Below are 57,671 nucleotides of genomic sequence, written 5' to 3'. Positions count from 1 at the left end.
CGGTCACACCAGTGATGTTGTTTAGCTGACGGCTGATTTCTTCCAGCTCAATCCGGTAGCCCCGGAATTTCACTTGCTCGTCAATGCGGCCTTTGAAATAGAGCAGCCCCTGTTGATCGTAATATGCCTGGTCGCCCGTTGCATACAAACGTTGCTGTAGCTGAGGGTGGACAGCAAATTTTTCGGCGCTTACCTCTGGCAGGTTTTGATAACCTTGCGCCAGGTTGTCACCACCAATATAGAGCTGGCCAAGCACATAAGGTGCAACTGCATGACCTTGCTGATCCAGCACATAGACCTGGCTGTGTGGCAGCGCAGAGCCAATTGGTACTGGCGAGCGGTGAATATCAAGCTGATTGACTTCGTGGGCACTGCAGCTGATAGTGGCTTCACTCGGTCCGTAGGCATTGATAAAGCGCTGGGTTTTGGGGTTGGCCAGCGCGAACCAGTTGGCAACGGTGCGATTTTGCAGTTGTTCAGTGCCGGTTACGACCAGTTTGATCTCACTTGGCAGCGGCTGTTCTGCATGACGCAGTTGCTCCATCCAGGCATGCAAATAGCCCGTAGGCAGACTCAGATGATTGAGTGCGTAGCGCGCAATCAGGTCACCCAAATCGGCAAAAGAGGGGGTGTCTTTTGCCGGACGCAGCACGACCTGACCACCGTGATAAAGGATCGGGAAAAACTCTTCCAGTGCCAGGTCAAATGACAATATCGAAAATTGCAGCGCTTTGGTATGTGCCCCCAGGTGATAGAGCCCGGCAACCGCCTGACAGTGGTTATTGAGCGCTTGTCTGGTTACGCGTACCCCTTTGGGCGTACCCGTAGAGCCTGAGGTATATACCAGATAACCCAGTTCAGGATCTGTGCTCGCCTGTGCATTAAGCACGGTCAGTGCAAGTTGGTTCGTATCATCAGTTAACATCACGCTTGCCTGGGCATCCCGGGCAATAAACTCGCGCCTGGACTGAGGTAAAGCAGGGTCTATGACAACGAAGGCACAACGGGCAAACTGGGCCGCCAGCATGGCTATCACGCAATGGTAGCTTTGCTCACAGCTAATGGCGACGGTCTGTCCGGTCTGTGCAACAGAGTGCAGCTCACTGCTGACACTGCGTACCACCTGGAGTAACTGGGTATAAGTAAGGCTGGTATCCTGATCCGGCTGTGCGCCGGGCGCAACCAGTGCAATGGACTCTCCCTGATGCTCAGACAATGCAATGAGTCGCTCACTGAAGCAGGGCACCAGATGTGATGGCTGAGGTTGATTCAGCAGCGCCGACTGTTGTGCGTAATCGAAGCTGCTAAGCTCACCAATAGTGCACTCAGAGCGGGTCAGCATCACATTGATGATAGTGGCGAGCTGGTGCTGCCACTGACGTACCTGCTCTTTCGTAAACAGCGCCGTGCGGAATTCAAAGTAGCCGCTAAATGTGTCACTGCTTTGCTGAATTTCCAGCGTAACATCCAGTTTGCTGTAGTGTCTTTGCACCGGGTAGGGCTGCCAAATTGGCGCCTCCTCAGAGTTTGATGGCGTGCTACTGCCCAGGTTATTAAATGAAAACATCACCTGGAACAGCGGATTCGTGCCACTGTCACGATCTGCCCCGAGCAAATCGACCAGTCGCTCAACTGTGACCTGATTACATTGCAGATCCTGATAGAAATGCTGCTGCAACCTGGAAATAAAAGCGCTAATCGGTGTGTTTGAGCTCACGCCTGCGGGGATCAGTAAGGTGTTGGCAAAGTTGCCCACCATAGCCCGTTGCTGCTGATTGGCACGTGCCAGCTCAGGCATGCCCACAATAAAATTATGCTGACCGGTCAGCTTATGTAGTAACAACTGATACGCAGCAAGAAAGAACACACATGGCGTGATAGCAAGTTGCTGGCAGCAAACAGTAATTTGCTTGCTGAGCGCGTTATCAAAGCTGAAGTTGACATAACTGCCTTGCTGTAAATCCTGCTCCGGTGATGCCGGGTTGAGCGCCAGAGACAAAGTATGCTCAGTGTCTGCAAGGCGGCTCAGCCAGTATTGTTCCATTGCACTGCGGTCACCGCTTTGGGTGGCGAGTAACTGAGTCAGCGTGTAGGCGGGCTCTGTCGGTACACTTATAGCACCCGAGTATAGAGCCATAATGGCGCGTTCTACCATCACCACCGAATAACCGTCCAGCGCAATATGGTGGAAACACAAGGTCAGCACGTATTCGTCTGCGGCCTCAGTGTTATGGAATAACCGGAACCGACACGGGTACTGACGACTGAGCTCAAACGGCACTTTTGCCTCGGCTTCAATCGCGTGTTTCATTTCGCTTGCTGAGTTCACCGGCACCTGCTCAAACGGGACCTTTTCCAGAGGCTGACTGAACTGTCTGGGCTCGTCTTTAACCATCACAAATTTACTGGTCAGGGCCGGGTGTTGTTGCATGACAGCGGCAATTGCTTGTTGCAATGCCGCAGTATCTGGTCTGCCAGCAAAGCGGTAGGCACGAAAAATATTATTCATGCCGCTGGTGGCATCCAGCTGATGGCTGAACCAGAAGCGTTGCTGCTTATCGCTCAGTCCCAGCAGGGCCAGACCCGCCTTTTGCTGTTGCAGTTGTTTCAGCCGCGCGAGTTTTTCTGCGCGGCTCAGAGTTGAGGCTGTCATCCTAGCTTTCCTCGCCATCCATCGCAGCCAGCAAGGCATCCAATTCCTGATCGGACAGTTGCTCGTCGATTTCGGCCTGTTCCGGTGCATGGGCAGGATCCACTGCCTGAGGTGCGCGCTGCTGCTCGTCCAGTTTGCGGACCAGCTGAGCGACCGTAGGGGCAGTGAACAGGTCTACCAGGGTAAGGTGTGCCTGTAGCAGCTCTTCGATGTTGGCAATGACTTTGACTGCGACCAGCGAGTGGCCACCCAGCATAAAGAAGTTGTCGTTACAACCAACCTGCTCCAGCCCCAGGGCTTGTGCAAAGATAGCGCACAGTGTCTGCTCACGTTCAGTCTGTGGTGCCACAAACTGCGCCAGCTTACTGCGTACATCAATCGGGTTCGCCTCAATAATGGCATTGCGATCCAACTTACCATTACTGGTTAACGGGAACTGCTCCGCTTTAACGAAGAAATCCGGGATCTGGAAGCCCATCAGCGCAGACTGACAGTGATCCAGCAATGCATCGTCCAGGTTCTTGTCTGCCTGATAGTACGCGGCCAGATGTTGATTATCTTCACCAGTTACAGCCACACACACGGCTTGTACGTCAGGATGCTGACCTATTACTTCTTCAATTTCATTGAGTTCAACCCTGAAACCACGCACCTTGACCTGGTTGTCGTTACGGCCGATAAACTCAAGCTGTCCCTGGGCATTTTCGCGCACCATATCGCCACTGCGATACAAGCGAACGGTGCGTTCAATCCCATGCAGTTTAAAGGTATGAGTGACAAAGCGTTGTGCGTTGAGCTCATTATCCAGATATCCCTGAGACAGTCCCAGTCCGGCCAGATACAACTCACCAATGCCACCTTGTGGTACACACTGGCCTTGCGCATCCAGCACAAACCCTTCGCTTCCTTTGATGGCTGTACCAATGGGCACTGAGCGTGACAGCGCAGTGGCTTCGAGGACGTCGGCTGTGAGTTGCTGACAGTATGAGAAAGTGGTGTTTTCTGTCGGTCCATAGCCATTGATCAGGATGCAGTGCGGATTGTGCTCCACAAACTTTTGCACTTTGTCCCGAGACAGCACGTCACCACCGGCCAGCAAATAACGCAGCGATGCTGGCAGGGCAGTTTGTTGTGCTTCAGCCAACTGATGGAACAGGCCTGCGGTTAACCACATATGGCTGATGTTGTGGGTGTTCAGGTAATCCTGATACTGGGCCAAAGACAGACGCTTCTGTGCTGGCACAACCAAAGTACCGCCATTGAGTAGTGGGGCATAGATTTCAAGTGTGGAAGCATCAAAGTACTGAGAGGAGTGCTGCAGCCATACGTCTTCACTGCCCAGGGCAATGAAATCAGGCTGTTCTACCAGGCGCAGTATCCCCGCTTGCGGAATGCGAACCCCTTTGGGTTTACCTGTAGAGCCAGAGGTGTACATGATGTATGCCGCCAAGTCCTGAGTACCTAAATCCAGCAATGGCGCATCAGACATATCGGCAATTTCGCTGACATGTACCAGGTTGAAGCGCTCAGCCAGCGTCAGTGCCTGCTGATCGGTAACAATCACCGGGCTGGCATTTAGCTGTGCCAGGTCATCAAGCATTGTTTGGGTACGGATTTCACCGCTGTCCAGGTCGATAGGCATATAACTCGCACCCAGACGAGCCGCCGCCAGCATGGCAGCATAGAGTTCAAAGCCGGGTTTAAGTACCAGGCCCAGAGTATCACCCGCAGTAACCTGTGCCTGTAGTGCTGCGGCTATGCTGGCAGAGCGCTGTTGCAATGCCAGGTAGCTGTACTCGGTTGAGTCTGCGTCAATAACGGCCGTGTTATTCGGGTATTGCGCAACCTGATGGTCGAACAGGGTTGCAACGGAAGGTGACAGCTGTGATGCGAGTTCATCTTCGTTCATCAGCAGCTGACTGGCAGAGCTGGCATTGATGGCCGTCAGCTGGTCAATAGGCTGATCCGGGTTTTGGGTCAGGTTAGCCAGCAGATGCATGAAGTTAGCCACCATTTCCTGCATGGTTTCTTTGGCAAACAGATCGGTACTGTATTCCCAGGTCATAACTGCTGCCGCGCGTCGTGATGTAGTTTGTCCTACGCGTTGCTCTGCATGCGGCGCGACTATGATGTTCAGGTCCAGCTTGGCCGATTTGTTGGTGTTAACCAGGCCATTAACCTGCAAGCCACCAAAGTCTGGCTCAGGGACTTCCGCATCATGGAAACTGAACATAGTCTGGAACAAGGGGTTGGCCTGTCCCATACGCTCAGGGCTGAGTTTCTGAACCAGTTGTTCAAATGGCATGTCCTGATAAGCATAGGCATCTAGACAGGTCTTACGCACGCGCTGCAGCAACTCAAGGAAGCTTGGGTTCCCTTCCAGGCTGGTACGTAGCACGATGCTGTTAACCATCATACCCATGATAGGGTGCAGCTCGGGTGCGGTACGCGACGCCGTACCGGCACCGATATTAATGTCAGTCTGGCCACTATATTTGTGCAGTAACACATAGTACGCGGCGATCATGGTCATATATAAGGTGAAGCCATTTTCGCGCGCAAACGTACGCAGTGATTCATACAGTTCAAAGTCCAAGTTGAACATGAGTGAGTCACCTCTAAACGACGGCTCCAGCGGGCGTGGATAGTCATAAGGCAACTCCAGTGCTGGTGGTAAATCTGCCAGCTTGTCCAGCCAGTATTGCTCCATTTCTTCGTAGTAGGCACCAGACATCACTTCACGTTGCCACAAACAGAAGTCGGCATAAGTGAACTTGAGCGGCGCCATTGAATGGGCTTTCCCTGCCAGTTTGGCCTCGTAGATGGCGTGCAGTTCTTTGGTGAAAATACCCACAGACCAGCCATCGTGGATCAGGTGGTGCTCAACCTGCAGCAGGCAGTGAGAATCTTCGGCCAGTTTGATCAGTTTCCAGCGGATCAGTGGCAGCTGAGTAATGTCGAATGGCTTCTGAGTCAGTTTAGGAAGTAACTCATCCAATTCTGCTCGTTGTTGTTCTTCGCTCAGGTGACTCATGTCCAGCGGAGTCAGGTCGACTTTGAACGGACTTTCGATGCGCTGATAAGGCACACCATCGTCATCATGGAAGGTACTGAACCACAGCGCATGACGGGCAACGATCTCTTCCAGCGTTTCTTCCAGGTAAGTGATGTTCAATGGACCGTCGAGATAGAAGGTCATCTGGAAGTTATAGGCCGTATTGGTTTTCTGTAATTGCTGCAGGAACCATACGCGTTCCTGCTGGAACGACAAGGGGTAGCGGTCCAGCTCCGGACGATGTGTCAGGCTGGGCAGCAGTTGCTGGCTGCTCTCGCTGTTACGCGCTTTCTGGGCGATCAGCTGAGCCTGTGCTGCCAGTGTTGGATAATCAAAGATCTCGCTGAAATTCAGTTTTACGCGGAAAACATCTTTAATTTTTGCCAGCAGTTTGATGGTCAGAATTGAGTGACCTCCCAAACGGAAGAAGTGGCTGTCTTCGCTCAGTGTTTCCGGAGAAAGTAACTGCTGCCAGATCACCGCCAGTGAGTTGAGGTAGTGATCCTCGAAATCGATTGTGACTACTTTGCGCTCCAGTGCCGGCAGTTTTTTCCGGTCATACTTACCGGTAATGGTTTTGGGGATATGTGGTAACTGCATCCAGTGACTGGGCACCATATAATCAGGCAGTCGCTCTGTCAGTGCATCACGTAGCGCCGCAGAGTCACACTCCACTGCCGCGGTGTAGTAAGCCGCCAGTTCCTGAGCACCCTGGTCGTTATCGACAACAACCAGAACCACTTCTGAAATGTCCTCCAGCTGCGCCAGGGCATGTTCAATTTCACCCAGCTCAACGCGGTAGCCGCGGATTTTGACCTGGTGGTCTTTACGGCCAGCATAGTAGAGCACGCCCTGTTTGATATAACCCAGATCGCCACTGAGGTAGCAGCGGCCAAGTTGTGGGTGCGCAACAAACGCGGCATCGGTCAGCTCACGCTGATTCAGATATTCCCGTGCCAGACCGGCGCCCGATATGGCAATCTCACCTAAAAACCCTTCCGGCAGACAGTGCAGAGACTGGCTCAGGATATGACAGGCGGCGTTGTCGATGGCACGACCGATAGGCAAGCGGGCGAGGGTCAGATGTGACTCATCCAGCTTAATTCGAGTGGTGACCACGGTCGCTTCTGTCGGGCCGTAGGTGTTGAATAAATCAATGTTCAGCTGGTGTTGCTGGCAGAAGGCGTGCCAGGCGCTGAAGCTTTGCTGGGTGAGCTCTTCGCCGCCGACAATGACTGTCTTTACTGATGCAGGCAGTGGCTGCTCAAGGGTGTTACTCCAGGCAATAAAGAATGCGGTTGGGAAGTTCAGGATACTCAGGTTATGGGCAGCAATAAAGTCGATGAATGCCTGTGGATCAGCCATGATGGCATCGTTTCGTAACACCAGTTTGGCACCCGCAAATAAGGTGGGGTAGATCTCTTCAACGGCGGTATCAAAGCTCACTGAAGCAAACTGCAAAGCGCTGCTTTGAGGCGTAATTTCGTAGCACTCTATCGCTGACAAAGTGTGGTTTAGCAAGGCGCTGCGTGGCACACTTACCCCTTTAGGGTTACCGGTAGAGCCAGAGGTATAAATGACGTAGGCTTCTGCCGTGTCTTCAACGTCTGCTGCCAGCAGTGTATCGGCATGTATGGATGTGACTTGCTCTGCACTCAGACAAGGTAGCTGACTATCGACGGCGACACGGGTGATCAACAGGGCCGGTTTCGCATCATCACAAATAAATGCCTGTCGGCTTGCTGGCATTTTAGGGTCAAGCGGAATATAGCTGGCACCAATGCGCAGGGTTGCCAGTGTTGCGACGATAAAAGGTAATCCTCTGTCGAGTGCAATGGCGACGCGTTGACCTGCTGTAATACCTTGCGCCTGCAATTGTTGTGCGCAGCCATTGATCAGTGTATTCAGTTCGCGATATGAGACTGACAGCTCTGCATCCACGATTGCAATTGATTCGCCCGGTTCACCCAGCTTGGCCAAATGTCCGTGCAGATGGTTGTTGTCCCACTGAGTACTAAAATCCGCTGCCGGCATAGCCGTCAGTACATGCTGGCTGTAAGGGTCCAACTGGGTCAGCGACTGTTGGGCTTGTTCAACACAGTTCAGCAGGAAAGTCTTGTAAAAGTCCAGCAACGCCTGAATATGTGCGGCGCTGTAATGCTTGGACTGATAACTGGCGTGCACACTGAGTGCGCCTGATGCCATGACATACAACGTCAGCGGGTAGTGGCTTTGTTCATAACCCACCACTTGCTGCATTGGAGCTTGCTGCGCATCTGATTGTTCATCATTGACCAGACGCTTAGGGAAGTTTTGGAAAATAAACAAAGTAGAAAATAAATGCTCAGTGATCGGCATTTTGACCGCTTGTTTAATTTGCTCCAAAGAGACATGGGCATGATCCCATGATGCCACTAAAGTGCTCTGGAACTGTTTCAGCCAGCTGGTGAAGTCGCTGTTGTGCTGTGCATCAATACGGATTGGTAGGGCATTACTGAAAAAGCCTGCAATGCTTTCCATGTTTGGCACCTGGTGCGGGCGACCTGCGACAACCGAGCCAATGACTGCGTCTTCACGTCTGCTGACCTGAGCTTCAAACAAGCCAAATGCGCCCAGCATCAGGGCATTTAATGTCACCCCCTGGCGCTGACAAAAATCGTTGAGCGTTGAAAATTCCTGCTCGCTGAAACCGAGCTTGGCCTGAGAGTTTTGTTGACTGACCTGCTCGGCCGCAAACCCCTGCAATTTGAGCGGAGCACTTGCTTGCGGCTCTCCCAGATGAGTATACCAGTGACCTAAAGATTGTTTGGTGTCCTGGGCCAGCAGCCATTTCACATAGTCTTTATACTGACCTCCCTGAGGCAGCGTCACAGCTGAACCCTGAAGCAGCTGGGATACAGCCAGTTCAAGCTGATTGGTGATCAGCGCCATGGACCATCCATCCAGTTGCAGGTGGGTAAAGTTAAAGGTCATCAGGTTATGCTCAGGAAGCAAATAATAGTCGACCCAGACTGGGGGCACTTTGCCTAACTCAAGCGGTTTACAGCGACTCTGCGCGCTATTGTCTAAGACACTCTGCTCGGCCTGCTGTTCGCTCATTGCACTGAAATCGTGCTGATGCCAGGGCAGGGTGTACTGACCCAGCACAGCTTGCAACGGCTGAGATTTATTTTCCCAGCTGTACACTGAGCGCAGTACCGGGTTGTGGTCAATGACGGCCTGCCAGGCCTGTTGCAAGATCTCTATCCGGGTCTCTTTTGCAACGATGAGGTTGAGCTGCTCTCGGTAGTTCTCGTCTGACTCTGTTGCATTAACCAGGTAAAACAACATGCCTCGTTGGGTTGCCGAAAGCGGGTACACAGCTTGTATTTCTTTGACAGAACTCATGGGTATTCCTTGTTTTCTTATATTTTTTATATTTTTAAAAATCAGGACTCGAACTCATCAAATAAGGACTGCAGATCCGCTTCTGATACGGCATCACCAATCACCTCAACGCCATGCATTTGCTGCTCGCTGGCTAGCGCAGTGTTGGGTGTAGAGTTCGGGATCAGGCTCTGAGCCAGATCCTTAATGGTTTGATGTTGAAATATATGGCCACTGTTGGCATTGAAACCCAGGGCCTGTAGTTGGCTCACCAGCTTTATCGCGGTGATCGAATCTCCGCCCAGGGCAAAGAAGTTACAATTGGTGCCAATGTCAGACAGGTTGAGCAGGCTTTTCCAAAGCTCCAGCAATTGCTGTTCCTGATCATTTGCCGGGGGAACGAGCTGATTGTATTCCGGGCTGGGCTCCAGTGAAGCCAGATGGTTTCTGTCTATCTTGCCACTGGGTGTGAGTGGTAATTTGTCCATCGCGATGATGAAATCTGGCACCATATAGGCCGGTAATACCTGACGGAGCTGAAATTGCAATTGCTCGCAATCTTGCGTTTGCGTCGGATCGGCAAAATAGGCGATGAGTTTTTGACTGCCGTTTGGCATGGTGTGCACAACCACACAGACTTTTTCCAGTGCCGCCAGTTGCTGAAGTTGACGCTCGATTTCTTGTAGCTCTATCCGGAAGCCTCGAATTTTAACCTGATGGTCATTTCGGCCCAGGCAGTAAAGCTCACCTTCGCAATTGATGTAGCCCAGATCGCCCGTGCGGTATGCTTTGACGGGACCCTGTGGGCTGTCCAGTGTGATAAAGCGCTCAGCAGTCTGGGATGCTAATCCGACATAGCCCTGACCTACACACGCACCAGCTATGACAATTTCCCCGCGCATCTGAGGCGGGCAGGGATTGCCCTGCTCGTCGAGGATATGGATTGCGCAATCATTGATTGGCTGGCCAAGTGGTATATCCTGGCTGATATTAGGGTCAACCAACTGGCAGGTTGCCCAGACTGTTGCCTCGGTGGGGCCATACATATTCCACAAGCACGCGACTTTGCCATTGAGTGCCTGAGCCAATGTCGTCGGCAAGCGTTCTCCGCCAGAGAGAGCGCGCACAGTCGGTTTACCTTCCCAGCCCGCATCAAGCAGCGATTGCCAGCCTGCAGGCGTTGCCTGCATCACAGTAATTGGCAGCGTGTTGAGCTGTTGCTTCAGGCTCAGACCATCCCTTTGCTGCTGTGGTGCAATGACCACTTCACCGCCAGCCATCAGTGGGGCAAACAGCTCCAAAACCGAAATATCAAAAGAAATGGGTGTAACCGCCAGCAAGGTATCGTGGCGAGTCAGTGACAACTGAGTGACCATACTGGTCAGGAAATTATCCAGGTTCCCATGATTGATCTTGACCCCTTTGGGTTGCCCGGTCGAGCCAGAGGTAAAAATGATATAGGCGAGCTGATCTGACTCTGGGAGCAGATCCAGGTCCGTCGGTACTACTGGCTGTGCTCTAAGCTCATCTAATGTCATCTGAGCAAAAGTGCCACTAAGCTGCTGCGTGTGTTCACACAGGATGAGCTTACACTGGCCTTTTTGTGCTATGTATTCAAGACGTTGCTGCGGATAATCAGGATCCATCGGAATGTAAATCAGACCAAGGCGCAGGGCTGCAAGCATTGCGATAACCATATCACAGTGGCGCTCAAGCATCAGTCCCAGGTGATCGCCTTGTTTGAGTCCCTGGTCTAGCAGGTTTTGTGCCAGTAAATTAATCTGATTATTAAGAGATTCATAACTTATCTGCTGCTGATGACAGCGTAGTGCAATGGCGTGAGGCTGATGCTGTGCGTGCTCAGCAAGGGCACCAAGCAGGGTGCGTTTTGGTGCAATCTGTGTCGATGTGAGCTGCGCCAGAGTTGGATACTTAATCTCTGTCAGGGCGCGTTTTACCGTTTGCTCCCGGGTATCCATTAATTGTGTGAGCAAGGGCACCAGGCTGTCGCTCATCATGGTCATCAACTCGGTGCTGAACAGGTCTTCCCGATATTGCCAGAGGACCCGTGCTTCATTTGGCGCGGTGACAATCTTAAGGGTCAAATCGTACTTTGAGGTTGCCTGTGCTGAACTGACAAACGACCAGCTTTGCGTATCTGAATGTGCTTGGTCGGTACTGGTGTGGTTAGACACCAGGATCTGAAACAGTGGGTTCACGTATGGCTGGCGAGCCGGTTTTAATTGCTCCAGTACGTATTCAAAGGGCACATCCTGATAGCGCATCAGCGCGTTCTGTTTACCCTTGATGTAGTCAATGAGTTCAGCAAAAGACCAGTTATAGTCAAGCTGATGACGCAGCGGTAACAGGTTTAAAAAGCAGCCAAGTACCTGATCCATATTCGCTGTCGGGCGATGGATCACGGGTGTACCGAACATCACATCATCCACTTTACTCCAGTGGCCCAGTAGTATCGCCAGAACGGTGTGATAAAACGAAAACTCGGTGATCCGTGCTTCCTGACAAAGCTGCTTTACTGAATCTGCCAGCGCATCGGGAATGGTAACGGGGATGGTTTGCGCCGTGCTGCGGGTATTTTGCGCGTGTGGCGCTCTAAGCGGTAAGCGATGTAGCTGAGGCGCACCGCGCAAGGTCTCAATAAACGCATCAGCATGGCGCTGAAAAGCTGGGCTCGAGAGGTGTTGCTTTTGCCATAGCGCATAATCGCGATATTGCTCCGCTGTGGCTGGCGTGGTGTGTTGCTGGTACGAAGTAAACAGCTGAGCAACAAACGTCTGACAGGCGGTTTCGTCAAGTGCGATATGGTGAAACAACAAACACAGATCGCAGCCCGTGGCGGTATGGAAAAAGGCAACACGCACCGGCATATCCGTTTCCAGTTCAAATAAATGAGCTGAGAAGGCCTGTACCTGCGCCGTCAAATCTTGTTCGCTACTTTGTTGACACTGGTAATGAGCCACAGTGAGTGTCAAATCAGATTGTATACGCTGATAAACCTCATCGTCTTTTTCGTAGTAACAGGTATGAAATATTTCATGACTGGAAATCAAATTTCGGATCGTGGTCTCCAGCTTGTGTGTATCCCAGCTGCTGTCGAACCTGATCCACATTGGAATATTGAAGTCGGTACTACCAGGCTGAAGCTGTTGTGTCAGCCAAATACGTTTTTGGCTCAGCGATGCAGGCGCATCACCTGACAGGCGGGAAGCCTGTTGTCCTTCAAGGTAGGCAATGATATGAGATTTCCGGCCCGAAATTCTAGACAGGATTGAGCGATCTTTGAGCCGCCGGTTCGTCTTGTAACCCAGTTTTCCGTCTTCAATAAACAGCGAAACACCTGCTGAATCTGCTTCCTGGATCAAGCTCTGGATATCCATGTTGCCTCCTTGGATATAGAGAATTGGTTATTTTTGTTTGTTGTTTTTGTTACAGCAATTAAAGGTGTTGTTTTCATTTTATTGCAATTTGGATTTAGAGTACCTAAGGCTTGGAAATTGTCAAGATTAAAAAAAATCAAATTTAGTTTGATTTGTGCTCATCTTGTGTGTTTATTAGGTATTAAGTGGCTTTTGGTGCTTGCAAATTAATTAATTCATGTTTGTTTGTATGCACTTACAAACTGTTTTGTGTTGCTGTGGTTAATTTTAAGTATTGAAATTGTGAGTTTTATTTTATTGTGTAAATTGGGATGAAAAGTGAACTTTTTGTGCGATTTATGAACTGTGTTGCGCAAAACTCATAACATCTGAGTTCGCTGCTTTGTTACATGTGCCCTCGTGTATTTTGCTCAAATTTTGAGTGCACATAAAAAGAACTCGTGGGTGACTCGGTGTATTTGTGTGAGTCCTTGTCATGGTAATAAAACTTCGCATTGAGTATGTCGTTGATTAAGCGACCACTAACTTTGCTCTGCGAATAACGAGTAATAGTTGGGTCATTATGAGGGTGTCTGGCATCTCATACTGCTGTGCCGGAACACCGAGTCAGGCATCTTGTTTCAGGTTGTTGCGCGCATCGTGTGGCAAGAGATATGACGCTTATTGCAACAATGGTTTAGCCAATCACAGGCAACATGAACAGAGTTACACAGAGTCACGCTGGTTTGCATGACAACCAGTGCAAGACCTTATGTACTGAATTTTATAAATATAATAATACCGGGAGAGATACAGTGATTGTCGACAGAGCTAATCCAGGCATGGCTAAGGAAATAACCAGTTTGGCTCAATCCAGCTTAGATGCTGCAACAGTGACCCAGGCAGCAACCAGGCTGAATACAGACAAAGCGCAGATGTTGTTTAGCTGCTTCGCACTGGTGTATGCCAGATATTACCAGATGTCACCAGCGAGGATGCGATATGTAGATAAAGCTGATGTTAGCTCAGCAAGCAATACCGAACAGGTATGTGACTTACATCTTGACCCCACGATGACAGTGCAGCAATGGCACGACTATGTGTGTGCGCAGTCAACAGCAGCGCTCCCTGCGCCAACAGACCCGGCAGAGAATACAGATACGCTGTTGCCGGTTTTTCATGTGACAGAGTCTGCCAAGGCAGACATTGAACGTCTGTCATTTACTGTGCTGTTAAACATGTCATCTGCCGGGCACCTTGAGTGGTTTTATGATGCCCGGCAGATAGACCGTCAAACCGTGGAGACGCTTGCCGATTGGCTAACCTTTGTGATCACAGAGGTCGCGGTTGACCCAAATCAGTCTTTGAACACCTTGGCCTATTACCATGAGACATTGTCTCCCCCGGTTACGCAATCGCCTAAAAGCATTGTCGATGTAATTGACCAACTCTCTGAGCATGCTCCCCGAACCCTTGCTGTGTGTGACAGTGATGAGCAAATCGATTATCGCACTTTAGTGACTCGCTCCTGTCATCTGGCAGCACAACTTGCTGAGCAGGTTGACTCGGGTACTCGGGTAGGTGTCATGCTGCCCGGCTCAGTGGCTGCACTGGTGGCACAGCTTGCGTTATGGCGCTTAGGCGCGACCTTTGTACCGCTTGACCCAGGATATCCGGCACAAAGGCTGGCACATATAATGACGGATGCAGGCCTCAAATGTGTGCTCACAGATGCCGCTAATGAGCACAAAAGTGCTCTCGATGGTGTGAAGAGCTATCGGTATGATGTCCTGATGGCACAAACACATAACAAGGTCTGGCACCCACCCGAGATAGACACCAGTTTGTCTGCCTATATTATCTATACCTCTGGATCGACCGGTTTACCTAAGGGCGTGCCGATAAGCTATGATGCTTTTGCTGCGCACATTCACGCCATGTCTGAACATTTGGCGTTATCAGATCAGGATGCCGTGTTGTCATTTGCGTCCTTAAACGTAGATACCGCGCTGGAGCAGATCTGGGTGGGACTATGTGCGGGTGCAGCGGTGCATATTAAGGGCGAGCGGCTGTGGCGCCATCAGGAGCTGACCGACTATCTGTTGCAACATCAGATCACTTGTACCGATCTACCGCCGGCACTGGTCGCTGAACTGCTCAGTGAGCAAGCGAACGAGATGGCTTTTTGGCAGCAAACCCAGTTACATACTTTAGTACTGGGCGGAGAAACCCTGAACCCCCAGATTGTTCGTCGCTGGGAAGAATTGGCGCTGTTTTCTCGCTGTCGATTATTTAATGCCTATGGACCCACTGAAGCAACCATTACCTCTACCTGGCATCAGGTAACACCGGCTGATTTGTCGCGTGTCAGTATTCCCATCGGTAAGTTATGTGGGCCCAGAATTGCGTTAGTGGTTGATAGTGAGGGTCATGAACAGCCTCCCGGTGCGGTTGGGGAATTATTGTTGGCTGGACCTTGCCTGAGCTCAGGTTATCTGAATCGTGAAGAAGAAAACCGCAGCAAGTTTATTCAATATCGTGGCATGCGTTGGTACCGCAGTGGTGATTTAGTCAGACAAGGCCCCGGTGGTGAGTTCTACTTCCTGGGACGTGCCGATGAGCAGGTAAAAGTACGGGGCTTTCGTGTCGAGCTGGGCGAGATTGACAGCCAACTGGCACGTCATGACCGGATCCGCAGTATAGCGGTGGTCGACATTATGCGAGGACAGAGCCAACAGCTGGTTGCCTTCTATGTTGCGCAGGGAGAGTCGCCCACTGGCGGGGAACTCAGCGAATTTGCCGCATCTCGTCTGCCAGGGCATATGGTACCGAACCAATTTGTCGCCCTGAGTGAATTACCTCTGTTACCCAATGGAAAGGTCAATCGCCGGGCACTGCGAGACCATCGTTTGCCTGAGACTGTGGACAGCGAAATCGTCGCACCTCAGTCGCCACTACAAACACAGCTTAGAGCGATCTGGGCACAGGCGTTTGAACTGCGCGAAGAGTCGCTTAGTTGTACTGCACACTTTTTTGCGCTGGGCGGGCACTCCCTGATTGGTCTGCGGATACTGGGTGCCATTAGCGAGCAGTTGATAGCAGACCTTGAATTTCAAACCCTGCTTACTTACCCCACCATAGTGGATTTGGCAAACCATCTTGAACTCGACACTGCGTCATTGGCAAAGGAAGCGAACCCATTGCCCGCCATCTCGGTGCAACCTGATGCAGCAGGTGGTCCGGTGGTATCCTTTGCACAGCAACAGATGTGGCTGGCCAGTCAGCACGAAGGTTTGGAGGAAAATGGACAACACAGCTATTTAGTGCCTCTGACACTGTCGCTTAGCGGCCCGCTGGAGATCATGCGTTTGCAAGCTGCATTGGATCTGTGGCTGGCACATAACCCAATCTTACGCACTCGTCTGGTGATGGATGAAGACGGCCTGTTGCAGCCCCAGCTCGCTGACACTACGCAGCTGCCATTGCAACACATTGAACTGAGTCAGCTGGATGAAGCACAGCAATCACAGCGCATTGCACAGGTCCGTGCTGAGTTGGGCCGCGGACTGACACCAGCCAGTTCGCTGATGGTGAACGCCTGTTTGATTAGCGTGTCTGAGCAGCGCCACCTTTTATGTTGTGTGTTTCATCACATCGCAGTTGATGACTGGTCGGTCAATTTACTGTGCCAGCAACTCAGTGAGTTTTATCAGCATGCGGTTGAGCCTGGTGAGCGGGCAGGTTATGGGGATTATGCTCGCTGGCAAAAGCAACACTGGGAGGGCAGTGAGCAGGCGCAGGCCATGAGTCAGTATTGGCAGACGCAGTTAGAGTCGTTGCCGGCTCTGCATGGTATTGCCCTCGACAAACCGCGCAGTCATTTGTCACTCAATGAGGAGCAATCACCCGCGGCGGGTATGGTACGAGTTGTATTGCCACAGGGGGTTGGTCAGCAGTTAGCTGAATTCGCCAAGCGCCATGGCACCTCAGAGTTTGTGGTATTGCAAAGTATATTTGCGCTGGTGGTAAGCCTGTTTAGCCGTGAAGAAGATGTCGTAATTGGGTCACCCATGGCGAATCGCCAACAGCGGGCTACCCAGGATATGGTCGGATATTTTGTTAATCCGGTGGCTATTCGCAGTCAGGTTAATCGTCAGCACACTCTTGAGCAGTTTATCGCCAGTCAGCACGACACCATTATGGCGGCGATGGTACACCAGGCGTTTCCCTTTTCTCATTTGGTCGATGCGCTCAACCCGCCACGTCAGGAACACGTTCATCCGATTTTTCAGATCTTATTCAACTTTTTGGGCAAGAACCCACATCGTGAACACTTTACACTGGGCGAGGTTGAAGCTCAGGTACTGACTGAACAAGACACTCAGGCGAAGTTTGATCTGACCCTGGATATCTGGCAGAGCATGGATGACCAGCTCACCACCAGCCTTTACTATAACAGTGCTTTGTTTGACAGCACGACCGCGGAGTCAATTCTGTCGCAATTCTGTGAGGCCCTGAATCACTGGCTGACAGAGTCTACTCAACCTCTGCATCAGTTAGCAAGTGTAACAGCTCAGCCCGCCCGGGAGGCGGTGCTGGCACTTGGCAAAGGGGAAGAGCGTGGGCTGGGTGAGTCCTTTGTGCAACGCCTGAACCGCCTCAGTGAACAATGTGACGGCCGCCCGGCGCTGATTGACGATAATCGTTCTCTCAGTTACCGGGAGCTGGCACAACAGGCTCATGCATTGGCTGGTTATTTGCAAAGTAACGGGGTGGAGCAAGGTGATGCCGTTGCTGTGATGATGCCTCGCTGTGTCGAGTATCTTGTCGCTGTGTATGCCTGCCATTTGTGTGGCGCGGCATTTGTCCCTGTTGATACTCACTTCCCGGTTGAGCGAGTTAATAATATCGCCAGCCAAGCTGGTATCCATTGCTTGCTGAGTGTGTCGGAAGTTGACAAGGCACCAGAATTGGCGTGTGAATTTATCGATGTACGGGTTGCGATTGCACAGGGGGTGAGTTGTCAACCGGTAATCAACCATCCACAAGATACGGCCTATATGCTGTTTACGTCCGGTTCAACCGGCACGCCCAAAGGGGTTATTGTCACCCAGCGTAACTTAAGCTACTTTTTAACTACCAATGATACGGATACATTTTCGGCGCATGATCCTCGTAATGTACGGTGGGGCTGGCGCCTGGCGTTTGTCTTTGACGGCTCCATGCTGGGGCTGGGCGCTGTCGCTGCTGGTGCAACTGTGGTGCTGGCAGACGAAGCGACCTGTCAGGATCCAGAGCGTTATGCGGAGTTTTGTCGTCAGCATCAGCTCACTCACTGTTGTGTCACCCCTTCATTTTGTGAGCTATTTATCGAGCAATGGCCGGATGTTGCACAGATGCCAAACCTGGGGATGGGAGGCGAGTCGATTTCGCCGTCATTATGGGCGCGCCTCAATGAGATTGCCGCTCAAACCGGGTTGAGCATCATCAATTACTACGGTCCGACAGAAATCACGGTACATGCCACATGCTGTGATATCAGCACATCAGCTTTACCAAGTATCGGCAGGGTGGCAAGCAATGCGCAGATTTATCTGGTCGATGACTGCGGTGCCTTGTTACCTCGTGGCGCGATTGGTGAAATATGGGTAGCAGGTAGTGGCGTCACGTCCGGTTATCTGGGCCAGCCTGCATTGACTGCGGAAAAATTCATTGAAAATCCCTTTGGTCCTGGTTTGGTTTATAAAACCGGCGATCTGGGGCGCTGGAATACACAAGGGCAGCTTACTTTTCAGGGACGCGCAGATACGCAATTAAAACTGCGTGGCTATCGAATTGAGCCCGGCGAGGTCGAATCAGTTATTGCTCAGCATGAAGTCGTGCAGCAAGCGTTTGTAACAGCGCACCGCCAGCAGCTGGTTGCTTATGTGGCAGTGGGTGATGTCGCTGAGGGCGCGCATGCTGAGCTGCAGCGTGCTTTACAGGTGAACCTGAATGCGCAGCTCCCGGCCTACATGGTACCTACCCACTTTGTTTTTATACCTCAGCTGCCTTTGACTCTGAACGGCAAGGTCAACAAAAAAGCATTGCCGCTTCCTCAGGCGAGTGGCGCAGATGAGTATGTTGCACCGGGCGATGTTACTGAGGTGAAGCTCTGCGAAATGTGGGCAGAAGTTTTAACGCTGGACGCCTCGCAGATCAGTGTGCACAGCAACTTCTTTACGCTGGGTGGCCACTCCTTACTGGCAACCAAGCTGATCAGCATGATCAAGAAAGTGTTTGGCTATCCGCTGACAATGACACAGCTGTTTGCCAATCCAAACATTGCCGCGCTGGCATCCCTGCTGCCAGCGCCTCAGGCAGCCGACAGTGCTGTACGCAGTGAAATACAATTTGACCCCAATGCAGACGTCGTATTGTCATTTGCGCAGCAACAGATGTGGCTGGCCTGTGAAATGAGTGACAATCAGGCTGGGTACTTACTGCCACTACACCTGGCATTGCACGGCTCAGTTGATGCTGCCCGACTTGATACAGCACTGGTTAGCCTGCTCACTCGCCATACCGTGTTGCGTACTTCCATTGAGCGCACCGGGGAGGGGATTGCTGCTCGGGTAAACCCTGTACCGGACAGGGTTTTAAGTCAGGTTGACTTGCGTGAGTACAATACCGCGCAACAGCAAGAGGCCATTGCCAAAGTGGCTGAGCAAGTGGTAACCACACTGACACCTGCCAGCAACCTTATGCTGCATGCCGTCTTGTTTACGCTCGGTACTGAGCAGTATGAGCTGAGATTATGGTGCCATCATATCGCAGCGGATGGCTGGTCTGTCGAGCTGCTGGGTAATGAATTATCCGCTTTGTATATTGACCCCAAAGCACAGCATGACGTGACGTTACAATACAGTGACTTTGCACGTTGGCAGCGTGAGCACTTTGCTGAGCAAGATGTGCTGCCGTCACTGCGTGAATACTGGCAGACGCAGCTCACCGATTTACCGAGTTTACACAGTTTGCCGATAGATGGTGCACCTGAGGGGGCTCTGCATACCGCGCATACCTGTCGGGTGACACTTGATGAAAAGCAAAACCAGCAGCTGAAAGCATTTTCGGGTGCTCATGATGTTACCTCGTTTGTGACATTACAGAGCGCATTTGCCTTACTGCTGGCACAATTTGGCGCCGAGCAAGACGTGGTAATGGGTACGCCGATGGCGAATCGTCGTCATGAAGAAACTCAGTCACTGATTGGCTATTTCGTTAATTCAGTGGTGCTGCGCAGCGCGGTAGACTGGACAGACAGCTTCAGCACTATGCTTGTCCGACAAAAAGCCATGATCCTTGATGCATATGAGCATCAGGAACTGCCATTTGAACAGCTGGTTGAGCTCTTACAGCCGCAACGCGTGCATGGTCGTCATCCGCTTTTCCAGATCATGTTCAATTATTTATCCAGTGATGAACGACTGACGTCGTTTGCCTTGCCGGGTGTCCGGGTAAGTACATTGCCCCCAGAGCAAAGCGCCGCTAAGTTTGATCTGTCACTGAATATCATAGAGCGCGACTCTGGAGCGTTGAGTATCGAAGTGGATTACGCCACGAGTCTGTTCAGTGAGGCAATGATAAACAGCATGTTGTCTCAGTTCGTGCATATTATCTCGGTATGTTGCGCTGCGCCTTCTGAGCCACTCAATGCACTTGATTTACTGGCACCGGAGCAAGTTACAGTCGTGCGTGAGCAGCTGGGTCACGGGTCTGAGCAGACTGTGCAGTCGGTACTCATGCCACAGCGCTTGTCTGATCTGGCTGCCGCTCGTCCGGCGCACATTGCCGTGCACGATGCGCATGCTCAACTGAGTTATGCTGAGCTGGATCATCAGGCCAGACAGTATGCTGCGGGTCTTCAGCAGCTGGGTGTAAAGCCGGGTGATACGCTGGCATTGTTGCTACCCAAAGATGTGCATTTGGTGGCATTGCTACAAGCAATTCATCTGTGTGGCGGCGTCTATATCCCGTTGGATGAAAGCTATCCGACTGAGCGGATAGACAACATCTGTCAGCAAGCCGATGTGCGCTTTATTATCAGTTGTGAGTCGTTGCAAACACTGTATCGGGGTGAACGTGTGGTCCACCAGCTGAAAACCCTCAGTGCTGACCATAACCGCTATCAGAGTGTGGATGTCTGTGCGCAAGATACCGCGTATATATTATTTACATCTGGCTCAACTGGTGAGCCAAAAGGGGTGCAGGTGAGCCATGGCAACCTGGCTCACTTTATTGGAGTGATGCAAGATACTGTACTCAGTGGTCGTGATGTCAGGGATGTGTGCTGGGGCTGGCGTGCGCCGCTGGTCTTTGATGCCTCGGTGGTTGGCCTTGCTGCACTGGCACTGGGCGGACAGCTATGGATGTGTGACAGAGAAACCAGCCGGGATCCAGTTAAATATGCGGCGTTCGTTCAGCAACAGGGTATCAATCTGACCTTTGCAACCCCCTCGTTTGCTCAGCTGATGCTCGATGCCTGGCCACAGGATAAGCCTATCCCGGATCTTGTGTTAGGCGGAGAGGCGCTGGAGCAGCCCCTTTGGTCACAACTGGTCACTCTGCGTGAACAGGAGCACCGGGCTTATAACGTCTATGGACCAACGGAAACAACGGTTTATGTGACCTGTACTGAGGTAACCGGCGACACAACGCATCTGGGGCAAACCGTAGCCAGCACCCAGCTTTATGTGCTTGACGCTTACCAGCGTCTGCAACCATTTGGTGCGAAAGGCGAACTTTACATCGCAGGTAGCGGGGTCTCTCTGGGTTATCTGAATCGTGACCAGCAAACCCGAGACAGCTTCCTGAATAACCCGTTTGGTGCAGGAAAACTGTACCGCAGTGGCGATCTGGTGCGCTGGGATGAGGCACGCCGACTGGCGTACATGGGTCGGGCGGATGACCAAATCAAACTGCGCGGTTTGCGAATCGAATTGGGAGAGATCACTCGCTTGATGAGTAACAGCGGCCTGGTCAAACAGGCTTGCGTGCAGGTTGTTGAACAGCATTTGGTTGCCTACTTTACGGCATCTGAAACAGCGGCAGGCAACCTTACTCGTCAACTGACACAACATCTGAGCGAAAAGTTGCCGGATTATATGGTGCCTTCACAGTGTATTTTGCTTGATGAAATGCCATTGACTGTAAACGGAAAAGTAGATAAACGCAGGTTACCCGCACCAAATATCGTTGAGCAGGCCTACCAGGGGCCGGCTAATGAAACAGAGCAACAATTGGTTGAGCTGTGGGGTCAGGTATTGGGCCGCAAGGCTGATGAAATCAGTACAACGGCCAATTTCTTTGCGCTGGGCGGGCACTCCTTGCTGGCAGCTAAGCTGATCACGTTGATCAATGGGGCGTTTGGGGGCGACTGGTCACTGGCGAGTGTCTTTAAGTATGCAAGCGTTCAGGCCCAGGCTGGGATGGTTGCGCAGCACACGCAGATTACTCACAGTATCGAAATTGAGCGCTCAGAGAGGGATGAACCTGTGCTGTCTATGGCACAGCGCCAGATGTGGCTGGCCTGTGAGATGAGTGACGACCAGGCAGGTTACTATATCCCGCTTTATCTGCGCTTTGAAACTTGCCCGGATCCTGAACGTCTGGACCGAGCCTTATGTGCTTTACTTGAGCACAATCCGGTACTGAGAACCTCAGTGGTTCAGCAAGATAATGAACTGACAGCAAAACTGAATGCCCAGCCCGATAGCCTACTGACCTTCGATGACCTGTCGGATTGTGAGACAGAGCAACGCGACACTGCACTGGCAAACAGTTTTGCGCAACTTCATGAGGGTTTGACGCCGCAAAGTCCGCTGATGCTGCGCGCGAAACTGATCACTCTGGGCGCTCAAGAGTACGTTCTGGCGCTGTGTATTCATCATATCGCGGCGGATGGCTGGTCCATGGGACTGATCCTGGAGCAGCTGGATCACTTTTATCGTACTGGGCACGCTGATGAGTCTGATCTGCCGCTATACCATGACTACGCACGCTGGCAGCAAGCACGGTTTGACGATCCCGCCAATATGGATAAGCTGGCGAATTACTGGCAACAGCAGCTGGCAGACTTACCACTGCATCACGAGCTGGCACTGGATAAACCGCGTCCGGTTGATGCCAGCTATCGTGCGCAGACCCTGAGCACACGCATTCCAATGGAACAGGTGAGTGCAATCCGTCAGTTTGCTCAGCAACAGCAAACCACGCCATTTGTGGTGCTACAGAGTGCTTTTTCTTGGGTCTTGTCGCTGTTCAGCGGTGAGCAAGATATTGTTATGGGCACGCCAATGGCAAACCGCCAGCAGGCAGGCTGTGAGCAAATGATTGGCTACTTTGTGAATAGTGTTGTGTTGCGTGCGCAGGTATCTCCTCAGCTTAGCTTTAGTGAACTGGTCAAAGCGCAAAATAGTACCTTCCTGAGCGCTTATGAGCATCAGGCCTATCCGTTTGAGACTCTGGTTGAAACCTTAAACCCGGAGCGGGTCGCACACCTTCACCCGTTGTTCCAGATTATGTTCAGCTATCTGACGGCTGAGCATAGTGCGGCGATTTCTCTGGGAGAGCTTGGCTGCGAAACGCTGGAAGAGCCAAACAGCTTCGCTAAATTTGATCTGACGCTCAATGCAACAGAGCAGCAAAATGGCGATATCCTGCTGGAAATTGACTTCAGTACGGACATTTTTGAGGCCGCGACAGCACAAGCCCTGCTGACCTGTCTGAGCGATGGACTCAGCAACTTACTGGCTCACAGTAGTACGCCATTCGAATCATTATCCGCACTGGTTGATGACACTCAGCGGCGTGCCATTGAGGCACTGGGTAAAGGCGCGTCTTGTCAGTACGAGGCGGATTTGCGCACTATGCTCGAAGCACGTGTTGCCCAAACCCCTGAGCACATCGTCATTGAAGAGGGCGAGTTGACACTGACTTATAGTCAGCTACAAACGCGTGCCAAACAACTGGCAGGGTATTTACAATCTCTGGGTGTGCAGCCCGGTGATAATCTGGGACTGCTATTACCGCGCAGCGCCGATGCGCTCGTGGCTATTTATGCAACCCAGTTGTGTGGCGCGACCTTTGTGCCGCTGGCGCTGGATTACCCTCGCGCCCGGGTTGAGAAAATAGCTGAACAGGCACAGATCCGTCTGTTACTGGTTCAGCACCCGGATACAGGGCAGGCATTTGAGGGAATAGCCGAGATTGTCAGCCTGCAAACTATTCCATCTGGCTGCGATTACCGGGTGCCAGAGCGATATGCACAGATGGCGTATTTGCTCTTTACTTCCGGCTCTACCGGCGAGCCCAAAGGCGTGTGTATCAGTCAGCAAAATCTGGCGCATCTACTGACAAGCTGGACACAGCGGACCTTTGCAACGGCAGACATGGCCACAGTGCGCTGGGGCTGGCGTGCTCCTTTCGTGTTTGATGCGTCTATGTTTGGCCTGGCCATAGTGGCATTTGGTGGGTGTCTGGTCATTGCTGATCATGAAACGGGCCGTGACCCCTATGCCTTTATGCAGTTCTGTCAGACTCACGATATTAACTACAGCTTTGCCACACCTTCTTTTGCGGAGCAAATGCTGGAGTGTCATGAACAGCCGATGCCATCGCTGATGCTCGGTGGCGAAGCGCTGAATCGTAAACTCTGGTGCCAGCTCAGTGAGTACAGTGAGCAACATGGTCGCGTGTTCTTTAACGCCTATGGTCCGACGGAAACAACCGTCGAAGTAACTCAGACTGAGGTCACAGGCGCCCATCCTCATCTGGGTGGTCCGATAGCCAATACCCAGCTGTACGTGCTGGACGCTCAGCAGCGTTGTGTTCCGGTCGGGGCCAAAGGGGAGTTGTATATTGACGGTGCGGGTGTTGCCGAGGGATACCTCAACAATCCGGCACAGAGTGAAAAAGCCTTTATTAACAATCCGTTTGGCTCAGGTTCACTGTATCGCAGTGGCGATTTGGTGCGCTGGGATCATGATGGCAATCTGGAATTCTTTGGTCGTATCGATCAGCAGGTCAAATTGCGTGGATTCCGTATCGAACTGGGCGAGATTGAAACAGTACTCAGTCGCAGCGACGCTGTAGCTCAAGTGGTCTTAACGGTGCAGGGCTCGCACCTGGTTGCCTATTTTGTCTCGGCAGGCGCATTGAGCGAGCAGGACATTACGGCGCGTTTGCGGGCACTGGCTCAGCAAGCTCTGCCTGACTATATGCAGCCAAGTTACTATGTTCAGATTGAGCAGGTGCCGTATGCCGTAAGCGGAAAAATTAACCTGCGGGCACTGCCTGCGATCAGTGTCGAGCAGGCGCATTATGAGGCGCCGGCAACATATCTGGAGTCGCAGCTGCAAACGCTGTGGGCTGAAATTCTCGCACTGGATGTTGGCCAGATAAGCGTTGAGGCCAATTTCTTCGCGCTGGGGGGCCATTCTCTGGCGGCGAGCAAACTGGTTGCCCGGGTGAAGCAAACCCAGCCATGCACATTGAACGTATCTGATGTGTTTAAAATGCCGACCATTCGGGCACTGGCACGTGCGCTGACGTCGCAACGACAGCTGCCTCAGGATCAGCCTTTGGTGAAGACGCAGCGTCCGGAGCGACTGCCATTAAGCGATGCGCAGCAGCGATTGTGGTTGGTTGATCAGATGGAGGGGCGCAGTGCTCAGTACAACATGCCATTCGCATTTGATTATCATGGTGTGCTTGATTTAACGACGCTGACACAGGCATTGACGGCGCTGGTCGAGCGCCATGAAGTGCTGCGCACCTGCTTGCGTCGGGACGAGCTTGGGCCTTACCAGTATATCCAGGAGGTCAGTGCATTTGAGCCACAAGTACTCGATGCCAGTGATTACAGTACAGAGGAATTTGCCGGTCTGCTTGAGCAGTTGGCGGTGACCCCGTTTGACTTGGAGCAGGACGTGCTGCTGCGTGCACATGTCTTTATCCGTGGTGATGATCATTACACCCTGCTACTCAACTTCCATCATGTGGCGATGGATGGTTCGGGCATGGAGATATTCATTGCTGAGCTGGACGCGCTGTATAGCCACAGGGGAGACAGCGAGCGCCTGAAGCCGCTGGCACTGCAATATGCCGATTATGCGCTGTGGGAGCATCAGGGTCGTCACCCCGAAAATCTGGCCGCACAGCGGACCTACTGGCATCAGCAGCTGGCACAGTTACCGCCTGTGCATGAGCTGCCGCTGGATAAGCCGCGCCCTCAGGAAATGACCCACAGTGGTCAGGTGGTGTTCAATCAGCTTAGCGAACAATGCAGCGAGACATTGAAAGCCTATTGCGAACGTCAGGGGGTCAGTACTTTTATGGCGATGCATGGCTTACTCAGCGCACTATTGAGTAAGTTCAGTGGCAGTCGCGACATTGTTATCGGTACGCCTGTGGCCAATCGTGAACAGTTGGAAACGCAGCGCATGTTAGGCTTCTTTGCCAATACTCTGGTCCTGCGTATGGACACAGATCTGTCCATGTCATTTGCACAATTGCTGGCACAAAGCCGCGACACTGCACTGGCTGCGTTTGATAATCAAAGCGTGTCTTTTGAAACCCTGGTGGCAGATTTGCAAGAGGCGCGTCACAACCGTTATAACCCCCTATTCCAGATCCTGTTGGTGGTTCAGAGTCAGCACAATAGTGCCTGGTTACTGGATGGGGTAGAGCTGCGTGAGCACCCGGTCAACTTTGATCAGAGTAAATTTGACCTGACACTGTCGGTGGTTGAGCAAGCGGGACAGATCCGCCTCGACTGGGAATATAACAGTGACTTATTCCACAGAGCGACCATAGAATCACTGGCACAGGCGTTTGTGGCTCTATGTGAACAAGCTTTGGCGACACCAGATGCACAGCTACTGTCTCTGCCGCTGAACGCTGAGGACACCTGTGACGCTGCAGACGTGACGCACTTACCTCAGTCTGTTGCCGATGTCTTGCAGTTAAGCGCCCAGACTCAGCCCGATGCCCTGGCGTTAGAATCAAGCGAGGTACAACTGACTTATGGTGAGTTTGTGGCTCAATCCAGCCAACTGGCGCGTTTACTGACACAGCACGGGGTCAGGCAACACCAGGTTGTGGCGCTGACTTATGCGCGCACACCTGCCAGCTATCTGGCCATTGCAGCCCTGCTGCAATTGGGCGCGGCGTATCTGCCTCTGGACCCTAAACTGCCAGAGCAGCGTCTGCGCTATATTCTGCAGCAAAGTGGCGTTGAACATGTGATAGACACCCGAGGCGACGCCAGTATCGCAGAGCTAATCGACACGCTTGAATTAAACTGTCTGGCACTCACCTGGCCGGCGCTACAGTCGCAACTGAAAGGGCTGGACGACAGCGTCTATCACAGTGAAGAACCTATCCAGGGTGACGACGCGGCCTATGTGATTTATACCTCAGGGACAACCGGTGAGCCTAAAGGGGTGGTGCAAACGCATCGTACTTTATGTCATCTGGCGGTTGCCCAGCAAAGCACGCATGGGCTCACTGATGCGAAGCGAACTTTGCAGTTTACGCCTCTCACCTTTGACGTGTCAGTGCAGGAACTGATCACCAGCTGGTTCACACTCAGTCCGCTGGTACTGATGAACGAAGAAGAAAAAGACAATCTGGCGCAGCTGCCTCAACTACTGAGTGCACGAAAAATCGAGCGTTTGTTCTGTCCACCAGCGGTACTCCAAATCCTGGCTGAAGAAGTGCTGGGTAACGACTATGATGCCGTGCCGGATGAGATCATTGTTGCCGGTGAAGCCTTGTATATCTCAGAGGCCATTGCGGCGCTGTTTACCCGCTACCCCAGCAAGCTCTGGAACCATTATGGCCCGACAGAGACCCATGTGGCCTGTGCGGAGTTTGTCGACGACTTTAGCCAGCCCGGTTTCGCTTTTATTGGTCTCCCTGTGGGCCAGTGTGGGCTGCATGTTCTGGATCCCTATGGTCAGCCGGTGCCGCGAGGTGCCATCGGTGAGTTGCATGTCAGTGGCGCGCAGGTTGCTCTGGGTTACCTGGGCCGCGATGAGTTAACTGCGGAGCGTTTTTATACGCACGCCAGCGGGCAGCCTTGCTATAACACGGGCGACCGTGTCCGCTTCAATGGTAACGGTAAGCTGGAATATCTGGGTCGTAGTGACGATCAGGTTAAGATCCGTGGTTTCCGTGTTGAGCTGACTGAAATTGACCTGGCATTGCAGCAATGCAAGGGAGTTACTCAGGCACGTTGCTTTACCTTTACAGATAGTCAGGGGCAACAGCAGCTTGCCGCAGCCGTGGTGAGTGAGTCCGGTGAGGCAAATGAAGCGCTGCAAAGTACCCTGGTTCAGACGTTGGGCACGCAGTTGCCTGCCTATATGGTGCCAGAGCGCTATGCCTTTGTAGCGAGCCTGCCACTGACCCGCAATGGTAAGCTGGACAAGGCTCGCGTGCTCGAGCAACTGCAAAGTTCAGTCGCTATGAATGAAGTGATTGTACCGGCCAGTACGCCGACAGAGACTTTCCTGGTCACTGTGTGGGCCGAATTGCTGAAACTGCGCGAAGCGCAGATCAGTATCGACAGTAACTTCTTTAAACTGGGCGGACATTCACTGCTGGCGACACGCCTGTTGATTGCCATTGAAAAAGCGTTCTCACTCCAGCTGCCTTTGAAAGTCATTTTCAGTCACAGCACCATTAACAAACTGGCCGCACTGATTGATGATTCGCAGGCGACGGAGCAGCACCTGAAACTGACTGCTGCAACTGACGAAGGCCAGTGGTGTGCGCTGAGCTTTGCACAGGAAAGGCTGTGGTTTATGCAGCAACTTAACCCGGATGCCACCAGTTACCATATGCCGGCAGCCTATGTGTTTAAGGGGGAACTGGATGTCGCTGCGATGGAGCAAGCACTAAACTGGCTTGTGGCCAGACAGGCCAGCCTGCGCACTCAGTTCCGGGTGTTTGCAGATGAAGGGGAACAACAGGTTGTACGTCAGCGCAGCCTGAACCCGGCACAGTCATCCTTTACCCTGACTCAGTGTGCACTCAGCGACACAGAGACAGAAGCACACTTTAATGCCTTTAACGCCCGGCCGTTTGATTTGCCGGCGGGCGAGGTGATCCGTGCTGAGTTGTGTAAAGTGGCTGAGCAGCATCATATTTTGATGATTTGTATGCACCACATAGCAACCGATGGCGGATCGTTCGCGATTTTTGAGCAGGAACTGTTCAGTGCCTACAATGCTCACCGTGCGCAGACACCGCTTGAAGTTGCAGAGCTGGACCTTCAGTATCGTGATTTTGCTGCCTGGCAACGTGCGCCTGAGAATCTGGCCGCGCTGGAGCACAGCGAGCAGTACTGGCAAACACAGTTACAAGGTTTGCCAACTGTTCACAGCATTCCACTGGATAAGCCGCGCGACAGCACGCGGTCATTTAAGGGGGGATTCCATCATCACCAGCTTGACGGGGGGCTCAGTGCACAAATTGATGCGCTGTCTGCAAATGAGCAGGCGTCGTCGTTTATGCTGTTGCATAGCGTGTTTGCCGCGCTGCTGGCTCGCTGGAGTAATGAGACGGATATTGTGGTTGGCACACCGGTGTCTAACCGCAACGATGCCGCGTTGCAAAATGTGATTGGTTTGTTCTTAAATTCAGTGGTGTTGCGTCTGGATTTAAGTGACTCGCCGAGTTTGACGAACCTGCTGCAACAGGCAAAAACGCACCATCTGTCGGCGCATGAGCATGCCAACCTGCCATTTGAGCGGCTGGTGGAAGTGCTCAATCCGGAGCGTAACCTGCAACATGCGCCACTGTTCCAGGTGATGATTAATTTCGATGGTCATGACCAACCCGAACTGGCACTGGACGGACTGGATGTATCAGGGCTTGCGCTGGGCGAGTTCGATAACAAATATGATCTGACTCTGTATTTGTCGCGCCGTGAACAGGGCTATGAACTGACCTGGGCGTACGATGCAAGGTTGTTTAAAGCCAGCACAATCAGCATGATTGCCGCTGAATTTGAACATCTACTGGCTCTGGGCTGCAGCAATCCGGAACAGCCGCTGCTGAGCCATGCCTGGAGCGACAATGCGGTGCTGCCGCAGCCTCTGGCTCTGCCATCGCAAAGTGACACCATACTGACTCAGTGGCAGCAGGTGGTGGCGATGTGTGCCGATAAGCCTGCGCTGATATCCGGTGAGCATCGCCTCACTTACCAGCAGCTGGATGCACAGGCCACACAGGTGGCGAATTTCCTCAGTACGCTGGGGGTTGAGCGGGGCGATCGGGTCGCCGTGTGCATGGCCCGGGCGTTGCCAAGGATTGTCGCCATTATGGCGGTGATCAAGCTGGGTGCAATCTATGTCCCGGTTTCTACTGAGCTCCCTCAACAGCGCTGTGAATTTATGATTGATGAAGTTGGCTGTAAATGGGTACTCAGCAATGCGGGCAGTGAGGTCTTGCATTGGCAGGTTGAGGCGCAGATTTGTGCTCTGGATGACAGCGAGACTGCCAGCGCGATTGTGGCTCAACCAACAACACCGAGCTATCAGGTTAGCCTGACGCCCAATGATGGTGCCCATATCATCTTTACTTCTGGCTCAACGGGTAATCCAAAAGGGGTGCTGGGAACCCATGGCGCCACCCTGAACCGGGTTAACTGGATGGCACAAGACTATCCATATCAGGATGATGAGCAGGCCTGTCATATTACTTCGATGGCCTTTATCCGGGCGGTATGGGAATTGTTCACGCCGTTACTGCAAGGCGTTACGCTGCACCTGATAGACCGCGAACTGGTTAAGCAGGTACCTCAGTTGCTGCAGGTTCTGAGTGAGCAGGGGATCACCCGTATTGTTACGGCGCCGTCGTTGCTGAATATTGCCAATGAATATATGGCGCAAACGGGCTTCAGATTACCGGCGCTGAACTACTGGTTTGTCAGTGGTGAGCCGCTGGCGACGGCACTGGCCCGTCAGGTACTGCCTACACTGGGCGATACTCAGCTGGTGAATCTCTATGGCTCCACTGAGGTGATGTCAGATGTCACCCATTACGTTGTCACTGATACTTCGCTTACCGATACCTTATATGCGCCTATTGGGGCTGCGATAGCCAATACCCAGGTGGTATTGTTGGATGCCAACCACAATCCGGTGCCACAGGGCGCGGTGGGTGAAATTGTGATCACAGGCCACGGTCTGGCAACTGGCTATTTTAATCGTCCGGAGCAAACAGCAGGTGCCTTTATCGAAACACCGATTGGCCGGGCTTATGCGACGGGCGATCTGGGGCGGGTTGATGAGGCGGGTCGTTTGCATTGTCTTGGCCGTAAAGATTATCAGATTAAGATCCGGGGTTACCGTATTGAAATCGGTGAGATAGAAGCGCAGCTTGCGCGTCACAGTGATGTCCAGAATGCCATTGTCATTTATGTGCCAGAGCAGCAGAGCCTGCAGGCGTATCTGCTAACCCAGGTACCTGCCTGTCAGCAATCGGCCCTGTTGCAGGCAATTAAAACGCAGCTGGCTCAGACCCTGCCTGATTACATGCTGCCAGACGCCTTTATGTGTGTCAGCAGCTTTGCCTATCGACCCAATGGTAAGGTTGACCGCAGCCGCTTACCGGCATTTGATGTGGCGGTGAAGGATGAGTATGTCGCTCCGGCTACGCCAACAGAGCAACGGCTGCAGGCTGTCTGGCAACGTTTGCTGGACAAAGAGTCGATTAGTACCGAAGCCAACTTCTTCCACCTTGGAGGTCATTCATTACTGGCTACGCGTCTGGTGACGGCCATCATTGCTGAGTTTAACGTGGAGCTGGCGGTTAAATCCGTATTCAGTGCCAACACCATTGCCAAGCAGGCTCTGCTGATAGACAGCAGTGAGCAGCTCTCTGTTGGTGCTCAGCTGAGCGTTCAGGCGCGTCCTGCTGAAGGGGCTCCGCTGTCTTATGCGCAGCAGCGTATGTGGTTTATCAACCAGCTGGAAGGCAACAGCGGCAATTATAATATCCCTATGGTGTATGCGATCCGCGGTGAGGTGGATGTCAGCCTTATGGAGCAGGCTTTTGCTCAGCTGCTGACGCGCCACGAAGTGTTGCGCAGCCAATTTGTCAACCATGACGGAGAGGCGCGACAAATTGCCCATGATGGCAGTCATTTCACGCTGGATTATCGTGACCTGAGTGTCTTGCCTGATGCACAGAAACAGCAGCAACTGGCCCTGGCAACAACGCAGGCCGCCACCCTGGCGATTGAATTAAGTTGTGACCCTATGTTGCATGTCACCTTGATCAAAGAGCAGGAATGTTGCTTTAAACTGTTGCTGACGGTACATCATATTGTTGCCGACGGTTGGTCTATGGGCCTGATCACCAATGAGTTTATCCGTCTTTACGAAGCGCTGGTTGAAGGGCGTGAGGCCGTATTGCCAACGCTGAGTGTGCAGTACGCTGACTTTGCAATGTGGCAGCGAAGCTGGTTGCAGGGGGCACAGCTGGAACAACAAGTTGGCTTCTGGCAACAGGCTCTGGCAGGGATCCCCGCGGTGCATGAATTGCCGACCGATCAGCCTCGTCCGGCAAAACAGAGTTATCGCGGTGCCTGGCATGAGTCTCAGCTCAGCCATGCACAGCTTGCTCAGCTACAGTCACTGGCTCAGCAAACAGACAGCACACTGTACATGGTGTTGCAGTCTATGTTCAGCGTATTACTGCACAAACTGAGTCATCAGGATGACATTGTGCTGGGTACACCGGTGGCGAACCGTCGTCGTGAAGAGCTGGTGGACCTGGTGGGCTTTTTTGTGAACACTCTGGTCATGCGTACTCAGTTTGAGGCGCAGGATGGCTTTATGGATGTGCTGGCTCGCTCCAAGGCTTATATGCTTGAGGCTCAGACCCATCAGGATGTGCCTTTCGAAGCGCTGGTTGAAAGCCTGGCACCGGAGCGTAGTCTGGCGTACAGCCCGCTGTTCCAGATCATGTTTGTACTGCACAACAACCAGGCGGTTGAGCTGGACAACAGCGCCTTCGAAATTGATATTGAGCGTAGCAAAGCGGCACTGGCTAAGTTCGACCTTACCCTGACGGCGATGGAAAATGAGTCGGGTCTGGGCCTGTCCTGGGAGTACAATACCGATCTGTTCAGCGCGCAGCGGATCGCCCGGTTTGATGCGGCGCTACACCGTTTGATTGATATGCTACTGGATACGCCACAACAACGTATTGCGGATATCTCGCTGGCTACCCCAGCGCAAGGTCAGCTGACAACTGAAGCTCTTGAAGTGACGTCGCAGTCACAGGTTATACCTTTATTTACGGCCGCTGCGGAGCAATATGCGCAACACAGTGCGCTGAGTTTCCAGGGGACAAACCTGACCTATCATCAACTTGCTGAGCGGGTTGAGCACCTGAGCGGCGCTTTGTTCGAGCAAGGTGTTGAGCCCGGCAGTGAAGTCATCGTGATGGTCCCTCGGGGGGTCAATGCGGTGCTGGCGATGCTGGCAGTCTGGCGTCTGGGCGCAGTATACATGCCCGTTGACAGTCAATGGCCTCAGGCTCGTATCGACACCATTTGCCACGACAATGAGGTGACCTTTGCGCTGATCAGCAACAACACGCCATCAGCGCAGCACCCTGACGTCGCCCGGGTACTGGAAATTGAAGCCTTGATGACCTGCACAGTGGCAGCAAGCGCACCTCACTGGCAGGGGGAGGCGGATGATGCGGCGTATGTGATCCATACCTCGGGCTCAACGGGTAAGCCTAAAGGGGTCGTGGTGCCTCACCGTACACTGGCAAACCTGTTGGCGTTTCAGCGCCGCGACAACAGTGTGCTGTCTGCACCGGCAAAAACGCTGCAGTTTGCTTCACTGAACTTTGATGTGTCTGTGCAGGAGATCTGCACGGCACTGACCACAGGCGCTGAGCTGGTGGTGGTCGATCAGCATACCCGCACCGATATGGCTGCATTGCTGGATGTGATTGCCACACAGCAAGTCGCCCGGATATTTGTGCCATTTGCCGTTTTGCAGGTGATGTGCAGTGAGGCGCTGGCATCTGGTGTCTCACTGGATGCGCTGCGTGAGATTGTGACAGCCGGTGAGCAGCTGCAGATCAGTGCTGATATTACCCGCTTCTTCAATCAGTATCCGAATTGCACGCTGATTAACCATTACGGTCCGTCTGAAACCCATGTTGTGACCGAGTATGTACTCCGGGGAGACCCGGCTCAGTGGCCGCAGCTGCCACCAATTGGTCAGCTACTGCCGGGTAATGAAGCACGCCTGCTGGATAAGCATCTTCAGCCTGTGTTGCCCGGGTGCGTGGGTGAGTTATTTATCAGCGGTGTGAACGTGGCGCTGGGTTATCTGAATAATCCGGTACTGACCAATGAGCGCTTTGTCGAGATGGCAGAGGGCAAACGCTGGTATCGCACCGGAGATCTGGTGCAGCTCGATGAGCAGGGCCAGTTGCGCTATGTTGGCCGCAGCGACACCCAGGTTAAGCTGCGCGGGTTCCGTATTGAGCTGGGCGAAATTGAAACCCTGCTGAACCAATACCCGGGCGTGATTGAAGCTCTGGTGACGGTGCACCAGCAAAGCCGTTTAATTGCTTACTATGTGTCGGATAAGCCTTGTGATGAAGCTCTAAAGGCGGCATTGCAAGATGCTTTACCAGATTATATGTGCCCGGAGCTTTACTATCACCTTGAGCGACTGCCGCTTACCGACAATGGTAAAGTCGACAGACGTGCGTTACCGCAGCCTGATGCTCAGCAGCAGGCGCAGTACACGCCACCTCAGACGCCAACTGAGCAAACGCTGGCGCAGATCTGGCAACAGCTGCTGTCAGTAGAGCAAGTGGGCAAAGGGGACAACTTCTTCACTCTGGGCGGGCATTCTTTGCTGGCAATGCGCCTGGTGACTCAGGTTAAGCAAAGCTTTGCCATCGAGTTTGGAGTTAAGCAGGTATTCGAGACACCGACTCTGAACAGCATGGCATTGGCCATTGATGCGGCTGCACACAGTGAGCTGGGGCAGATAAATGCAGTATCCAACTCGGATGGCTGTTATCCCTTGTCCTATGCGCAAAGTCGCTTATGGTTTATTGACCAGCTGGAGCAGGGCAGCAGCAACTACAATGTACCAGCGAATTATCGCCTTCGAGGTGCCCTTAAAGTGTCTGCACTGCAAGCGGCTTTTGCCGCCCTGAGTGACCGTCATCATATCCTGCGTACAGTTTACGAACAGGGCACAGACGGGCCTGTCCAGCGTATTACACAGCGACAAGCTCAGCTCACCCTGCGTGATTTGAGTGGTTTGTCTGATCCGCAACAGGCACTGGACACTGCGCTTCGCGAGTTGTCTGCGACCTGCTTTAACCTGGCAGCAGATCTGCCCGTACAGGCGGTGTTATATAAAGTGGCCACACAGGAGTATGTTCTGGCGCTGGTGATCCACCATATCGCCGTTGATGGCTGGTCATTTGCGGTGATTGAGCGCGAGTTGTTCGCTCATTATGAGCAGCTGTGTGCCAAACAGATGCCGGATGCAGAGCCATTAGCCATTCAGTATAAAGACTTTGCCCAATGGCAACATCAGGATGCGCAGCAACAGGCGCTGAGTCGCTCAGAGCAGTATTGGAAAGAGTCGCTTAACGGCGCCCCCAAACTGCACAGCTTGCCGCTGGATAAGCCTCGACCTCAGGTACAGAGCTTTAACGGGGCACGGTTTATTACTGAGCTGGATAGTGATGTCAGTGCGATGCTCAATACGCTGGCACTGGATCAGGGGTGCTCATTATTTATGGTGCTGGAGTCGCTCTTTGCGGCGTTGCTGGCCCGTTACAGTGGCACGGACGACATCATGATAGGCACACCCGTTGCCGGACGTGAACGACCTGAAATCGAACCTCTGGTTGGCTTTTTCGTCAATACTGTGGTGCTGCGCAACCGTCTGGCATTGTCACAGGGCTTTGTTGAGAACCTCAGAGGTACCAGCACGATGATCCTGGATGCCTTTGAGCATCAGGCCATGCCATTTGAGCGCCTGGTGGAAGTGCTTCAGCCAGAGCGTAGCCTGAGTCACTCACCGCTGTTCCAGATCCTGTTTGCGCTTCAGAACAATGAATTTGACGAATTGCAGGTCGCTGATCTGGCGGTTGAACCTATGGGATATGACAGGGACACCAGTAAGTTTGACCTTAAGTTGTCGACCATAGAGCAACCCGAGGGCGGCGTCGTGCTGGCCTGGGAATACAACCTGGACTTGTTCAGCGAGCAGAGTATAAAACGGATGGCACGCAGTTTTGCCACGCTGGCCCGGGCGGTTGTGAACCAGCCCCATACTCCTCTGGCACAACTGGACATGATCGACCCGCTGGCACATGAAGAGCTTGCCGCGTGGAATGATACCCGCCATCAGTTTACTGAGCAGGTGCCCTTCCATGACTGGTTCAGTGCTCAGGCTAAGGCGACACCAAATGCGATTGCTATTCGTCAGGGCGCTGCGCAGATAGATTATCAGCAACTGGACGCTTTGGTTAATCAATGGGCACATCTGTTGATTGCGCAGGGCGTGAAACCGGGAGATGTGGTTGCGCTGAGCCTGGATAAATCGATTACGCTGATTGCCTGTATGCTGGCGGTATTAAAAGCCGGCGGTGCCTATCTGCCCGTTGACCCTGAGTATCCGCAGTCACGGATTGACTATCTGGTTGCTGATTCCGGGGCTGTTTGTGTGATCACATCACACTCTGACAGTGACAAGTTCTCGGCACTGGCAACACGCTGCTTAGTTGACTGTCCGCACTGGCAGGCTCAGCTGAGCACCTGTGAGACTGTCGCACCTGATGTCGCCGTGTCGTCACTGATGCCTGCCTATGTCATTTATACCTCAGGTTCTACTGGTCAGCCAAAGGGCGTCATGATCAGTCACGCCAATATTGCCAATTACCTGGCTCAGGCGTTAGACACTTATTTTGTGTCGGAACTGGAAGGGTCAGTGTTGATGAGCTCGGTCAGTTTCGACGGTACGATCCCGAATATTTACCTGCCCTTACTGAGGGGTAAAACAGTCCATATCGCTGACAATGATAACCTGTATCTCAGTGCCGCACAGATCCTGACAGGCAGTGACGTGCCGCTGTACATTAAGGTGACGCCGACTCAGATAGAGGTTCTGCTGTCTCAGTTAAGTGCGCCTGTAGCTCAGCCACACACACTGATGATGGGGGGTGAGGAGTTCACGGTGCAGACCTATGAGCGGATCCGTGCTTTATTGCCTGAGGCCCGCATCTACAACCACTATGGTCCGACTGAAACCACCATTGGCTGTACCTTTAACTTTGTTGCAGAGCCGCCACAGGGGGCCGCGATTGCCCTGGGTAAACCTATTCACAATACTCGTTTGTATGTACTGGATGAGCAACAGGCGCTGGCACCAGTTGGCGCTGTGGGTGAATTGTATATTGCGGGTGAAGGGGTCACGCTGGGCTACCTTGGTGCCGCCGCAGAGCAGACCGAGAGCCGTTACCTGCCTGAATACGGTAATCCGGGTGGACGTATGTACCGCACGGGCGATCAGGTACGCTGGCTCAATGACGGTACGATCCTTTACTTTGGTCGTAACGACGGACAGGTGAAGCTCAACGGTTACCGGATTGAAACCGCAGAGATTGAATCCTGCCTGCAGCGTCTTGATGGGGTTGAACAAAGCTGTGTGGTGATTAGGCAAGATGCGCAGCAGCAGGCCATTTTGGTGGCATATTATTGTGCATCGCAGACGCTCGACAGTCAGACACTACAGACTCAGCTCAGTGCTTTGCTGCCTGAGTATATGGTGCCTAAAGCCTGGATGCAGCTTGATGCCTTGCCATTGAATATGAGTGGTAAAGTCGACCGTAAAGCACTGCCGCAGCCTAGCTGGCAATCAGAGGTGGCTTATCGCTCACCTGAAACGCCATTGCAGCAGCAACTTGCGAGGATCTGGCAGTCATTGCTGGGCCAGGCACAAGTTGGCCTGGATGATAGCTTCTTTGCACTGGGCGGGCATTCATTGTTGGCCATTCAGCTGGTCTCGCGGATCCGGGATGAACTGACGCTGGAAGTGCCGGTCAGAACCATTTTTGAAGCACCAAAACTGGCGCAGTTCTGCGAGCGACTCAGTGCAATGAGTGCAGTTTCAGGCATGACCGAGATCCAGGTGCTGGCAGATAACAGCCCGTCTGTGGTGTCTTATGCACAGCAGCGTTTGTTGTTTATTGCCAAGTCCAACCCTGAGTCCGGGCTGTATAACATGCCTTATCCGTACGACATCTCAGGGCCGCTGGATCTGACTATATTCAAAGCTGCGTTAGATTTAATCGTGACACGTCAGCACAGCTTACGTACGCGATTTGTGCTGGGCGAGACGCTATTACAGTATTGCACGGAACATACTCAGGTTGTCCTTGAGCTGGCAGAGTTGGAAGGAGATACACAAAGCATTGCTGACTGGGTGAATGAAACTTCGACCCGCGCGTTTGACTTGCAAGGAGACAGCCTGTTCCGGGTGCATGTCGCTACCCTGGGTGCTGAGCGCCACATGGTGAACTTTGTCTTCCATCATGTGATTTGTGATGGCTGGTCAATCGGACGCTTCTGGCAGGAGCTCAGTTATCTCTATACCACGCTGGTACGTGGTGAACAACCACAGTTACCTGAGCTAAAAGTGCAGTATCGGGATTATGCCGCCTGGCAGCGCGGCTGGTTCAGTGGTGAGATGCTTGAACAGCAAAGTGACTACTGGCAACAACAGCTGCAGGATATCCCGGCGGTGCACAGTTTGCCGCTGGATTTTGCCAGACCGAAAACCCAGTCGCACCGTGGGCACTTTATTGGTACTGAACTGGATCAGCAGACCCTGACTGGGCTTAAAGCGCTTACGCAACGTCATGGTGCAACCTTGTTTATGACGTTACAAACCGCCTTTGCAGCACTGCTAAGCAGCTGGAGCAATGAAACTGATATTGTGATGGGAACCGTGGTGGCAAACCGCACCCAGCGAGATGTCGAAGCCCTGATCGGGTTCTTCGTAAATACCCTGGTGCTGCGCAACCGCTTTGATGACAACCCGAGTTTTGAGCAGGCGTTGCGCGACTCCAAGCAAATGCACCTGGATGCTCAGTCACATCAGGATATGCCATTTGAATTGTTGGTAGAGCAACTGCAGCCAGAACGCAGCACGGCTTATCATCCGTTGTTCCAGGTGCTCTTTGTGCTACAAAACAATCAGTCGGCGGATTATGGTCTGGACCAGCTGGTGGTAGAGGACTATCAACGCTCGGCTGAGTCAGATGTGAAGTTTGATTTGTCGCTGACAGCCCATGAATCTGATACCGGTCTTTACTTCACCTGGGGTTACTGCCGTGATTTGTTTGCTCAGCAGAGCATAGAAATCGCCGCTGAGGCCTTTAATCGCTTACTCAAAGGGATAGTCGATGCGCCACAGCTGGCTTTGTCACAGCATACGCTCAGCGATGAGCCGATTGCTGAGGCAATTTGTCACTCGTCGCAAGGACCACAGTCCATCGCTGCGGCGATCCGCGCCTTTGCGCTGGAGGATGCCGCACATACTGCGGTGTTCTATGCACAGGAGCAGCTCAGTTATGGCGCACTTATCGAGCAGGCCGACGCACTGATGCAACGCCTGGCGGCGCAAGGCGTGAGTCATGGAGACAAGGTAGCGGTGATGTTTGACCGCTCGCTTGAGCTGGTGGTCGCGCAGCTGGCCATTATGCAGCTGGGCGCAGCGTATGTGCCACTTGACCCGAACGCCCCCATGGACCGGCTGAGCTACATTGTAGATAACGCACAATGTTGTATGTTGCTGAAAGCCTCACACTTTGAGGTTGAACTGCCGTGTCCGGCTTACACTGCGGCACAACTTCCAGAGGCCCACGGCCCGGCTGTATCTGTGGTCGAAAACCACCCGGATGATCTCGCTTATATTATCTATACCTCAGGTACCACAGGGCGTCCGAAAGGGGTGAAGATCAGCCAGGGATCGATTTTCTCTATGCTGACCCAGCTGGAATTCTGCCCGTTCAATCGTGATACCCGGGTATTGCAGTTGTTGTCACTGGCATTTGATGCGGCTGTTTTTGACATCTGGGGACCTTTGGTCCATGGCGGTGCAGTGGTGTTCTATCCGGGCCGACATGTTGAGATAGATAAGCTGGAGCAGGTGGTGAAGCAAAGTGGTGCGAATACCGCGTTGATCACCCCGGCACTGTTCGAACCCTGGTGCGAGCAGCTCACAGGCACTTGTGGTTTTAGTCACTTGTTGATCGGGGGAGATGTTTTCCCGACTCAGTCGGTGCAACGCTTATTTGAGCTCGACCCTGAGGTTGAGGTTTACAATGTTTACGGTCCGACCGAGAACAGCGTTTTGTCGAGTTACTATCCGGTTCCGCGCACATTGCAGCTGAGCGATGATATTCCTATTGGCCTGTCTCTGGGTGGTACCCAGTATACAATCCGTAATGCACAGGGGCAGCGTCTGCCATCTGGATTTGTGGGTGAGCTGTGCTGGCATGGTCCGAGTGTGGGTATTGGCTATCAGAACAACCCTGAAGCCACTGCAGCGGCCTTTATCACAGATCCGCAGTCGCAACAGCGCTACTATCGCAGTGGTGATATGGCACGGATTGGTATGGATGGCATGTGTTACTTCAAGGGACGTAAAGATCATCAGGTGAAACTGCGGGGCTTCCGTATCGAGTTGCAGGAAATTGAACAACAGTTTGAACTGCAGCCTGCGGTGCGTCAGGCCGCGGTCTTGGTCAACAAAACGGACTTTGCGGTCCCTACCTTGTGTGCTTATGTGTGCCTGGCCCAGGGCGAAGACGAGACGCAACTTGGTGATATCTGGCAACAGGTCCGTACTGGGTTACCCGGCTACATGGTGCCAGGGCATTATGCCTTAGTGACTGAAATGCCGGTGAACCTCAATGGTAAGCGCGATGACAAAGCCCTGCAGGCGCTGACCCTCAGCGAGTGTACAGTGGATAACTATGTCGCACCGGAAACAGACACTGAGCAACAGCTGGCCGAACTCTGGTCGCAGATGCTTCGCCTGGAGCAGATCAGTATCCGCAGCAACTTCTTCGAACTGGGTGGTCACTCCTTGTTAGCGATGCAGCTGATTTCGAAGATCAATGATGCCTTTGAGTTGGAGCTGAATGTGGCTGATTTGTTTGAGCTGGGGGACATTGAGTCGATGGCCGAAGAAATCGACATGATGCTGGATGAGCAAGAAAGTGGATGGTTATAAGATGACAAAGTGTCCGTATTACTTTGCACCTAAGCCACTTCTTAACCCCCGTGCCCGGATCTTTTGCTTTCCGTACGCGGGGGGCACCAGCAGTATTTACTTTGACTGGCCAGACTATTTTTTCAGCCGGCAGATTGAAGTAGTAGCAGTTAGTCTGCCGGGGCGCGGTGCGCGCTTTGGTGAGCCATTTGATACCAGTATTGAGGCGGCCATAACCAATATGGTTGACGAGTTTGTGCCCTATCTGGACAGGCCCTTCTACCTGTATGGCCACAGCAATGGCGCGTTATATAGTTATGAGTTTGCCCGTCAGCTGCTTAATCGCGGACAGTTGCTAAATTGTCGGCGGGTATTTTTGGGCGCGAAAGCCGCGCCCAGAATGACCTATCGACGTGACCCGCTTCACTTGCTCAATGAAACGGATTTCAGGCAGGCGTTGGCTGATCTGGGTGGCACTCCACAGGCACTGCTGACAGATGAACAATTGCTGGCGTTGCTGTCACCTATGCTACGCAGCGACTTTAAGCTGGGATTCGATTATATGTCCACAGAGCCTCAGCAGCGCTTGCAGCAGCTTCCCACCACGCTGATTTATGGTACGGAGGATTTGGATGTGGGCGCCCAGGCGATGTCAGCATGGCGCGAGTTGCTGCCACAGGCTGAGCTGGAATCTGTTGCCGGGGGACACTTTTTTATCCATCACCAACAGGCCTTACTGGTCGATCTGCTCTTGACGCGGATCCCAATGTAGCCGATAAACGGAACTAGAAAAGGATAGACGACAATGAAAACACTTTATTCACTGGCTTCTGCCGTGTCGCTGCTGGTCAGCACACAGGCAGGGGCCGCAGTAGTCACGGATAGCGGAGTTAAAAAACACGCAATGGAAACATCAACACTGAACATATTATACATGGGCAACAGTCACACCAAGCGACACAGTGTACCCGAATTTGTCAAAGCCATCATTGAAGCGTCTGAGCCTGGGGTTCAGGTTAGCTATCAAATGGCACCCGGGATCTTATTTCTGGATCAGCGCTGGGATCATGGTCCGAGTCGTAAGATGTTAAAAGACACCTCATTGAGCCATGTGGTATTGCAGGCGCAAAAATACTCACAAAGCCGCAGAAAACTCTATTCAACCAAAGAGGCGAAAAAGCTGGTTGCACTGGCGAAGGAGCACGGCACCCAGGCCGTAATGTTCCCTGAGTGGGGTCAAAGAGGCCGTCAGTGGGAAGGCCAGTATGTGCATGATATTTATGCAGGCATAGCGAAAGAGTCGGGCGCGTGTATTGCGCCCGTTGGCTTGGTGTGGGACAAGTTTTTATCAGAGCACCGTATGAACTTACATGCAATGGACGGCAACCATGCTAATGACAAAGGCGCGTTTCTGGCCGCGCTGGTATTATCGCAAAGTATTCTCGGTCGTCCGGCAGATCAGCTTGCAGTCACCACCACCGCACCTGTTGACGCTAAGTTACAAAAGCAAATGCAGTTAGCGGCAGCCAGTTTGTATCAAACAGAAGTGGCGAACTGCGCATCTTAGTAAGGGGTGGTCCGATGGCGCTGTGTCATCGACCTGGTCCGGCACGCGAGTGTGCCGGGCATCTAATCTCTCAACTTGCTTACCTGTAAACACGCTACCCCGGCGTAAAGTTAGCGCAAGCGACCACACGCTTCTATAGTTTAACTAAATTCCTTGTACTGCATATTGCATCATGTTCAGTGACACGGCAATGCAAAGCCTGCTGACCAACCACTTTCCCTCCTTACAAAAAGATAAGATCCGGGCACACCCCAGACCATTTTTAAATTACCGAGCTCATGTCTTATTTCCAAAATCTAGAAAAGAGAGTGTTGTGCTACGCGACCAGTTTAATCGGGGACTGCAAACACTCAAAGCGACTGGCGAGTTTGAACGCCAGTGGCAGCGGTTACTGAATGGAGAGTTTGTGCCTGAACGCTAGTTTCTATGGAAGGTGAACACGCCACACTAGGAAAGGCTTCCCCAGCTTGTCAGATGACGTGTCAGGGTAATGATAAAGCCAAATATAACCAGCTGCTGCGAAACCACGATATGCTAACTGTGCATGAGTCGTGTTCGCGGATAAAAGCCACACTTCAGTGATTGTTGCTAAATAAAGTCATCATCTGTTGTTGGCTTTATTGACATAAAACAGGGCCAGCCGTTTTGGCCCTGTTATTTCATTTGGCGCTCAATCGCTTGATATCTCCCTCAACAGATTCCATTTTGGCTATCAGTAAAGTGCCATCGGCAGCAATATCGTAGTGCCAGAGCAAGTTTTGTGTTTTCAGTAGCTCAGGCTTTGCGACACCATCCAGTGCCAGTCGCCAGATATGATCCGTTTTTGACCAGGCGCTTTGCCAGTATAAATAGCCGTCTTTGAGTCTGGGGTTGGTTAGCTGATGATATGCCCTGGGTTCAAGGGACGTAAGTTTGGTTTCCTGCAGGCCCGCAGTGGCTAAATCCGTACTGCGATAAAGTGCGGCGTCTTTGAAGATGAGCCAAGTTTGAACCCGATAGTCATACATCAACATATCTGATGCCAGTGCGAAGCGGCGCTGCAATTGACCTGCTTTGTCATAAAGCAAAACGTCATGACCATCTGTTGCCCACAGCGTATCTGCATCTATCCAACCAAAATGGCGAAGTGAGCGCGATAAGGCTGGAGTGAAGGTGTGTATTATCCCAGAGCGGTCTAGCAGTAGTAACCGAGTCTCCCGGTTAGCCAGAATATAGGCATTATCGGGGCTCCAGGTAACAAAGTTGACGTAATCACTGCCCTTGTGATGGGTCAGCTGAACCACCTTGTCATTGCTGTGCAGGTATATTTCGCACGCGCCGGTGCGGCGTGACATAAATGCCGTTTCACCCAGGCTGTTGGTGACCGGCAGATAATCATGGCTGGAACTGGAAAAAATAGGCAGGTCGTCTTTGTCGCGGATATTCACTTGCCAGCTTTCGGCGGCGCTGAAAATATGGCCCTGCTCGTCAACACTGAGGCTGCTAAAAATCCCCTGCGGTGTCGAGATAACCTGGTATTGATGCCCATCACGCGTTGTGGCGATCAGGTTGTGGTGTTTGCTGCCGTCGTTGGTGATCATGCTGTGTTGTTTTGGGTCATAGGCAATCAGCCAGACGGGATAGTTCCAACGCAGCTGCACTTTGCCATCCAGGGTGATTAAGCGTGAATGTTGGAAAGCATTTTTCACCAGGTAATAGATTTGATTGTCCCAGCCGCGCAGTGTGGTGATGAGCTTATCACCTTCATCAAGATTGAGGGGAATAGGAATATATTTATTATTATCAGTATGATACTGATAGGCCTGCATGCCCGTTTTACTTTGTACCGTGACAATAATCTGATTGTCGGACTGCCAGCTTGGCGCCTGAATATGATAACAAGGGACGCCCTTAGGGATGTTTTGCTGCTGACCTTGCGCGTTCACAATCAATAGTTCACAACGGTCACCCTGATAGCGCCAAACTGCCAGCCAGTCTTTTTCCGGATGCCAGTTTGGTTTGGCAACACGGCTGTCAAATTGTAAACGCTGTATCGGGTTGCCCTGTTTATCGGTAATAACCAGAGTTTTGAAATCGTCGATATACGCCAAAAGCGATTTACTGGTGTGGGCGGCGACATCAAATTCTAACCCCAATTCATACGTGATATCTGCTACCTCATACTGCGGAGCAGCAAAGGGAGCCGGTGCAGAAGAAAAGTAGGCGATTGCACTGAAGCAGGCTGTGACGACCGGGAGTGCCATCATCAATACACGCTTTTTACCGGTAATGCCTGGTTTTGCAACCACGTCGTTTTGTAAAGCCGCGATGGGGTGCCCGTTATATTGCGGTGCCCGTATTAGCGGGGAGGTCTGCTGAATTGTCACTGGCGCGATAAATACATAGCCTCGTTTGGGCACGGTTTTAATAAAGTTGGGGTTTTTGGCACTGTCATTGAGTACCCGGCGCAACTTGGTAAGCAGCTGGTACAGGCTATTGGACTCGACAATGGTGTCTGGCCACAGCGCTGTGTTTAATACGTCCCGGGACAGGACCTTATCAGGAGACGTCACGAAGAGCTCAAGGAGCCTGGCAACTTGTGGCTCAAGCTTGATAGCAACCTGGCTTTCGGGGGCGCGCAATTCATCCTGACTGGCATCAAACTGCCAGGATAAAAAGTGGTATTGCTGAGCGCCAGTAGATATCGCCATGATGATTGTTCCCTTAGTTCTTATTGTAGCCTGTTGCCGCTGCAATGCGGTGCCCGCACCTGAGTCTGGATCGTTTGGTCAGATGACTGACTCAGAGGCCGACATATCAGGTGTCACGCATTCTGTCTGCTGAAACTAACCTAGTTCATAACAAAGTCAATAATCATCAGAGGTTGATCACCTTTATTCAGGAAACTTTCAGCTTTTTAAAGGCCCATTTCTGCTGCAATGAACGGCAATCAGTCATATCGGAAGCAGTCATATGAAACAGCACTATTTAACTTTGTGTATCACAGCGACATTGGGCAGCCAGTCACTCTGGGCAAACGAAACTCACAACACAGAGGTAAACCTCGACGGACGTCTGGATGAACAACAATGGCAATCAGCTCGGCAGTTTAAGCAATTTTATCAGGTGGCTCCGGCGACACTGACAACACATTCAGACAAGCTCCATGCAAAAGCATTCAGCAACGCAGCGGGGGTTTATATTGGTATTGTTAACTTTCAGGACAGAGCCAGCAGGCAGAAGCAGTTTAATATCCAGGACGCCTTTATGCAGGCCGAATTTAATCGCATCGTAATAGATTTCGCTGGCGATGGCAGCGGCGCTTATGAGTTTGCAGTGACTCTGGGTGGTGGCACGCAAGATGCCGTATTGACGCCACAGCTGACCAAAGACCACGATTGGGACGGGGATTGGCAGTCTGAAACGTTTGAAGCGGATGGTTACTGGTCTTCAGAAGTCTTTATCCCCTGGCATACCGTATCTTTCTACAACCCGGCTCAAGGCACGGAAAGTGCGCTTGGGGATATTGGCGTATCAATACAGCTTTATGACCTGGGAAAAAATTATATCTATTCAAATCAAAAACAAACAACCAGTAATAGCGATTTTTACCTGGGCATGCCAAAACTCAAATCGGCCATTCCAAACCATAGCCAACTGAGTTTTGTACCGTATTTTAGTCATCAGCAGCATTTTGCCGAGCAGGCCAAGGATAATAGTCAAAGCGATGTGGGTTTTGATCTGTTTTATAAACCTAGTCATCACCAGAAACTGTCGGTGGCGGTTAATCCGGACTTCGGCCAGGTCGATAGTGACGAAGTCGACATTAACTACAGTGCGGTTGAAACACTGCGCAGCGACAAGCGGCCTTTCTTTACTCAGGATATTGCAGTGTTTAGCGTACAGGCTTTGCAAGATACCAAGCTGCTCCATACCCGGCGTATTGGGGCTGGCAGTGACGATGGGCGGGAATTTATCACTCCTATCGATTTGGCGACCCGTTTTGTTCATCAGGGAGAGACCATGCAGGTCGGTGCCTTTGCGGTAAAAGAGGATGATCTGGACAGCAATGCCGGCAAACGCTTTTATGCTGCACGTGCTAAGTATCGGCAAAAGTACTGGCAAACAGGTGTGCTGGCCACACATACAGAACGACCATGGCTGGACCGGCAAGCCACGACGATGGCCTGGGATAGTCAGTATCAAAGTGCCACTTGGTCATTTCAGGGCGCTTTGCTCATCAGCGAGGTCGAGCAGCAGCAAAAGCAAACGGGCAAGGGGGTATCATTGCAACTGGGGTATCAGTTTTCTCCCAATACAAATCTGGAAGGACGATATCTTAAGCTAAATAAAAGCTTTGATAATAGTGATTTAGGATACATGCAGCGCAATGACTGGCAGTATAGTGAAGCCAAGTTTAGTCATGCAATTAACACTCAAAGCGATTGGCTAGCGCGTATCAAGCACTCTTTGACACTCAGTTATGAGGCCGATAACCAGGGGCTAAAGCTGCCGGCCCGGCAGGCCTATCTGAGCCAGTGGCTGCTGGCAAGTGGTGGCCAGATTGACCTGCATCTGGACAGGATTAGTGGTGGCTGGCAGGACAACCTGGGTCGTCAGAGCCAGGCTTTTGAAGTACCAGGTAACTGGGAAGCACGGGTGATGTATGTGAGTCCTTACATTGGTAAATTCTCATGGGCTGCGAGTTTCGAGTACGATCAGGAGGGGTTTGATGGTCACGCTCAGCAGTATGCGGTTGATATGACCTGGTTACCGCACCCAAACTGGACAGTGAAATTCAACAACTTTTATCGCACCGGAGATGGCTGGCTGGTGGCAAGTGATAGAGATCAGGTCACTCAGTATCAGCGTGATTTCTTCGTAAATAAGATTCAGGTCAGCGGATTGATAACCGATAAACTGGAATTTTCTTCAACGCTTGAATGGGCTGTACTGGAAGCCCGCAGTGACGATGTGTATTCCATACAGGCGCATCACAGACATCGCCTGAACAATGTGGATACCAGCTTTGAAGATCGTCGCTTGTCCAGCCAGTTTAAGTTGCGTTATCGGATGGGGGCACTGTCTGATGTGTTTTTGGTATATCGGCGTGGCGGGGCTGTGGGAGAAAATGTACCTGGCAGTCAGATTGGCTCTGAGCCCTGGCTTGAACGCGCAAAACAGCTTTGGCAATCACCTTCACAGGATTCTGTGCTGCTGAAGGTCAGGTATAAGTTTTAACGGCGCAGCTTCAGCTGTCCGGTATCTGTGTGAATATTTCTCAATTCACACTCCTGGGACAACACCGCATACTCAAACTTTTAAGTTTAGGGACAAAGCTATGCAAATAAGACATGCTGTTGTACTGGGCGCTGCGTTGAGCTTGGTTACCTCCTGCGCATCCCAGCAGATGGGTACTGGGCTGTATCAGTCTCAGGATTGGGTTACGGACGGAGTATTTACTCAGGGGGTAGAAGGCCCGGCTGTAAACCGAGATGGTGACCTGTTTGCGGTCAACTTCGCCCGACAAGGCACCATTGGTCAGGTGAGCGGACAAGGTGAGGCGGGTTTATATCTGAGTTTGCCGCAAGGCAGCACAGGGAATGGGATCCGCTTTGATGCGCAGGACACTATGTATATTGCGGATTATACCGGTCACAATGTACTGAAAGTGACGCCTGATAAAACGATTTCTGTGCTGGCTCATAACCCCAAAATGCATCAGCCCAATGATTTAGCCATCAGTGATAAAGGCATACTGTACGCCAGTGATCCGGATTGGCAAAACAACACGGGACAGCTTTGGCGCATTTTACCTGATGGGCAAACTGAATTGTTGCGTGCAAATATGGGCACCACGAATGGTATAGAGGTCAGCCCCGACAATCGTACTTTGTATGTGAATGAGAGTGTGCAGCGCCAGATCTGGGCGTTTGAGCTTGATGAGCAAGGGATGATAGGTGACCCAGAGCTGTTTTATGAGTTTAACGATCATGGCCTGGATGGTATGCGCTGTGACGAAAATGGCAATCTGTATGTTGCCCGCTATGGAGCCGGGGAAGTGGTGATACTGTCACCAAAAGGCCAGCTACTGAGAAAAGTGGCGTTGAAAGGCCAATATCCGACGAATATTGCATTTGGTGGTAAACAGGGCAAGCAGGTGTTTGTGACCATGCAAAAACGAGGCGCCATCGAAACCTTCACCTCAGAATACGCCGGGCGTTCGTTTAACCGACATACTTTGTAACCACACACAGATACTTTGTATTGAGGTGTTTTGTTAATATCGGAACGGTTAAATATCAAGGACCAGTATGATAGAAATAAAACACCTCACGAAAGTGTATTTGCATGACCCTGTTTTTTCGGACTATTGTGCCGCGCTAAGTGAGCAGAAGCTCTGCATCGAAGCGCCAAATGGACTGGGGAAAAGTACCTTGTTTAGGATCATTGCCGGCCTGGATGATGCGTTTCATGGTGATGTACTGTTTGACGGTAAGCAACACCCTGCCATGCAGAGAATCGTGGCACTGGCCAGTGACTCAATAGCCTATCCTGATTTTTTGACGGCCAGACAATTACTGCGATTGACAGCGAAAAGCTGGGCATGTCCCTGGCCTGAGCTAATGATCCGGCAAATGGAATTTGAGGCTTTTTTGGATACCCGTTACGGGGCGCTGTCGTCCGGTAATCAGAAAAAGTGCCAACTAATCAATGCTATGATGAGAAATACGCCTTATCTGGTGCTGGATGAACCGAGCGCTGCATTAGATCATGCCAGCGTTGATGTGTTGTTGAGCTGGCTTATTCATCACCCTGCACAAGTGATCATGAGTTGTCATGAGCCTCAGCCCTTTATTGATATTGGCTTTGTAACTCAGTCACTGTTTGAGTGAGGTGCTGATGTTACATTATTATCAGTATCGTTACCGTGCGTTTCGAGTTGTGCTGGCCGCGTTGTTGCGCCAGCTTCAGCAGTTCTCACTCATGTTTGTGACCTTATTCTTCATTTTCATCCCGCAGTTGATCATTGGGGTGTTTTTTGGTCTGGGTAAGTTGGTGTCATTCGACTCGCACGGTGTTGCGATGAAAGTGGCATTTGGTTTCCTGTTGCTACAAAGTTTGCTGTTACAGGCGGTTAAGCCCGCCATTACAGATGCCAGGCACAGGGCTTATCACCAGACCCTGCTGCGAACCCGGTTTCATCAGTTTGTGGCTGACTGGCTGCTGTTACTGATATGCCATGTGCTATTTGGTGCAGCTTTACTCCTCGCAGTGAGCATGGGCACAGCGACACTCTGGCAGGCTCCTCAGTTGCCAGGGTTTATGCTGGCACAGTGGCTGTTTGCACTGGCCTTGCTGTACCGCCCGCAAACATTGGTTTCATCATTGTGTGTTGCTTTCGTTGCCGTCTGGCTGGCGCCGGATATTCAGACATATCTGGCTGTGAGCATGCTTTGGCTTGCGCTGGATTGGTTCAGGCCCAAGCTGAAACTAGCGGCGCCACAACCCCAGCTTAGCTCTGTCAGCTTTTGGTACTATGTCATCAAAGAGTATCCCTGGGTGGTGTTGTGGCGAGCAGGCGCATCATTTCTGGCTTTGTGGGCGGGTGTCATCATGGCTAATGAGCGGCCCGATCTGCTGCACTACTACACTTTGATCATACTGCTGGTGAACCAGTTGTGGTGGTCCAGCTTGTATTTAGATACCAGTAAACAGGCTGCCGGGCGCAGGGGGTTTTGGCGTAGTCTGGGTCTTGATAGTCAAATTGAGTTTAGCCAAAGCGCTTTGATTTACATATTGTGTTTGGTCAGCTGGCTTGCGGGAGTTGTGCTGTTAAACGGCGAGTTGTATACCGTGTCGGTAATCGCTACTTGTCCGGCACTTGTATGGACTCTAAAGCACTATCCGCAGCGTTTTGCTGTTGTCTGGGGCTGTGTCAGTGTGACGCTGATGATGATTAAAGTGCTGTTTATTTAGTACAGGCAAACAAAACAGGCCAGCATGGCTGGCCTTTACATTAGAGACAAGTTACGCGGCGTCCGCGTCTTTTGCAACCACTCTGGCTTTACCAGCCAGCAGGTCGGCCGGGTCAAAGTCATCTACATTGATAACGGCCAGTCGCTTCTCTTCAACGGCTGCCAATTTGTTGGCTTCATCGTTATTTAGTGCACCACATTCGCGGCCCATTTCGGCCACTTTATCCAATCGCATAAATGGCAGTTTTTCACCTTTAGCACGACATACTTTGTCGAACAGAGGCTCTACTTCCAGAATGTCTTTCAGTGTTTGCTCTTGTTTGCCGATCAGGTTCAGCGGTTCATCACGCAGGTAAATGTGTGAAGCCAGACGGTCACGGGCTGAGCTTGGTGTTTGCAGAAGCTGCGCCAGTTTGTGCTCCATCTGATCCGTCGGCTTACGGACCGGACGACCGAATGGGAACAGGATCAGCTTAAGCAGGCCACGCAATGCCATTGATGGCATGTTGTTAATTAGGTCCGCCAGGGCACGCTGACACAGGTACAAATGTTCCTGACAAGCCCACTGTACGTAAGGTAAGTCTTCTTTACGACGACCTTCATCGTTGTAACGCTTCAGTGTGGCAGAAACCAGGTACAGGTAGCTTAGCAAGTCACCAAGGCGCGCAGAAATACGCTCTTTGCGTTTCAAAGAGCCACCAAATACGGCCATACAGATGTCAGACATCAGTGCCAGCGACGCACTAAAGCGCGCAGCAGCACGATAGTAGTCTGCCGTTTCATCGTTAAATGGTACTTTGCTGAAGCGACCACCAGTCAGAGCCAGCCACTTAGTGCGAACCAGGTTAGAAATGGTAAAGCCAATATGGCCCATCAATGCCTGGTCAAAGCTGTTCAGTGCTTCTTCTTTATCCTTAATAGTACAAGCGTTGAGTTCAGCCAGTACAAAAGGATGACAGCGAATTGCGCCCTGACCGTAAATGATCATATTACGAGTCAGAATGTTTGCACCTTCTACTGTGATAGCAATAGGCGCACCCTGATAACCGCGGCCAAGGTAGTTATTTGGACCCAGACAGATCCCTTTGCCGCCGTGAATATCCATTGCATGCTTGGTTGAGTCACGCATTTGCTCTGTCAGGTGATATTTCAAAATAGCAGAGATAACAGACGGCTTTTCACCTAAGTCAACGGCGCCCGTCGACATGCTCACTGCTGCGTCGCTGCTGTAGGCATAACCACCCAGTTTAGCCAGTGCTTCTTCTATACCTTCCATCTTACCGATAGGCAATTTGAACTGACGGCGGATACGGCTGTACGCACCACTGGCCAGCGCCAGAGACTTAATACCACCGGTTGAGTTAGACGGCAGCGTGATCACGCGACCCACTGACAGACACTCCACCAGCATACGCCAGCCCTGGCCTGCCATTTTTGCACCACCTATGATGAAATCAAGGGGGACAAAGACGTCTTCGCCCTTAGTTGGACCATTTTGGAAAGGCACGTTCAACGGGAAGTGACGACGGCCAATTTCAACGCCTGGGGTGCTGGTTGGGATAAGCGCACAGGTAATACCAATTTCTTTTTTGTCGCCCAGCAGGCCATCCGGGTCGCGCATTTTGAATGCCAGACCAAGTACAGTCGCAACGGGTGCAAGCGTGATATAACGCTTATTCCAGGTTAGGCGAATACCTAAGGTTTCTTTACCTTCCCATTCACCTTTACAGACGATACCGAAATCAGGGATAGATGAGGCATCAGAGCCCGCCTCCGGCGAGGTCAGTGCAAAACAGGGGATCTCATCGCCTTTTGCCAGACGAGGCAGGTAATGATCTTTTTGCTCTTGAGTACCATAGTGTTGAAGCAGTTCGCCCGGACCTAGTGAATTAGGTACACCTACAATCGATGAAAGCAGAGAGGATTTACTGGTTAGCTTTTGCAACACACAAGACTGTGCATAGGCCGAAAATTCCAGACCACCATATTGCTTTTTGATGATCATGGCAAAGAACTTGTTGTCTTTGAGGTACTGCCATACGTCCTGCGGTAGATCAGTCAGCTCATGAGTGGCTTCCCAGTCGTTCAGCATGGCGCAAACTTCTTCAACAGGACCGTCCATAAAGGCTTGCTCTTCGGCCGTAAGACGTGGTGCCTGATACTGGTGAAGCTTATTCCAGTTAGGATTACCACAGAACAAGTCGGCTTCCCACCAAGTGGTACCGGCATCGATAGCGGACTTTTCTGTTTCAGACATGCTAGGCGTGACTTTTTTGAACGCCTTAAACAATGGTGCAACGATATACTGTTGACGTACATTAGTCATTGATAGAGGAACTGCGATGGCCAAGAAGATAAGCCAGGCAAATGCGCCAAAGGCGCCGGCGAAGGTGCCGATCAGCAGCGTCGCCGCAGCAACACCTAAGCAGGTGTTCCAGCTCGCACGGTGGTAGCAGGCAGCGCTAACCAGTGCGATTAAAGCGAGTGTAAATAAAAGTGTCATGTTGTTATTCCTTGTAAGAGGTCTGACCACATTGGCTAGGCTAGCTTGTTGGACCAGTGATTTCAAGCCTAAAAAGCATCTTATCTTCATTTTAGTTGCTATTTAGTTACCTCGCGAGTTGGTCATATTAGTGTTGTTTTTATGTAATGAGTTTGTAATTTTTAAGATTGCTCCTATATTTTAAGAGCTCATTCTAGGAGGGAATCGTCATGCAATATGGAACATTGTGTGTCGCATCTGCGACGTTTTTTGCTATGCTGCTTTCAGCACATCTTTATCAACCTGCTGTATTTCTTAATCTTGCCAGTTGCGTCTTGTGCGCTATCTATGGTTATCAGGGCGCCAGTATCATTGCTATGTTTTTAGCCTGGTGTAATGTTCAAGCGTTTTTGGTCAGCCCGTGGATAAATCTAACCGAGCAACCCAGTATCAAAGCGCTGGTGATATTTTTGCTTTGCGTGATGTTTGCGGCCATCAGTATTGGGGTTCACAAACGTTAGCCTGTTGTCTGGGCCTTGGCTGCGGTACAATGAAGGGTCCGTGTATCGTTTGGGAAGTATGAATGAAGATCCTTGCAGATCAGAATATGCCCCTGGTTGAAGAGTTTTTCTCTGATCTGGGGGAGGTAAGTCGTTTTGATGGTCGCACCATAGCGCCACACCAGCTCGCTGATGTTGACGTGTTGCTTACGCGCTCTGTCACTCAGGTTGGTCATACACTCTTGGCTGAGGCATCAAAGCTAAAGTTTGTTGGTACCGCTACAATTGGGGTCGACCACATTGACAGGTCGTTACTGGCTGAGCGAGACATTGGCTTTGCCAGCGCCCCTGGTTGCAATGCTGTTGCGGTCGCCGAGTACGTGATCAGTGCTTTGTATGCCTATGCGCAGCACAAGGCGATTAATCTGCAAGGTAAAAAGCTGGGTATCGTCGGGGTTGGCAATATAGGCCAGTGCTTACACGATAAACTGGCTGCCAGTGGAGTAGAGCTGCTATTGTGTGACCCGCTCCGTTATGAAGCAGGGACTTTAGCGCAACATATGCCGTTTGATGAGCTGTTAGCACAAGCCGATATCGTTACTTTCCATGTACCTTTGATCAAAACCGGTACTCATCAGACCCGACACATACTTAATGCTGAGCGAATAGCAACGCTTAAGCCTGATATGTTGGTGATCAATGCAAGCCGGGGAGATGTGATTGATAATCAGGCTTTGTTAGCAGCGCTTGAGAACGGCCAGGCAATCGATTTGGTGTTAGATGTATGGGAAAATGAACCCAATATTCTAATGCCCTTATTAGATCACACGTTGTTTGCGTCGGTGCACATTGCTGGCCACACTCTTGAAGGGAAAGCCCGAGGGACGCAAATGTTGTATCAGGCCTTGTGTGATCAACTTGGTATTGCGGCCACAAAGTCGCTTGAGTCGTTTTTGCCGATCCCGGCTCTGACATCCTGCTATGCAGAACATACGCTTAGTGAACAGGAACTCGGCAGACTGGTTCATCTGGTCTATGATATTCGTCGAGATGATGGCCTGATGCGTAACAATATCTCTAGTCAGGGGTTTGATATGTTGCGTAAAAATTACCCACCTCGTCGGGAGTTTAATACCTTGACAGTGCAAAATGCACCTCAGTGTGGGACGCAGTTACAACAGCTTGGTTTTAAAGTAGTTAATTAGAATGAGGAATAATATGTCGCAGAAATATGATGTGGCGGTGCTCGGTGCAACCGGGCTGGTAGGCAAGCAAATTATTGAAACTCTGGCCGAACGAAAGTTCCCGGTTGGCAATTTGTATCCTCTGGCAAGCAGCCGCAGTGCGGGTGAAGAAATTGAGTTTAACGGTGAGACGCTCACTGTGCTGGATGTGGCAGAGTTTGATTTTAGCCAGGCTCATATAGGTTTGTTTTCGGCCGGAGGCAGCGTGTCGGAACAGTATGCGCCAATAGCGGCCGAAGCGGGCTGTATTGTCATTGATAACACATCACATTTTAGATATGACTATGATGTGCCCTTGGTTGTCCCTGAGGTAAACAGTGCCAGCCTGGCTGATTTTCGCAATCGCAACATCATCGCCAATCCAAATTGTTCGACCATTCAAATGATGGTGGCATTGAAACCTATCTATGATGCCTACGGCATTGACCGTATCAATGTGTCTACCTATCAAGCTGTATCTGGTGCAGGCAAAGAGGCGGTTGAAGAGCTGGCTAAACAAACTGCTAACCTGATGAATGCCAGACCTATGGAAAATGAGGTATTCACTAAGCAAATCGCCTTTAATGTTATTCCGCAAATTGATGCCTTCCAGGACAATGGCTATACCAAAGAAGAAATGAAAATGGTTTGGGAGACACAAAAAATCCTCGGCGATAGCAGTGTTATGGTTAACCCAACGGCTGTTCGCGTGCCTGTTTTTTATGGTCATGCCGAGGCGATCCACCTCGAAACGCGTATGCCTTATGATCTTGAACACATTAAACAGTTGTTAAATGATGCCCAAGGTCTCGAACTGATTGAAGATGAGCAGGATTATCCGACACCGGTCAGTGATGCCAGCGGCAATGACACGGTTTATGTAGGTCGACTGAGAGCTGATATTTCGCACCCACATGGCCTGAACCTCTGGGTGGTGTCTGACAATACCCGCAAAGGGGCCGCAACAAACAGTGTACAGATTGCAGAAGAATTAATTGCGCACTACCTGTAATGGCTGTCGGGCCCGTGAACAATGACGGGCCCAAATTCCTTTTCTATATGTTCCCATACGGCAGCATTTTGCCACTTTTCACTTCTCATCCGCCAAGTCTATGTATTTCGTCTATCCTTGAGTGTATTCAGAGGCTTAAATAAAGAATTGGTAACTCACCAAAAAGCATGATAAGAATGTTAATTTTCAATACTTTGGCGATGGATATTCACCGTTATCTGGTTTATAGTTGGCAATTGGAACAGAGCTTGCACAAGCCCTATTAAGCACAATTCAGTAGTCGCGTTGCCGCCAGGGCAGCGCAAGAAGAGTATACAAAGGAACAGCATGCGCGGTTTAGCCTTTATTTGTATCTTAGCAATGGCCCTAATTGCAGCGCCCGTTCATACCCAGGACGGGACCGTTCTCAAAGGTCCGAAAGGGGTTGATCTGGGGCTTCAGGGACGCTCAGTTGGCCCGATAAAGTCAACAGATACCTTATGGCGCATCGCGCACAAAGTTCGCCCTAATGACTCCGTTTCAATTTATCAGGTAATGCAGGCTTTATACGAGAAAAACCCTCAGGCTTTTCTCGACAATAACCTAAACCATATGCGTGATGGCGCTTACCTTAAAATTCCCACATTAGCTGAAATACGCCGCGTTAATGCGCAACTAGCACGTCAAAAATCAGATCAAGACGATGAGTTATGGGAGCTGAAAAAAAGCGGCAAGCTTGATCAGGCGACCATAGACGCTGCCGACAAACGCGTGACACAAGCGCGTAAGGTCGATGTTGAAGAAGCGCGCGAAGCGCTCACCAATGAGCTCAAATCACTTAAGATGGAGCAAGACTCCCGCCTGCTTGATTTACAAACCCAATTTAAAACGTCTGTTCGCAGTGTAGAAGAGATCCTCCAGGAAAATAACGAACTTGAGAGAAAGCTGAATAATATTTCTGAAGAGCTAAAAAATGTTCAGGATCAGTTGGGCAGAGACAGTGAAATTCAGCAGCAACTTAAAGCCGTGATCGACATGCAAAACGAGCTGATCGCGCAGCAGCAAATGCAGGCACAGGCGGACGCCGAGTTCAGTTTTGCTAAGCTATTTGCTAACCCTCTGGTTGTGGCCTTACTTGCCACCATTCCCGCTTTGCTGATCATAGGTGCAGTGGTGATGCGTATGCGCAAAGGCAAGGCAAAACCAGCCGAGGAAGACGATGAATTTTTACCACAGTCTCCAGCACCAGCCGCCGCTGCAACGGCTACAGCGGCAGCGGCAGACCCACTCGATTTGGATATGCCCCATGACAGTGGCGAAGATGCCTTAAACGAAGGTGTTCAGCTGGATGACGATATCCTGCCAGATGACGAAATCGTCTTTGACAGCCTGGAAGATGATGCGTTTGAAGAAGGCAATGATACGCTTGAACAGGATGAACTGGACAGCTTACTGAACGACGACATTGTGTTTGACGATGAATCGGATGACACAACCCAGCAATCAGGTGATGACGATCTTGATGAGTTCTTGCAACAAAACTTTGATGAAGCGGACGACAGCCTGGGCGATGAAATCACCCTGGATGTCGACGCAGAAGCAGTATCAGGCGATAACGACATATTGAGCGCCGATGACATTGATGATTTGTTCAATGAAGTCAGCGAAGGAGCAGATGACGATACTCTGGATGTCAGTGATGATGCACTTGCGGCATTAAGCGAAGAATTGGCGGAAGAGAGTCTGGAGGAAGCTGATACTGCTGAGGCAGACGTAGCAGATGAAGACTTTGATCTGGACGACATAGATAGCTTGATAGATGAAGTCGGTGAGTCGCCCCCAAAGTCCCCAGCGGCTGATGGAGCAGCGACAGACGACGGTATTCTGAGTGCTGATGACATTGACGACTTACTCGATGGCGCACTTGATGATGAACCCGATATCGCAGAAGACGATTTTGACGTTGACGATATAGACAGCTTGCTTGATCAGGCTCAGGATTCGGGTGACGACGATGCCCTCCCTGAAGAATCAGATATTGACACTGATGACATAGACAGCCTGCTGGCCGAAGCCTCTGATACGGCCCCGGACGCAGATATGCTGGCAGAAGCGCCCGATGATATCGACAGCCTGCTGGAAGAAGTCTCCGATGCGGCCCCTGATGA

The 57,671-nt window shown here is 51.6% G+C and carries 17 protein-coding genes (1 of these 17 running past the window's edge); 12 read left to right on the top strand and 5 right to left on the bottom strand.

Annotated elements, in window-relative coordinates:
• The 3 genes in view from CWB99_RS11975 to CWB99_RS11965 are tightly spaced (at most 41 nt apart) and all read right to left on the bottom strand, a layout consistent with a single transcriptional unit that may run on beyond the window.
• Positions 1 to 2,653, bottom strand: the beginning of a protein-coding gene (locus CWB99_RS11975; protein ID WP_171045328.1) for a non-ribosomal peptide synthetase. The gene continues 3,629 nt to the left of window position 1, outside the view; only the first 2,653 of its 6,282 coding nucleotides appear in the window; its start codon is at positions 2,651 to 2,653; the stop codon falls past the left edge of the window.
• Between the two features lies 1 nt (position 2,654).
• Complete coding sequence (locus CWB99_RS11970; protein ID WP_138553218.1) at positions 2,655 to 9,095, bottom strand: non-ribosomal peptide synthetase; 6,441 nt, start codon at positions 9,093 to 9,095, stop codon at positions 2,655 to 2,657.
• 41 nt (positions 9,096 to 9,136) lie between these two features.
• Positions 9,137 to 12,472 carry a non-ribosomal peptide synthetase gene (locus tag CWB99_RS11965; RefSeq protein WP_138553219.1) on the bottom strand — a complete coding sequence of 1,112 codons (3,336 nt, stop codon included), beginning with the start codon at positions 12,470 to 12,472 and terminating at the stop codon, positions 9,137 to 9,139.
• Between the two features lie 794 nt (positions 12,473 to 13,266).
• On the opposite strand from CWB99_RS11965, the gene CWB99_RS11960 reads away from it, so the two are divergent.
• The 4 genes from CWB99_RS11960 to CWB99_RS11945 all read left to right on the top strand — a co-directional run bounded on the left by CWB99_RS11960 (position 13,267) and on the right by CWB99_RS11945 (position 42,770).
• Positions 13,267 to 40,803 carry a non-ribosomal peptide synthase/polyketide synthase gene (locus CWB99_RS11960; RefSeq protein WP_138686211.1) on the top strand — a complete coding sequence of 9,179 codons (27,537 nt, stop codon included), beginning with the start codon at positions 13,267 to 13,269 and terminating at the stop codon, positions 40,801 to 40,803.
• Position 40,804: 1 nt separating this feature from the next.
• Positions 40,805 to 41,554, top strand: a complete 750-nt coding sequence (locus tag CWB99_RS11955) for a thioesterase II family protein (RefSeq protein ID WP_171045327.1) — start codon at positions 40,805 to 40,807, stop codon at positions 41,552 to 41,554.
• A 33-nt stretch (positions 41,555 to 41,587) separates the two neighbouring features.
• The gene (locus tag CWB99_RS11950) at positions 41,588 to 42,349 is read left to right on the top strand and encodes a hypothetical protein (RefSeq protein ID WP_138553222.1); all 762 of its coding nucleotides are present in this window, start codon (positions 41,588 to 41,590) and stop codon (positions 42,347 to 42,349) included.
• Positions 42,350 to 42,521: 172 nt separating this feature from the next.
• The gene (locus CWB99_RS11945; protein WP_138553223.1) at positions 42,522 to 42,770 is read left to right on the top strand and encodes a hypothetical protein; all 249 of its coding nucleotides are present in this window, start codon (positions 42,522 to 42,524) and stop codon (positions 42,768 to 42,770) included.
• A 238-nt stretch (positions 42,771 to 43,008) separates the two neighbouring features.
• On the opposite strand, the gene CWB99_RS11940 is transcribed toward CWB99_RS11945, so the two are convergent.
• On the bottom strand, positions 43,009 to 45,039 hold the full coding sequence (locus tag CWB99_RS11940) for a winged helix-turn-helix domain-containing protein (RefSeq protein ID WP_138553224.1): 2,031 nt from the start codon (positions 45,037 to 45,039) through the stop codon (positions 43,009 to 43,011).
• Positions 45,040 to 45,301: 262 nt separating this feature from the next.
• On the opposite strand from CWB99_RS11940, the gene CWB99_RS11935 reads away from it, so the two are divergent.
• The 4 genes from CWB99_RS11935 to CWB99_RS11920 all read left to right on the top strand — a co-directional run bounded on the left by CWB99_RS11935 (position 45,302) and on the right by CWB99_RS11920 (position 50,308).
• A complete protein-coding gene (locus tag CWB99_RS11935; RefSeq protein ID WP_138553225.1) occupies positions 45,302 to 47,569 on the top strand; it encodes a DUF5916 domain-containing protein in 2,268 nt (755 codons plus the stop codon).
• Positions 47,570 to 47,669: 100 nt separating this feature from the next.
• Positions 47,670 to 48,575, top strand: a complete 906-nt coding sequence (locus CWB99_RS11930) for an SMP-30/gluconolactonase/LRE family protein (RefSeq protein WP_138553226.1) — start codon at positions 47,670 to 47,672, stop codon at positions 48,573 to 48,575.
• A gap of 67 nt (positions 48,576 to 48,642) precedes the next feature.
• The gene (locus tag CWB99_RS11925) at positions 48,643 to 49,224 is read left to right on the top strand and encodes an ABC transporter ATP-binding protein (RefSeq protein ID WP_138553227.1); all 582 of its coding nucleotides are present in this window, start codon (positions 48,643 to 48,645) and stop codon (positions 49,222 to 49,224) included.
• Positions 49,225 to 49,231: 7 nt separating this feature from the next.
• On the top strand, positions 49,232 to 50,308 hold the full coding sequence (locus tag CWB99_RS11920) for a DUF6136 family protein (protein WP_138553228.1): 1,077 nt from the start codon (positions 49,232 to 49,234) through the stop codon (positions 50,306 to 50,308).
• Between the two features lie 51 nt (positions 50,309 to 50,359).
• Here CWB99_RS11920 and fadE read toward each other — a convergent pair whose 3' ends face one another.
• A complete protein-coding gene (fadE, locus tag CWB99_RS11915; protein WP_138553229.1) occupies positions 50,360 to 52,810 on the bottom strand; it encodes an acyl-CoA dehydrogenase FadE in 2,451 nt (816 codons plus the stop codon).
• Positions 52,811 to 53,019: 209 nt separating this feature from the next.
• Here fadE and CWB99_RS11910 point away from each other — a divergent pair, with 209 nt between their 5' ends.
• From CWB99_RS11910 to CWB99_RS11895, 4 genes are all read left to right on the top strand, one after another.
• Positions 53,020 to 53,310, top strand: a complete 291-nt coding sequence (locus tag CWB99_RS11910; protein WP_138553230.1) for a DUF6419 family natural product biosynthesis protein — start codon at positions 53,020 to 53,022, stop codon at positions 53,308 to 53,310.
• Between the two features lie 62 nt (positions 53,311 to 53,372).
• The gene (locus CWB99_RS11905) at positions 53,373 to 54,494 is read left to right on the top strand and encodes a 4-phosphoerythronate dehydrogenase (RefSeq protein WP_138553231.1); all 1,122 of its coding nucleotides are present in this window, start codon (positions 53,373 to 53,375) and stop codon (positions 54,492 to 54,494) included.
• A 13-nt stretch (positions 54,495 to 54,507) separates the two neighbouring features.
• Positions 54,508 to 55,524 carry an aspartate-semialdehyde dehydrogenase gene (locus CWB99_RS11900; RefSeq protein ID WP_138553232.1) on the top strand — a complete coding sequence of 339 codons (1,017 nt, stop codon included), beginning with the start codon at positions 54,508 to 54,510 and terminating at the stop codon, positions 55,522 to 55,524.
• Positions 55,525 to 55,851: 327 nt separating this feature from the next.
• The coding region (locus tag CWB99_RS11895) for a FimV/HubP family polar landmark protein (RefSeq protein ID WP_283236584.1) at positions 55,852 to 57,671 on the top strand (1,820 nt) is incomplete at its 3' end.

It is taken from the genome of Pseudoalteromonas rubra (assembly GCF_005887095.1).
Lineage (GTDB): Bacteria > Pseudomonadota > Gammaproteobacteria > Enterobacterales > Alteromonadaceae > Pseudoalteromonas > Pseudoalteromonas rubra_E.
This window is presented reverse-complemented; position numbering and strand designations above follow the sequence as displayed.

Excerpts from the sequence above, each read along its gene's own strand:
- CWB99_RS11970 (WP_138553218.1), bottom strand. The coding sequence starts at position 9,095 with ATGAGTTCTGTCAAAGAAATACAAGCTGTGTACCCGCTTTCGGCAACC.
- CWB99_RS11965 (WP_138553219.1), bottom strand. The coding sequence starts at position 12,472 with ATGGATATCCAGAGCTTGATCCAGGAAGCAGATTCAGCAGGTGTTTCG.
- CWB99_RS11955 (WP_171045327.1), top strand. The coding sequence starts at position 40,805 with ATGACAAAGTGTCCGTATTACTTTGCACCTAAGCCACTTCTTAACCCC.
- CWB99_RS11950 (WP_138553222.1), top strand. The coding sequence starts at position 41,588 with ATGAAAACACTTTATTCACTGGCTTCTGCCGTGTCGCTGCTGGTCAGC.
- CWB99_RS11945 (WP_138553223.1), top strand. The coding sequence starts at position 42,522 with ATGTTCAGTGACACGGCAATGCAAAGCCTGCTGACCAACCACTTTCCC.
- CWB99_RS11940 (WP_138553224.1), bottom strand. The coding sequence starts at position 45,039 with ATGGCGATATCTACTGGCGCTCAGCAATACCACTTTTTATCCTGGCAG.
- CWB99_RS11935 (WP_138553225.1), top strand. The coding sequence starts at position 45,302 with ATGAAACAGCACTATTTAACTTTGTGTATCACAGCGACATTGGGCAGC.
- CWB99_RS11930 (WP_138553226.1), top strand. The coding sequence starts at position 47,670 with ATGCAAATAAGACATGCTGTTGTACTGGGCGCTGCGTTGAGCTTGGTT.
- CWB99_RS11925 (WP_138553227.1), top strand. The coding sequence starts at position 48,643 with ATGATAGAAATAAAACACCTCACGAAAGTGTATTTGCATGACCCTGTT.
- CWB99_RS11920 (WP_138553228.1), top strand. The coding sequence starts at position 49,232 with ATGTTACATTATTATCAGTATCGTTACCGTGCGTTTCGAGTTGTGCTG.
- fadE (WP_138553229.1), bottom strand. The coding sequence starts at position 52,810 with ATGACACTTTTATTTACACTCGCTTTAATCGCACTGGTTAGCGCTGCC.
- CWB99_RS11910 (WP_138553230.1), top strand. The coding sequence starts at position 53,020 with ATGCAATATGGAACATTGTGTGTCGCATCTGCGACGTTTTTTGCTATG.
- CWB99_RS11905 (WP_138553231.1), top strand. The coding sequence starts at position 53,373 with ATGAAGATCCTTGCAGATCAGAATATGCCCCTGGTTGAAGAGTTTTTC.
- CWB99_RS11900 (WP_138553232.1), top strand. The coding sequence starts at position 54,508 with ATGTCGCAGAAATATGATGTGGCGGTGCTCGGTGCAACCGGGCTGGTA.